Raw genomic sequence first — 56245 nt, forward strand, 5'->3', positions numbered from 1 at the left:
CAAATCAGCAATAAAACCGAAGAGGAGAAGGCAATTGCAATCCCTATTATAAATGAGATTGCAACATAGCCCCATTGTCCATGCAACTCATACTCACTCCTTATAGCATCATTTTTGCTTTCGTGAATACATGCTGTAATTCTTCCATTGATAAATTCTCTTTTTCTAAAGATGCAAATAGTTCTTTTAACTCCATATGACGCTTTTGATCCTCTAATGCTGCAATGTCATATTCTAGCGGAACGTGTTTCACTGTTACATTCGCTTTTTCAAATAACTCTACGGCATATGGATGATTTTTATAATCCTGTGCATAATAAACCGCTGTAATACCACTTTGAATAATCGCCTTACAACATTGTAAACAAGGGAAATGCGTAACATAAATTTCCGCTTCCTCCGTTTTCACGCCAAACTTTGCACATTGTAATAAAGCATTCATTTCTGCGTGAATCGTACGAACACAATGATTATCAATAACATAGCATCCGTCATCTATACAATGTACACCACCTTTAATTGAACCATTATATCCACCAGCAATAATTCGTTTATCACGAACGATTGTCGCGCCTACTGCAAGCCTTGTACATGTACTACGTAAAGATAGTAAATGGCTTTGCGTCATAAAATATTGATCCCATGAAATTCGTTCCATATTCTTCACCTACTTTTTTGTCTACTTGTAGTGTAGCGAATGAAGAAAAACTTCGTCAATCTTTTACGGAATAATAATTTGATCTTTTATTTTTTCCAAAGACTTCGCACCAATCCCGTCAATCTCTAACAAATCTTCTATTTTTTGAAATGGACCATGCTCCTCTCGATATTTCAAAATACTTTCCGCTTTCCGAGAGCCGATACCTGTAATTTTTTCAAGTTGTTCTTTAGAAGCTGCATTTATTTGAACTTTCCCCTCTCCCTTTGAAACAGCAGCTACTTCTTGCGCTTGTTCGTTTTTATTCGGTACGTAAAGAATCATTTGGTCTTGTACCATTTGCGCTAAATTTACTTTCATCCTATCTGCCTCAGGTAAAAAACCACCTGCCTTCTCAATGGCATCCTTGACCCGGTCCCCTTCTTTCATTTCATACACTCCCTCTTTAACAACAGCCCCTTTCATATCAATTACAATTATTTTTTTCTGCTGCTTTGTATCCGATATTTTCAGTTTACTTTTTTTCTCTATCTCTTTCGCTTGAACATCCGTTGCAATGATTGATCGCTCTGTATGCCCGTTCGTTTTCCAGAAAAGAAGAAAAAGTACAGTTCCAATAATAGCTACTAATCCTAACCATTTCTTTGGAAAATCCCACATCATTTTTCACCTCTAATCATAAATTTATAACATCATTCATATTGTTTAGGAGAAAGCTGTTACGAAGGAGGTATGAAACATTGAACATAGGAATTATAGGGACAGGGAACATGGGGAATATACTAATCGATGCATTTTTAGAAACCCGTGCTGTCAAACCTTCGTGCCTTACAATCATTAATCGAACGCCCGCCAAAGCATATCATATAAAGGAAAAATACCCTTCTGTTCATATAGCCAAAACTATTGATGAGGTAATCGAACGATCACATCTTATTTTTATTTGCGTAAAGCCGATAGATATATACCCGATCCTACAAAAATACGCTGAATATTTTTCTGATGAAAAGTGCTTAGTTTCTATCACAAGCCCAATATCTCCATCACAATTAGAGACACTTGTACCTTGCCACGTTGCCCGTATTATTCCAAGCATTACAAACCGCGCTCTGTCTGGCGCATCACTATTTACGTTTGGAAGTAAATGCTCTGAAGAGTGGCAACAAAAACTATTTCGCCTATTCAAAAACATTTCTACTCCCCTTGTAATAGAAGAAGATATAACGCGCGTTTCATCTGATATAGCAAGCTGTGGCCCTGCATTCTTTAGTTATTTATTACAATGTTTCATTAATGCTGCTGTAGATAAAACAAATATTACACATGAAGAGGCCACTACTTTAGTAAGTGAAATGGTCGTTGGAATGGGGAAATTACTTGAAAAAGGGATTTTCACATTGCCTACTTTACAAGAAAAAGTATGTGTTAAAGGCGGCGTTACAGGAGAAGGTATTCGTGTTTTAGAAGAACATGTTGGGGATATGTTTCATAAATTAATTGAGCGGACACACGAGAAATTTGATGAAGATTTAAAATGCGTTGATCAGCAATTCAATAAACACACATAATAAATACGTCATCATCATTCCAAATCCTTTTTATAAATACTTAGTTTTTCACATTACATTTTCAATTAAACTAGCATTTTCACACTTCACGTATATCATCTTCTTATTATTCTAGAGCAAAAATTACAGTTTCTTTACAAAACAAAAGCAACCTTCTCGGTTGCTTTTGTTTTACCTCGCTATTTGCTGGCCAGTAAGATCCCCACCTTAAAAACTAAGCGAAAGTAAAGAAGTTCAGTGGGGGTCGGACTGCCCGTAAAAGCCCGATTGGTGAAGGCTAATAATCAGCGGGGGGCTTCGCCCCCCCCCCCCCGCTGATTAAAGTTTCACTTTATCCGTTTTTCTTCGCCATGAAGAAAATACGCTCTGTTTGTTCTGTAACTTCAAGTCTCTCAAAGTCACCAGTTACGCGAAGCACTGTAAAACCAGCTGCTTCAAGCCATTTCGTTAACTCTTCAACCGGATATGCACGTTGCACGTGACATTCGTCAAAGCGATGGTACACATCTTCTTCTGGATCTTGAACAAAGAACGTTAAATCATGTTCTACACTATTTGATTCTTCACCAGGGAAGCAATTCCAAATAAGAGATATTTCTTCTCCATTTACTGTGTATGTTTCATTTTGAAATATATGATGTATTTTATATAAAGAATGTACATCAAATAAAAACAAACCATCTTGACGTAAATGGTGAAACACTCTTCGAAATGTTTCTTGCACTCCATCTTCTTGCAATACATAATTTAATGAATCACAAAAGATCGTTACACAGTCAAACTCACCCGGAACATCAAGCTCTCGCATATCTTGTTGATAAAAAGGAATAAAATATCCTTCCCCGCCTAGTTTTTGCTGAGCAACTGCTAACATTTCTTCTGAAAGATCGACACCGATTACATCGTAGCCCTTTTGTACAAGCGGAAGTGTTACATTACCAGTACCGCATGCTACATCAAGAATTTTCGCCTCTTTCATATCCGCTTGCTGTAAGCTTTCCTCTGTGAATTCTACCCATTTATCATAAGGGACATCATTCATTAGTTCGTCGTACAGCAATGCAAATTGTTCGTAATTCATTGGCCTAGCTCTTCTGTAATATCTTCACGTGGCACATCGCCCCATAGACGCTCTAAATTATAGTGATTACGCTCATCTTTATGGAATACATGAGCAACTACATCTCCAAGGTCAACTAATACCCAGCGTGCTTCGTCAAAACCTTCCATACGTTGTACGTCGATTTGGAACTCATGTGCTTTTGCTTTAATTTCACGTGCAATTGCTTGCACTTGCTTATCTGAGTTACCGTGACAAATAATGAAATAATCTGCAATTGGTGAAATACCTTGCATATTTAGGACAACCATATCTTCTGCTCTCTTATCATCAGCTGCTTTTGCCGCTAATACTAACAAATCTTTATCGTTCATTTACTAATTTCCTCCTTGATAACTGCGTTGTATGTTTGGAATGTTAATGGATAAATCGTTTGATTTTTTTCCATTAAAAATTGAATTGTTCTCTTTAATGCAAATAATAAAGCTTGATTTATATCTGTATATGCGAGTTTACGAGCTTCCTCCACTCCTGGAAACTTTCGACCAGGCTCAATGTAATCAGCTACATAAATTACTTTATCTAACATCGTCATTTTCTCATGACCACTTGTATGATATGTAATAGCTTGCAGGATTTCAGGATCCGTAATGCCTACTTCTTTTTCTACTAAGTATGCCCCAACAGGCGCATGCCATAACTCTTTATTATAACAAAGTAAATCTTTCGGCAAATCTTCACGTTTAATAATCTCTTCCATCTCTGGAATCGCTCTACACTTCGCATAATCATGGAATATAGCTGCAACTTCAGCCTTTTTTTCATCCACACCGTATAACTTAGCAAGTTCAATTGCTGTTTCCATTACACCAATTGTGTGTACATAACGTTTTTCATGCATTTGTTGTTTGACAATATGAAGTGCTTTCTCACGATTCATACAACCCATTCCTCTCAATATATACCTGTACTTTTTCAGGAAGTAAATATTTGCATGTTTTCTTCTCTTTATATCTCTCGCGTAATAAAGATGAAGAAACTGCAAACTCCGGAATTTCCACAGTGGTGATAGGATAAGGTGTATGCAATGTATAACCAGGTCTTGCAACCCCAACAAACGTTACAAGATCAAGCAACGCCTCAATGTTATACCACTTCGGTAAATACTCAACCATATCTCCACCAATAATAAAGTGAAACTGCACATCCGGATGCTTCTTCGTCAATTGTAGCATAGTGTCATACGTATAAGATGGGCCCTTCCTGCTTAGCTCTTCTAAACAAATAGAAAAATGTTCCTCTACCTCAGTCGCAAGCTCTAACATTTGTAAACGACTTTCTACACTTGTAATATTCCGCCCTTGTTTATGCGGCGGAATTTGGTTCGGTAAGAACCATACTTCTTCTAAATTCAAAGCATGATATACTTCATTTGCAATGAGCAAATGTCCATAATGTGGCGGATCAAATGTACCGCCAATGATGCCAATTTTCCTCAAAAGAAACGCCCCTTCCTTTTACGTACAGCAACTCTCTTCGGTTAGGAATGAAGAGAGTTGCTATTAATAAAAGTTCAATTGGTTTCGCTCTCTACATCATTACGCATCTGCGATAAAAATAGCTCGTGCTAATCTTTTTATCGAGGAAGCTTAATTTGTTTATTTTCTCTTGATTCTTTGTATAAAACGATTGTGCTTCCAATTACTTGAACGATTTCAGCACGTGCACCTTTTGCAAGTTCTTCTGCAACTTCACGGCGATCGAATTCACAGTTTTGTAGCACACTTACTTTAAATAGCTCACGAGCTTCTAAAGTATCTGCGATTTGTTTAATCATATTTTCATTTACTCCGCCTTTTCCTACTTGAAAAATTGGTGTTAAATGATGTGCTTGTGCACGTAAAAATCTTTTTTGTTTTCCTGTTAACATGTATGTTAGCCTCCAAGCTTTCTTATAACTAATTGTTTCATTCGTTCGATATTTGGCGTGCGCCCTGTCCACATTTCAAACGCAAGTGCACCTTGATAAACAAACATATCAATACCATTTTGAATGATTGCACCTTGCTCTTTCGCCTCACATAAAATTTTCGTTTCAAATGGATTATAAATTATATCTGATACAATGGTCCCTTTTTTTAACGAAGAAATTTGTAATGGCGTATGTTCAACGCGTGGATGCATACCTATCGTTGTCGTCTGAATGATAATATCATAATTTCCTTGTTCTTCTGTTGCTTTTTCTAAAGATAAAGGAACAGAATGAACAGTAGCCGTACATGCAGCAATAAGTTCTTTCGCCTTATCTACTGTACGATTAGCTACATCAATCTCTTTCACACCTACATCAGCAAGAGAAAAATAAATCGCTCGACTAGCACCACCTGCGCCAAGCAATAAAATACGTTTCCCTTGAAGTGGTTCACTACTAATGGACTGCAATGCTCGGACAAAACCAATTCCATCTGTATTGTAGCCAATCAACTTTCCATCCTTATGAACCACTGTATTTACCGCACCAATTTGTTTTGCTAGCGGGTCAATCTCATCCAAATAATCCATAATCGCAACTTTGTGCGGAGTTGTTACATTAAATCCTGAAATACCTAATGCTTTTAAACCTCTTACTGCTTCCCCTAGCTCTTCCTCTTTAACAAGAAAAGCATGATAATGGGCATCCATATTCAAGTGTTCAAATGCATCGTTATGCATAACGGGTGATAATGAATGTCCAATTGGATTTCCGATTACACCATATAATTGTTTCATAAATCCCTCTCCATATTAAATTAAAGATTTACGCAATGAAACACTTACTCCTTTTGGTACGTGTGCAACAATTTTTGCTCCTGGTTCGTTCACAGTAACCCATCCTAATCCAGAGAATACAACATCCGTTTTTGGTTCACGAATATTAAACTCGTATTTCACTAGCTCTGGCATATTTTCTAATTCTTCTGGTGTTGGCGGGCTTAGTAAATCTCCAGCATGATTTTTATACAATTCATCTGCTTTTTCAAGCTTTGTACGATGGATTGTTAAACGATTCGAGAAGTGACAAGTAAACGCACGACGACCGCCACTTACATAATCAAAACGTACCAGTCCACTAAAGAACAATGTTTGTTCTTCATTTAATTGGAACACCATTGGCTTAATTTCTTTTGTTGGTGTAATAAGCTTTAAGCTTTGTTTTCCAACATAATGAGCCATTTGGTGGTGGTTAATAATACCTGGCGTATCATATAAAGAAGATTCTTCGTCTAATGGAATATCAATTAAATCAAGCGTTGTTCCTGGGAAATGAGATGTTGTAATTACATTTTCAGTCTCATCACTAAACTCTTTAATCATACGATTAATAAATGTTGATTTCCCTACATTTGTACATCCAACAACATAAACATCTTTTCCGCCGCGGTAATACTCAATCGCATCTGCCAGCTCAGCAATTCCCTGTCCCTTCGCTGCACTAATTAAAAAGACATCTTCTGGCTTTAATCCTAGCTGCTTTGCACTATAACGCATCCAATGCTTTACTTTATCATGTTTTACTGACTTAGGAATTAAATCAGCTTTATTTCCAACAAGTAATACTTTATTATTTCCTACGAAACGATGTAAGCCAGGTAACCAGCTACCATTAAAATCAAAAATATCTACAATCTTAACTACTAACGCATCCGATTTTCCAATTCCGTTTAGAATACGTAGAAAATCATCATCTGTTAATGATACATCTTGAATTTCGTTATAATGTTTCAAGCGAAAACAGCGTTGGCAAATTACTTGTTCTTTTTCTAAAGATGAGGCAGGAGCATATCCCACTTCATTTTTATCTTCTGTTTGAATTTCTACACCGCAACCAATACATTTAATTGTTTCAGTCAAACTTTATTCCTCCCAGTTAATTAAACCTTTTTTCTTCATATTTCTCATAATTCTTCGTTCAATTTTTCGATTAAAGCGCGTTACTAATCCGTCCGTTTGTGCTACCGGTACAACTAAAATTGTATGCAGTCCAACTCGGTTTCCACCTAAAACATCCGTTAGTAACTGATCCCCAATTACTACAACTTCATCTGGCTGCAACTGCATCTCTTGTATCGCACGCTTAAATGCACGAACAAATGGCTTACGCGCACTATGAATAAATGGAATACCTAATGGATCAGCAAAGTCTTTCACTCGTTGCTCATTATTATTTGAAACGACCGTTACTTGAATGCCTTGCTCTTTCATTTTCAAAAACCATTCTTCAAGTTGTGGCGTTGCATTTGGACGATCCCATTCAATTAAAGTGTTATCTAAATCAGTAATAACACCTTTAATTCCACGCTTTTTCAAATCTTCTGGTTGAACATGATATACATTTTTCACATATTCATTTGGTAAAAATAGTTTCAATTTCTTTCACCTCTTTGAGGAGTTTTCATAAAAATTTTTCGACAACATATTTCGATATATGACCTGTGGATAAAATTGTACACATTTTCCACATTAATTTTCCAGTCAATTTGGAATTTACTAACAATCTATGCACATTTTATCCACCTAGGTATGTGGATAACCACTCGTTTGTGACTGTCATATTTTTTTGGTACATTAAATGCAACAACGAATCAATCCTTATATTATTAGGAGGTGACTCACCTTGAAAACAAAACATATGGAACAGTTATCTACTGAGTTACTCACTGAGTCTTATTATAAAGCAAAAGAACTAAAATTAAATCCCGACTTCATTTTACTTATAAAACAAGAAATTATTAGACGCTCATTAGAGGACAAGCTTGTCAAATCGTCTTGATTACATATAAAGCGATATTTTAATTAGCTAACTTGTAAAAAGAGCCATCCTGCGATGGCTCTCGAATAAACAAGTACTCCCATCTAGGGAACTTCATCATTAAGCATCTTTGTCCATAACTCTTGCTTACAGTTATAAAATCTTTTCTTTACTTATGAGCCAATCGAGTAGCAATTTTTTCACCAAGGCGAAGCTCTTGTCCACTCTTCAATTCCTGCACTACTCTTATCATATCTTTTTCAAACAATAACACAACTGTTGAACCGAATGTAAAGTATGCCATTTCTTCACCTTTTTGAACAACGTCTCTTTCATGCAGCAGCTCAATACTATTTACAAACATTGCTCCTACTTTTACAAGCGCCATATGTTCACCGTCACTATTCACTTCTGTAACAGAGCGATAATTTTTTGATAACGGTTCTTTCCCGTATTCCATACCAGCTGCATTTACCGGATATGATTTTCTACCGAGTACAAATCTTTCAGTCACAGAACCAGAAAGCGGACTATGAATACGATGATAATGACTTGGGCTTAAATAAATAACCATGTATGTACCACCTGCATATCGCTGTGCACGTTCTTCATTACCTAGCATATCCACAATCGAATAACGCTTGCCTTTAATATCAAATGTTTTTGTGTCCTCAATAGGACCGTGATCAGCAAAAACACCATCAACAGGGCTAACGATACTCGATGCATCTGTATCAATACTACGCTTTCCTTCTTTTAGCTTACGCGTAAATAATTCATGCAATGTTCTATATTCCTTCAAACCCTTTTCCATCTCATCTTGATTAATTTGAAAAATTTTCGCATACGATGGAATAATGATAGAGCTCAAACGAGATTGTGCAAATTTACGTAATATATAAGAAGTAAAACGACCATTTGTAAGTTCAATCATAAGTCGATATAATGTACGTCGCAAATTGCGAAACCTCCTAATCAGTCTATAACTTTAGCTTCCCCTTCTTTTCCTTCTATATCATATGTAAAATTGGTTCTTATTCCCACATATCATATAGAACCACCATATTATACATGCGGAAAACTAAGTATGGTATTATTCTTAAATTGTTTAGCACCCTCTAATATTACAGATAGAATCCGTCATTTTCAACAGTGAACATGTATTTCTTCTGAACAGAACTCTTTTTCTTTCCTTATTTCCAAAAAGAAAAGCAGCCCATTTTAAAATACGGCTGCTTGCAATGTACATTATTCTTTCGCTTTTTTCTCTTTCTCTGCTCTTACAAATTCATGGAACATTTTCATTAAAGCACGCTTTTCAATTCTTGATACGTAGCTTCTGGAAATACCGAGTGCCTTTGCGATCTCTCGTTGCGTTTTCTCCTTATCAAGCCCCAGTCCAAAACGCTTCACGATTACTTCTTTCTCCCGTTCGTCTAAAATATCGATATACTCTTTAATCTTTTCTAACTCCATACTAAGCTGAATCATATCAATTACATCTTCAGACTCTGATTTTAATATATCAATAAGCGATATTTCATTCCCCTCTTTATCTTGCCCGATCGGGTCATGAAGTGAAACGTCCTTTTTCGTTTTCTTTAGTACACGTAAATGCATCAAAATTTCATTTTCAATACAGCGCGCTGCATACGTCGCAAGTTTTGTGCCTTTTCCTGCCGAATAGCTCTCGATCGCTTTAATAAGCCCGATTGTACCAATTGAAATTAAATCTTCTGCATCTTCCCCTGTGTTTTCAAACTTCTTAACGATATGAGCTACAAGCCGTAAATTATGTTCAATTAACAAATTCCTCGCTTGAGCATCACCTTGCTCCATTAACTCTAAGTACTTTCTCTCATCGTCTGATGATAACGGCTGCGGAAACGCATTGTTCTTTACATATGAAACAAAGACAAACACTTCTCGAACCATATATCCAATTGCGGCGAATAGACTCAAACCTTTCACCTCCGCCAAAATAGTGGTCTTTACTATGTGTATGTGGGCGTAAGGTTGTTTGTGTCTGTACGATATAAATATGGATTCCTTAGCTTTTTGTCGAACGAAATAAGTCTTTCATACCTTGCATATTTTTTCCAATGCATTACAATATGTAAGATTCCAAAATTTTGAAAGAGGTGTTTTCATGCGATACGCTACATCACAAATTAGAAACCTTGTAATACTCACATCATCATTTTTCTTACTTTCAGCTTGTGGACAACAAACGTCTACTACAAAAACTGAAGCTACTAAACAAGATACTGCCGTATCAAAAGACAGTACAAAAACGGAAGATAGCCAAAAAACTGAAGACAGTGCAAAAGCTGAGAACAACGCAAAAACCGAGAACAACGTAAAACCTGAGAACAACACAAAACCTGAGAACAACACAAAACCTGAGAACAACACAAAACCTGAGAACAACACAAAACCTGAGAACAACACAAAACCTGAAGCAGAATCTAAAAACACGCAAAAAGAGCAACAACCAGCTAAGCAACCAAATAAACAAACTGATACTATTACATTCACAAGTGAAGATGCTATAAAAGTTCTAGAAAAAAGAATGGGAGCTCGCTCAAATGAAATCCGTTACAGCTCCAGCGAAGACAAACTAATTGGCACAATAAATGGTATTAAGCTATACGACGTATTATACGGACGCGAATCTGCTGAGAACTCTCGTGCGCTAAATTTTGCAGTGGGATCTGATGGAAACCTATATAATTGGTCAAAAGCTCAAGATGGTATTCTTCAACCACTTAACAGCAATTAATAAATGATTGTAAGAACATAGTAAAAGCCAATCGATACGTATCGATTGGCTTTTACTAGTATTCACTCCAAATTCTCTCCCCTGTGTTGGCATCAATATAACGCAGTTCTCTACTACAATCGAAGGGTTCTTTATAATTTTCATCCGTTGTTTGTTTATACAGTAGTTCATAGCTTGTTTCCTCTACATCATTCTCTAAAAACCATTCTAAATGAACTCGCATGGCCCCTCTGTATATTTCTAACGCTTTTTCTTTTGTTACTTTTGGCGTTGTTTCATATGTAAGCAATTCTTTTATAAAGTTGCTAGATTCTCCTGAGTAATGCATCACAGCACCATTCTCTGTATTAATGTTGATCATAATATTTTTTCCCTCTACATGAATGTCATTTACATATATTGAAAAGGAAAATCTCTCAATTCCATCTTCCTTTTCATAATTATCCCAAAGCTGAACATAATTTGTTGTATTCGGGATAATATGCTCCAAAAATTGAAGTGCTTGGTCTAAACATTGGTCTCTACATAAGATTGTTTTCCTTTCTCGCTCATCCGTCCACATTAAACAGGAAAGTAATTGATTTGTTTCTTTATCTAAAGTAATTACAACGAAGTTATCATGTTTCAATATCGGGGAATACTTTTTATAGAATTCCTCCATTGAATATGCATCTTTCTCTTTTCTTTCTTTTTGTAATTCTTCCTTCAGTACAAATTTCATCTGAATTTCATACTTATCCTCTTTTTCATCTACTTTTATAAATTTTTCTTTATCCCAATCTAATAAATCGAGCACATCTTTTCTTTCACTGTTTTTTATCGCTTTAACAACTGGTACTGTAGAAGCTATTCTATAGTGATCTGGTCCAAATAAATCTTTACCTGTACTTGCTTTAATAAACGCATGGCCAGGTTCTGGTTCATATACAAGATGGTACCCTTTTACTTCTTCTCCATTTTCATACTCACATGAAGAGTGTGTTAAATCCACAAATACAAGTCTCATATCTTGTCTAGCTTTCAAGTTTTCTAAAACGACATTCTCCTCAACAATTTCACTTTGCCATAACGGTTTTTTCTCGATAGCTTTTTGTCCATTATAATGGAAATTCACAACATTCCCTGAAGGATGGACTCGTACAACACATCCTGTATTTGGCAATGGATACCCATTCACTTCTTGCATATAATTTACGTCTTTCCAACCACGCCTTTCTTCCTTAACAGTTACATATGTATAAAACTCATATCCTTCTTTTGTATATTTTTTCAAGAATGCATTTGCAATCTCTCTTACTTTATTTTCCTCTACCGCTTCCTTATCACTCGAAAAATAATTTTCATCATCTATCCTAAACTCTATTAAATTACCAGTATGTCTATTCAACGTAATTTGTATCGTTCTCTCCTCATCCGCTTTACGCTCCCACCATAATAGATGATACGGGTCATCCACGCCTTCTTGATCGTCTACTACAAGCCTATACTCATCTGAAATGTCAATTAAATGAGACACTTGTTCTTTTCTTTTTTTATCTTTTTGATTCATCATACCGCTCCCTTTATTACAATTTAAGGTAATTATAACAAACACAACCAAAAATATATAAACAAAAAAAGACTAGAGATATCTCTAGTCTTCTACTTCGTTTCACGATGTAACGTTACCCGTTTTAATCGTGGACAATATTTTTTTAGTTCGATACGCTCTGGATTGTTTCGTTTATTCTTTTTAGAAATATAATTACGATCACCACACTCCGTACAAGCTAATGTAATATTTACACGCATATGTACTTCTCCTTTCTTTTAAAGATCGCAAACTAAATCGTAATGATTACGATTTATATGTTATATAACTTCATTCTATTTGTCAATTGCAAAAAAAGACAAAAATCTGAAACAATTAGTTCATACGAAATTCACACGAATCTATTACTATAGAAATTGTACATAGTGGACTTATTAACAATCACGTTTATTTATATAAAATTTTAATCGAAAGGAGCTGAAATTATGAAAACTAAATATCGTTTTATGATCTCATCATTTGCTGCTTGCGCCTACATGATTTGGTGTTTAGTATAATAACAACCTCACTTGTAAATTGGAAAAGGTGTGTATATAAATGGAATATAATCAATCAACAGTTAACTACTGGAAAGCTTTTGTACTACCATATACATTTGCTTTAGAAGAGTTAAAAACTAAATTTGAAATTATGAACCGGGAAGCTCAATTTTTAGAGGATTACAACCCGTTTGAACATATAAAAACAAGATTAAAACAACCTGAAAGTATTATTAAAAAGCTTGAACGTAAAAATTTATTACCGACAGTTGAAAATGCCCAAACGCATTTACAAGACATCATCGGCATTCGTATTACATGTTGCTTCGTAGAAGATATCTATCATTTGAAAGAAGTCATTCAAAAGCGTGAAGATATGGAAATCATAGAGGTAAAAGATTATATCGCCAATCCAAAGGGAAATGGCTATAAAAGTTTACACATGATTATTAAATATCCTTTATCACTGAATTCTGGTACAAAAGAAGTCTTTGCAGAAATTCAGTTACGTACGCTCGCAATGGACTTCTGGGCAAGTTTAGAACATAAACTTTACTATAAGTATGAAGGGAAAATACCTGAGTATTTAAAAGATGAACTTCATGATGCGGCAATGAAGGCTGAAGATCTTGATAATAAAATGGCAACCATTCGCCAAGATATTGATGATATCGAAGCATGTTCAAATCAAATTATGTTACCACTATAAAAAAAAGGTTCTCGCCAATGAGAACCTTTTTTATTTCGCTATTTACAAGCAGTAAAACTTCCTAATTAAAGTTTCACTTTATTTCTTCCCTATCGTGCGAACTTCTTCAATTTTCCAGCCACCCTCTTCTTTTCCAAGCGCATACTGTACTTTCTTCTGAAGAGTGACCTCTCCATCTATTTCCTTTTCCTTTGTTTCCACAATAACATACCCTGCTTTACTAGCTTTCATATCTATATGTTCCAATTCAATTTTCTTATTTCCTTTTTGAAAAGCTGCTTCTTTTTGTGTTTTTAAATCCTCAGCACTAGGCATCTTTTTTGAAAATAACTCCATATGTTCAGCAAGATTTTTTTCATTTGTCGTCAGTACAAATTTCTCCATAACATCTTGAATCAATTTTTCTTCTTCTTTCGTTATTTGTACCTTTTCCTCAGTTTTTGTAGTAGTAGATTTTTGTTCTATATGGCCCTCCTTGGATTGACATCCAACTAGCAATAATACACCTATTAGAAGGGATCCTATTCCCATGAAAAAAGCCCTCATCTTCCCATCTCCTAAAAAGAAAAGTGAGGCATTTCGCCTCACTTTCATTTATAATTAGCGTCTTCCTTTATTCGGATCGCCACCGCCAACAATGTCAAAGACACGTTTTGCGATATTTGTATTCTCTTGAACGCCAGAGAACAAGTATTTACCAGGGCCAAATGCATATACGTTTACATCTTCCCCTGTATGTCCACCTGTTGTCCAGCCTGTAACTGAACGCTTATTGAAAATATCCTCAATCGCATTATCAATCTTTGTTACATCTTTTGAAGGAGCAATATCATTTACCGCTTTAATTTCTTCTGATGTTAATTGTAAATCAATATATTTTTTCAATGTTTCTTCTACATTCGCACCTTTTGCAATTTCATTTGCCATGAAGTCTGGTGTGCGTTTTGCAGCTTTAATTGGGTCTACTTTAAAGTTATACTCACCATTCGCACCTAAAGATAATCCACCAGTAGCATGGTCTGCCGTTGCAACGACTAACGTATTTTTATCTTTTTTCGCAAACTCAATCGCTGCTTTAAATGCTCTTTCAAAGTCTTCCATTTCACTCATTGCACCAACGATATCATTATCATGTCCAGCCCAGTCGATTTGGCTTCCCTCAACCATTAAGAAGAAACCTTTTTTATTTTTGTTCAAACGCTCAATTGCTGCATTTGTCATTTCTTCTAATGAAGGTGTCTTCTCATTACGGTCAATCATTTTATCTAAACCGCCTGGTGCAAATAAACCAAGAATTTGATCATTTTTATCATTTAACAATTGATTGCGATCCGTTACATAGCTATAACCAGATTTCTTAAACTCTTCTGTAAGATTACGATCTGTTCTAACAAAGTTTTTTACGCCGCCGCCAAGCATAACATCTACTTTATGCTTCCCTTTAACTTTCTCATCAAAATAATCATTTGCAATTGCATCCATATTTTTACGACTAATGTCATGCGCACCGAAAGCAGCTGGCGTTGCATGTGTAATCTCAGAAGTAGCAACGAGTCCCGTTGATTTCCCTTTTTCCTTCGCTTGTTCAAGAACAGTTTTCACTTCTGCTTTATCATTATCAACTGCAATTGCCGCATTATATGTTTTAATTCCTGCTGACATAGCTGTTGCTGCTGATGCAGAGTCTGTGATATTTTCATGTTCATCTTCCGGATATGTCTTTTGTGTTCCTACAAGATGTTTATCAAACTCTGTAGATTCCATCTCGAATGTTTTCGGATTATCTTTCATATAACGATGAGCCGTCATGTATGAAGGACCCATACCATCCCCAATTAACACAATAACATTCTTAATCTTTGCATTGCTTCCGCTCTCATCTGCATTTACTTCACTAGAACGTGTAAAATTCCATGTTGCCACCGAAGTAACTGCTAACGACGCCACAACTGCAAATGGCCATGCTTTTTTCACAAACTTTTTCACTGTCTTGTCCCCCTAATTAGGTTATTCATTTCCCACTATCAAATTTAATAGAAGACTATTAAGAGAAAATTAGTTATATGTAAATTTTTTGTTAACTTATGTAAATATCAGTTATAATTTGTATAAGTTTGTCTGTTCGTATCAGCCTTCTTTCCCTTTACAATTAAAATATAAACAAGTTGGATTTCATTTAACGTAAATCTCTTATTTAACATTTTCAATCTACTTTTATGAAAATTAATAGAAATGTGGGGAGTATTTATGAAAACAATAAAGCTAGATGAATCTTTTATTTTTGATTTACTCGACCTTTGTAAAGCTATTGGATGGTTACAAGATAAAACATTTATGAAAAAACAATTCGAAATGTATCTTTCTCTTGGCACACTTATCGGTTATATGCATGAAAATAAACTGATTGCAGCTGGAGGAGTATTTCCTTTTAAAGATAGTTTTTCTACTATTGGCATGTTAATCGTCCATCCTAATTTTCAAGGCCAGGGCATCGGGCGTATTTTGCTTAATCGTTGCTTAGAACAAACCCATCCAAAACAACCAATTGCACTTATTGCAACAAAAGCTGGCGAGCCTCTTTATACATCATGCGGATTTCAAACAGTAACGACGATTCATCGTTTTGAGAAACAAACTACTAAAACACATATTACTCATACGCAACAAGTGAAAGAACAAGATCTTGTATCACTTATTTCTCTCGATCAAATTACAACTGGTACTAATCGTTCTTTCCTTTATTCATTGCTATTACCAAGAATGAGCCACTCTTTTAAAATTGAGAGAAATAACTATATAGAAGCTTTTTCCTTATGTATACAAAAAGGTAATATATTATGCGTCAATCCACTTATCGCAAAGCAAGAGAAGGATGCTATTCAATTATTCAAGACGATCTGTGAATGTTGGAGTGGCACAGTAAGGATTGATGTCCCCCATTCACAATTTTCATTTCGTAAATTTCTTCAAACAGAAAATTTCCAAGAAACGCTCCTTTCACCTCTTATGATAAAAAATGGTAGCCAACTTCCTGGAAATCGTAATATGTTATTTGCTATGATAGATACAGCGTTATGTTAGAAAGGAGACACCTCATTGAGGCGATTTAGCTATTTTATGGTAAGTTGTCTTACTCTTACACTATTAGTAGGATGTAGTGCAGCAGAAAAGCCAGTAGAACAAGTAAAACAAGTCAAAAATACACTTACAGCAAAACTAGCTACCGAGGAAAAGATGGTAGAAATAGATGGTCAAACCATTTACTTTAAACAGATTGGTAACGAAAAGCCACCTTTACTTATGATTCATGGATTTGGAGGATCATCAGATGGTTTTCAAAAGATTTACTCAGACTTAGCGAAAGATCATACAATTATTTCTGTAGATGCTTTAGGATTCGGGCGCTCATCTAAGCCGATGGATTTTTATTATTCCTTCCCAACCCATGCAAATTTGTATTATAAATTAATGAAAAAACTAGGTTATGATTCGTTTGCAATACTGGGCCACTCAATGGGCGGAGAAATCTCCCTTAATTTAACGTATTTATATCCTGAAGCCGTTACCCACCTTATTTTAACTGATGCTACAGGCGGTCCGCATACACTCGTTAATAAACAAGGATCACCAAAACCACAGTTGTCGACTGATTTAAATACCGTTTCTGCTATTACAGATTATGATGAAAGCAAAGTGAAATTTAAACGTAATGATGAAGAGCATTACAATAAAATGAAATTATGGCCTAGACGTCTTCAAATCAATGCAAATGAATTGAATCAACCAACCTTAATTATATGGGGAAGAAATGATAGTAGCGTTTCTTGGAAAGAAGGAGAAACATATCATCAATTCTTAAAAAATAGTACTTTCCATATTATCGAAAAAGGTTATCATGCACCATTTCGTCAAGAGCCACAAGAATTTGTAGGTTATGTAAAAGAATTCTTTAAGAACAATCCAATCAAAGTTGAAAAATAACATAAGCGGGTATCTCATTTTGAGATACCCGCTTTCATATATTAAGCAGCTTGCTTTTGGCGTTTTTGAGTTTTTGATCCTAATACTTTCGGAATAACGAAACCATCTATTCCAAATTTACCAGCATTCATACCAGAAACCAGAACGAACATAGATAAGATAACCATTTCAGGATTCACTCCAATTGACCCACTAAACATATAGGAAAAGTTCATTACAAGGCCAAAAAAGACCGCTGTTTTTGTTAAACAGCCTACAATTAAACCAATTCCGACTAAAATTTCTCCCCACGTTACAAGTGTATTAAATAGATCAACGTTTGGAATTGCGAAATCTTGTAAAAATGATGCCCACCAAGATTGAACAGCCGGTTGTGCCCCTTTAGATTTTTCAATTGCACCTTGTAAATAACCAGTTGCATCGAAACCTTTTCCTTGTAGTTTACCGATTCCAGCCATTAACCATGTGTAACCAAGATACACGCGGATTACCGCTAACACAAAAGAAACTGCTTTGTTTTCTCTTAAAAATTGAATAACCATATCTTCCTCCTAAAGTTGTAATTAAGTTAGTTACAATTAATATAATAACATTAGTTACTTATTTTTTAAACGTTAATTATGAATAATTCGTGAAATGTGTATGAAACATTAAAAACTAACGTTTATATAGTAACTTTTATTACCTGTAAAAACTTGAACATATCATACCATAAGTGATAATGGTTTTCATTGAAGAAAATGTAAAAAAAATGTGAGTTAAATGTGAAACACGTTTATTCGAATATAGAATAAACGTGTTTTTTCTATTTATAGAATTGAAATGTATGTGTCTCCTCATTGATTAATTTCGCCTCTTGAAAAGCATCTTCTAACGTTTTTTCATAGCTAATAAGCCCATAAAATAAGCGTATTGTAAACATAAGTGCTGCATTCCCATCTACATAATCTATCGATCCAATATACGATTTCTCCCCACTACGCAAAAAAGATTCTGCTAGTTTTTGCTCCCCTAACGTACACCCGCTATTTACAATATGCGTATTATGCAATTTTGCATATTTATAAATTTCTTCTGCACCAAAGTATCCTCTCGGTTCATCTTGTTCATATATATCTTCACCTAACTCTTCCATGACAAACTTTCCTTCCTCACCATGAAAGCAAAAAATAATATAATTGATATCATTAAATACATTCTTACTGGAAATAACTTCCATAAAATCTTTCGGTCTACCAATCCAATATGTTATAACTCTTGCTCCAAAATATTCAAGAGAGGCTCGGATTGATTGCGCCTCTAAATCAGAATTAAAACCAACTACTAGTGCAACATTCAATATACACCCTCCATCCTATCATTAGATCTCATCAATCAAACTTTTAAGGGATAGATTCATTTCATATATACCCGTTTCCTGCAAAAAATCAGATCTAGTTAACACGACTTTCTGTAAATATTGCCTATATGCTGTAATCGTCCCGTCGTGAGATACAATATAAATTCTTTCCGCACCTAGCTCATAACACCAAAGAAGAAATTCATCTACTATTTGCTGAAAGCTATGTTCTGAAATAGTATTTATACCTTCCGTCCATAACTGCTGATTTGTGTTTTTCTCTATCGAAAAATGTGGAAATAAATTTGTTATTATTCCCTGATCTACTATGTGATCACATGGTAATGTTTTCGCTCCTTCTCGATAAGGAAAAATACGCGGGGATACATATGGATGGACGATTTTTTGACAAGCTACCTTCTCACTCCATATTGTCGCCGTTTGTAAAGTTCTAAGTGTAGGACTAGCAATTAATATATCCGTTTCTTGCAATGGCACATTGCATTGAAGTAATTTAGCCTGATTCCTTCCCTCATCCGTTAATGGGGGATGCAACACTTGTAAACTTGACGGCAAGTCCTTTGTATGTTCTCCTTCACCGTGCCGAACAAAGACGAGTTTCATACCCACCCTCCTCTCTCTATGAAATCCTTCAACATAATTTCTTCCCTATCTCATCCATTATTCCTGCTATATAAAAAACCGATATGTAAAATACTTTTTACAAGAGAGAGGGGAATCACAAATATGAAATGGATAACCATCTTAATCGGAATGATCATATGGGTATATATAAACGGATTTTTTAGTAGTGATAAAACTGCTAATCCTTGGATTACAGATGATGAACGGGAAACAAAAATTAAGCAGAAAGCAATTATTGCAAGCTGGTCTGGTGTTTTTATGTTTTGTATCATTAACCTCTTAAACAAATGGTTAGGTGTAGGAACGAGCAACGCGTCACCTTACTTACCACCTTCTGTCGCAACTATTTTAAAAGAAAATGTAGAGCTACAAATTTTATTTATGCTATTTATTACGTATGGCATATTTTACGTATACTATAGAAGAAAACTAAGTGCTTAACTTTTATCTCATGATTATCCTCCTAAATGGTTATAGTAATTAGGACGAAATGAAAGGAGCGATATAAAAATGAGTAACTCGAATGATTTTTTAGATACACTGCACGAAAAACAAGCAAAAGATGAACAAAATAGAAAGCGCCAAGGGAACGGAAACCCAGCGAAAAAAAAGCCAAATAAAACGCATAAATAACAATAAAAACCTGCCTAAAATTATCTTTTAGGCAGGTTTTTTATTCTTCTTTTACCGAAATGACATTCTCCCAATTCCATTTCTCATAATACCACTCTGGTACATCTATATTTTCAATCCACTTCTTTTCTTGCTTTCCATCACTATTGGCAAGCCATACATTGGCTTTCTTACGGTCTGAACGTATCCATATTAAGTGATTGCTCTTCTTTATAAAGATTGGATGATAATCACCCTGCTTATGAGGTGGCTTTGTAATTTGATGTTGTTTATCGCTTGTACGATCAATCTCATATAAAGATGGCAGTGGCCTTTTTTCCGGCGGAGTTTCTATTCCTGCCTCTTTTGCCCTCGAAACGATAATTACTTTGTCGTTCTTCCATGCAAAATCCCAATCGACATATCCTTTCGGCGTAAATGTGTTCTGCTGAAGTACTGGCAATTCTTTTACTTTTAAATGTTTATTCTCTAACGCAACTCTCCCGCTTCCTTCAATATAGGCTAATATGTTGCTAGATGGCGCCCATTTGAACCATTGTGTGTTTAATAACATTTGATCTATCTTTTCAAACCGGCTGCCATCTGCTCGAACTAAGCAAAGCGTATTACTATCAGCTGACCATGAAGCTGTCGGTACCGCTAAAAATGAAATCCACTTTCGATCTGGTGACCACTCAAATCCACTTGCAACTAGCGCTAGAAAATCATCATGCTCATTTGGCAATGCATACAAATGCTTCATTTTGTGAGGATTCATATGTGCATCTTTTTGCACTTCATATAGCTGGGCTCCTGTCCATCCTGTTGGAAGTAAGTGTGCTTCAGATGATATAAGAAAGTTCTTTCCAGAAGGGTACCATGCATAATCACCTACACCAGCTGATACATTTTCAAAATCAGCATTCTTTTTTTGAACGTCAAACGTATTTAACGTATTCGCAAATACAAATGCAATTGTATTCTCTGTCGGTGACCATTGATAATTTGATACTTCAGATTGAAATGGGCTAACTTTCTTTCCATCTTCCAGTCGGTACAATTCCAATGTGTTTTGCTTCTTTCCTTTCGCATAGGCAATCCATTCTCCATCATGAGACCATCTCGGTCCTGTTATGTACTCACCTTTTGTTATTTGTTTTTCTTTCCCATCAATTTTAATCCAAAGGTTATGATGACGAATAAAAGCAACTCTCGTTCCATTATGTTCCGCACTAGTACTAAAAATTGAAGATAAAAAAATAAACAAACCCACACTACTACTCACGATAATTTTTTTCATACGTCCCTCCATTTTTCTTATAGCATTCCTCATATTCAGCTTACTATATGCGAGTTTTGCTCCAGATTAATTGCATAAATGTTGTGGATTTATATGCAATAAAGATTTGCTTTTCTCGCTGAATATTAGCCATTCGACATAATATCAAAAAATTTCCCAAGAAATTTTTAATTCAAAGAGGATTGGTATGAATTATGTCGAAAGTATATTTTAGCCAACATTTGATTTTATATTTCATAATAAAAATGCAAGATAAATTTTCGGAATATTGGAACTTTTTATTAGGGGGAGTTTCAATGAAAAAAACTACATCTACACTATTAAGTATGGCGCTCGTCTTTTCTAGTTTCGGAGCTTTAAGCGCACATGCTGAATCGCTGCAAAAGGAGAAGCAATTTAGCCCACAGTTAAAAGCAAATATTGAACAATGGGGAGAAAACAAAATTGCGCAAAATGTTGAAACAAAAACAGCAAAAGAAATTTCAGTCATTGTAGAGTTGCAACATGCTCCGCTCGCTTCACAAAGTAACATTCAGCATACTCCAGATTTTAAAAATGGCAATGCGCAATCATACCATGCACAACTAAAAAAGGCACAAGAGGATACAACAAAGAAAATTAAAGAAAAAGCACCGAAAGCAAAAATAAAAGAAACGTATAGTACGTTATTTTCTGGATTCTCTATTTCTATCCCAGGAGATCAAGTTGCTGCTTTAGCTTCTTTACCTGAAGTAAAGGCAATTTATCCGAACTTAACATATAAATTACATGAAACAGCAAAAAGTGCTACTAACGAAGAAGCGCCAAATGTCGGCGGGCCGACAATCGGTGCTCCTGAAGCATGGAAACTAAAAGATCCATCTGGCAAACCGCTTGATGGAAAAGGAATGAAAGTCGCTGTTATCGATTCAGGTGTAGACTATACACATCCTGACTTACAAGCAAATTATATTGGCGGCTACGATACAGTCGATGAAGATAATGATCCGATGGATGGAAATGTCCACGGTACCCATGTTGCAGGGATTATTGCTGGTAACGGAAAGATAAAAGGGATTGCTCCGAACGCTTCTATACTCGCTTACCGTGTTATGAATGATGGTGGCACTGGTACGACCGATGATATTATTCAAGGTATTGAGCGCGCTATTCAAGATGGTGCAGATGTTTTAAATCTATCTCTCGGTCAAGATTTGAATGTCCCTGATCAACCTGTAACAATGACGTTAGAACGCGCAGCAAAACTTGGTGTTACTGCAGTCGTTTCAAATGGAAACGATGGACCAAAGCCATGGTCTGTTGATGCTCCTGGTAATGCAAGTAGTGTCATCTCTGTTGGTGCATCTACTGTTTCTATTCCATTCCCGACATTCCAAGTAGCTGGTTCTAATAAATCTTACCAAGGATTACCGTTATCAAAAGCAGATTTCCAAGTAGGAAACGATGCTCAACTTGTCTATGTTGGCTACGGTAATTCAAGCGATTACGCTAAACAAGATGTGAAGGGTAAGTTCGCTCTCGTCTTACAAGGAACTTCAAGCACATTAGTAAAAGCAGAACAAGCGAAACAAGCTGGCGCTATCGGGGTACTACTAATCTCTAATGAAAAAGAAATTAATATTATGCCCGAATATTTTGGACGTGAAGATGTAGCTCTTCCGGTTATGCAGCTATCAAATACAAATGGCGAAGAGTTGAAAACTTTAATTACAAAACGAAAGAAAAATATAAAGATTGGACAATCAAACAAAACCGAACTTATTGGTAACTTCAGCTCAAGAGGACCATCACAAGGAAGTTGGCTTATAAAACCTGATGTTATTGCACCTGGAGTAAAGATTACAAGCACAGTGCCACGAGGTGGCTATGAATCTCACAACGGAACAAGTATGGCTGCTCCGCAAGTAGCGGGAGCCGTTGCTTTACTGCGTCAAATGCATCCTGATTGGACGACAGAACAATTGAAATCTGCTCTTGCCAACACTGCAAAAACATTAAAAGATGTCAATGAAAATACATATCCTGTCATGGCACAAGGTTCAGGTTTAATTAACATTCCAAAAGCAGCTCAAACAGATGCATTAGTGAAACCGAACAATGTAAGTTTCGGTCTTATTAAGCCAAATAGCGGCAAAGTGAAACTAACACAAAATATTACGTTACAAAATCTTTCTAACAAAAAGAAAAACTTTTCAACTCGTATTGAATTACTAGATACAAAAACAAAAATCCAGACTTCTTTCCCTTCTTCGATTAGTTTGAAACCAAATAGTAACATCGAAAAGCCTTTTACTATTACTGTAGATAGCTCCTTACCACAAGGTGTATATACAGGAAATCTGTATGTAAAAGACCAAGGAACAAAAGAAGAAATGCCTATTCCATTTACATTTAGCATCGATCCGAAAGAATACAAGCGTATTGATGGCGTTGAAATCGTTAATTCTACTTTCAGCCCAAATAATGACAATATATTAGATGACAACCTAATCAATTACTATTTAGTTACACCAGTTGAAGACATAGCCTTTCATGCTAATTTAATTACGAAAGACCGCGTGACATATCAAGGCATGGTATATCAAGGTAAAAACGAAACACCTGGTTATAAATCTTTCAAATGGAATGGTACAAGAACGGACGGATCTCCGTTGCCTGATGGCTTATACCAAATCGAAGCTGTTGCTTCTAACTCTGGTGGAGAAACAAAGCAAACAGGAGCTGTATTTATCGATCGAACAGCCCCTAAGTTAACACACGAAATTGATCAAGAAAATCTTATTATTAGAGGAAACGTTGATGATATTCTACTAGATTGGATGACAGAATCTGGTTGGGTTGCACCTGGTGTTCCAGTGAGAATGCAATATGAGATTAACGGTAATGGCGTATGGGAAAGTGCGTTCTTAAACTCTTGGGAGAAAAACTATGAAATTTATTTCGATCGTAATCAATTACAACAAGGAAAGAATACAATTCATATTGTAGCAACTGATGCAGCTGGAAATACAACTAATTTAAATGTTGATTTAGAAGTAAAATAAGGTCATACCAAGATTCTTTCGCCCCTATCCAATGTTCCGATAGGGGCTTTTTCTATTTCTCACATAAACACTTGTTAAATAATTCTGAATGTTATGATAGAATTTTTATAAGCGCTTTCAATTTAAAGAGAGGTGAGACAAGCTATACAGAATCGATATACAGTTTTATAGAAAAAAGGAGGATGTTTAAATGACAAAGAAAACAGAAATTCCATCGCATTTAAAACCATTCGTATCCACACAACATTATGATCAATACACACCGGTGAACCACGCTGTATGGCGTTACATTATGAGACAAAATCATAGTTTCTTAAAAGACGTTGCTCATCCAGCCTACGTAAACGGATTACAATCATCTGGTATAAATATAGACGCTATTCCTAAAGTAGAAGAAATGAATGAATGTTTAGCACCAAGTGGCTGGGGAGCTGTAACGATTGATGGACTTATTCCAGGCGTAGCGTTCTTTGATTTTCAGGGACACGGGTTATTACCAATTGCAACAGATATTCGTAAAGTAGAAAATATCGAGTATACACCGGCTCCTGATATCGTTCATGAAGCTGCAGGCCACGCACCAATTTTACTTGATCCTACATATGCAAAGTATGTAAAACGCTTTGGACAAATTGGAGCAAAAGCTTTCTCTACAAAAGAAGAACATGATGCGTTTGAAGCTGTTCGTATATTAACAATCGTAAAAGAAAGCCCGACTTCTACACCTGAAGAAGTTGCAGATGCTGAAAATGCGGTAATTGAAAAACAAAAATTAGTTTCTGGTTTATCAGAAGCGGAACAAATTTCACGCCTTTTCTGGTGGACGGTAGAATACGGGTTAATTGGAAATATAGACGATCCAAAAATCTACGGTGCTGGTCTCCTTTCTTCTGTTGGTGAAAGTAAACATTGCTTAACAGACGCTGTAGAAAAAGTTCCTTTTTCTATTGAAGCTTGTACAGGAACAACTTATGACGTAACAAAAATGCAACCTCAACTATTTGTTTGTGACTCCTTTGAAGAGTTAACAGAGGCACTTGAGAAGTTCTCTGAAACGATGGCCTTTAAAACAGGTGGTAAAGAAGGTTTAGAAAAAGCGATTCGCTCTGAAAACCATGCAACTGCTGAGCTAAATAGCGGACTACAAATTACAGGTACATTTAGCGAGACGATTGAAAACGATGCAGGTGAAGTGATTTACATGCGTACAAATTCACCAACTGCATTATCCATTCATAATAAACAAATAGCGGATCACTCTACCGCTGTACACAGTGACGGCTTTGGAACACCAATTGGATTACTTACTGAAAATATTGCATTAGAAAACTGTACAGATGAACAATTACAATCATTAGGAATTACAACTGGAAATAAAGCATCCTTTACTTTTGCAAGTGGTATCCATGTAAATGGAACGGTAACAGCAATTGAAAAAAATGATAAAAAAATCATTCTTATCTCCTTTATCGATTGCACCGTTACTTATAAAGACCGTTTATTATTTGATGCTTCATGGGGTGCTTTTGATATGGCTGTTGGCTCAAAAATCACTTCTGTATTCCCAGGAGCGGCAGATGCGGCATCGTTCTTCCCAGCTGAGGAAGAAATAGAAACAACTCCAGCACCTCTTACATTAACTGAGCTAGATCGTATGTATCAAACGGTTCGCGATATTCGAAATGAAAGTATTTTACACGAAGCTCATATCGAACAGCTAGTAGCAATTCAAGAAGTATTAAATAAATTTTATGCGAAAGAATGGCTGCTTCGCCTTGAAATATTAGAGTTGCTTTTAGAGCATAACAAAGGGCATGAAACATCCGCAGCATTATTACAACAACTTTCTACTTTCACAACTGACGAAGCTGTAACACGTCTTATTAACAATGGTCTTGCACTACTATCTGCAAAGGATGTGAAAAATGATGCTACGATTAACTGAGGAAGAAGTTCAAGAAGAATTATTGACAGTAGATAAATGGATGATAAAAGATGAAAGATGGATTGAACGAAAATATATGTTTTCCGACTACTTAAAAGGAGTCGAATTTGTCTCTGAAGTCGCCAAACTATCAGAAGAACATAATCACCATCCATTTATTCTTATCCAGTATAAAGCAGTCATTATTACTTTGTCCTCATGGAATGCAAAAGGTTTAACGAAACTCGATTTTGAGCTTGCGAAGCAATTTGATAAACTATTTGTCCAAAATGAAAAAGCCATTATAAGAAAGTAAAAAAAGAGAAGCCTTTATTAGGCTTCTCCTTTTATTTTGAAATGAATACTATGTCCAAATGGATCCTCGACCTGTAATATTCCATCCTTGTACGTAGCAATCTTGCCAATATTTTTTAAGCTTTCACATACTTGCTCTTTTTGTTTTTCATCCGCTAGTACAATTGTAAAATATTTCAATCCAACGGAATTTGGCATTTGCGGTGGTATCCCTTCACCTTGCCACGTATTTAAACCGATATGGTGATGATAGCCGCCTGCTGATACGAACAACGCACCATTTCGAGCTGGGATTGTTACTTCAAAACCAAGACCATCCACATAGAAACGTTTCGCTTCTTCTAAATCAGCTACATGGAAATGAACATGCCCCATCACAGTACCAGCTGGGAAACCATTCCATGCACTTCCTTGCTGTAATAATTCTTCACCAGCTAACGGGTTACTAACAAATGGTAATTCTCCATTCTCATTACGCCAAACTTCTTTTTGGCGATCATGATAAATTTCAATCCCGTTTCCATCTGGATCAGCTAAATAAAGGGCCTCACTAAAGTAATGGTCGGCTCCGCCGTGCAGTGGATACACCATTTCTACAAGATGACGAAGGATATTCGCTAAATCTTGTCTGCTCGGTAATAACATTGCGTAATGATATAACCCCGTTCTCCCTCTTTGTTTTGGTAAAGCTTCTTTCTTTTCTTCAATGATAAGGAGTGGTTCGTTATTTTCATTACCAAATGTAACGGCCATTTCATCTTGTTTTAATACTTTCATACTTAGTACTTCTGTATAAAACTCTAGTGATTTCTTTATATTTGATACATATAAATGAACAACATCAAGTGTTGTGTCGGGATGAAGTTGAAAACTCATCTTGTTAGCCCCCCATGTAATTTAGTTCTTCTTTGACATTTTCTCTTTGATGAAATTATCTACAAAACCGTCTGCTTTCGCAACAAATAAGTACGCACCCATCACTAACAATGCAAGCTCTAATTCGAAGCCAGGATTTTTCCCATCTCCTAATAAACCAGCTGACCATTTTACTTTTACAATTGCGCCAACCATAACAAGTGCGAATAATAATCCAATATATCTTACACCTAAACCAAGAATTAATAATAGACCACCAACTACTTCCGCTGTTGCTACACCGTATGCAAGTCCTCCTGGTAAACCAATGCTTGTGAACCACCCTGCAATATTGTCAATCCCCGATTGGAATTTTGTTAAACCGTGCATAAAGAACGTTACCCCTAACACGATACGAATAATTAAGTTACCGATATGTTGATTCATTTCTTTCTCTCCTTTATAGTTTTCTTATACAAAACTTTTATTTACATTACAAAACATACACTAATTTTTTTTATTCGTCAATTCATTTTCACTGGGAAAAAATATATTTTTTTTGCTATGATACAAATAGTTGTTTACAAAAAAGGAGCTTGATTTTATGAATATTGGTTCTGCAATACGTGAAATTCGTCAACGTAGAGGCATAACAATCGCACAAATTTGTGAGGGAACAGGTCTTTCTAAAGGATTTATGAGCCAAGTTGAAAATAATAAAACTTCACCATCTATCTCAACTTTAGAAACGATCTCCAATTTTTTAAACGTTCCGCTTCCCTATTTATTATTAGAACAAAAAGATCGGCTGAAAGTTGTCAAAAAGGTAGAGCGTAAATACAGTGTATATGGAAAAGATGAACAGAGAATTGAACATGTGGCAGAACAAGGTGGCCTTCGCCTAAATCTCGTAGAAATCCCTGCTGGGTTTCCGAAAGAAAACACACCAAATGCCCATGAAGGGGAAGAGTGTCACCTTGTATTACGCGGAAAACTAGAAGTTCAACATGGAGAAGATATTGCAATTGTAGAAGAAGGTGATTCTTTCTCCTGGAATGCATGTGTTCCTCATATCGTTCGTAATATAGGGGAAGAAACTGCATTATTACTTATCTCTAGTCATGCAGAAAATCGAAAACGTGTTTATTAAATAAAAAAGAAGCCTGCAAATCAGGCTTCTTTTTTATCCCCTTATAACCCCATAGCTTGTCCCAACTAGTACAGTTTTTTCGTCTTGATTGCGATAAACTGACTCGATTGAAACCTTTTTGTACCCTTCCATCTGTTCAATATTTGTTAAAGTTAATTCACAAGTGATCGTATCTCCTGTAAAAACTGGTCTAATAAACTCACTTACTAATTCTCTTGCTATGTAATGTAATTCTTCACCTACTTTCGTTCCAATGCTAGCAGTCAATAAACCATGAACCATTAAACGTCCATTTTCATCATATTCCATATGATGTCTACCTTTATCTCCTGTAATATTTGCAAATTCAAAAACCTCTTCTTCAGTAAATCTTCTTTCGTATTTAAATACATCCCCAATTTTTATACTCATTTTTATCCCCCTAATAATAAACAGAATTTTCTTTCATTTTATCATAAAATGAGTCTTAGTTCAGTTTATATTATTAAAATATCGAGCCCTTTTCCATGCTACTTGTTCTCTTTATCGATGCCCATCTTTTTTTGCTATTTGATACCCATAATACGCACATGTTCCATTTCTCGATAGCTCTCTCACCTCAAAACCACAACTTCTATAAAAATCAAAATTACTCGCGGATGTATGTGCAAACCAGTCGCCATGTGGTAGCTTTTGCAAACAAAGATCGACAAGTTTCTTGCCTAATCCCTTCCCTCTATATTCATATTTCACAACTAAATTTACTATGTTCGCGACCATGATTCCATCAGAAATGACTCTAACCATCGCAACCATCTCTTCTTCATCCCATATTGTGAATGCCCATGTTGAATTTTCAAATGCTATCGTAAATTTTTCAATTTGCCAAGAAGGAATATTATCATTGCTCCAACCGGCATCTTCGAATAAGGTTTTAATTGCATATGCAGGTACACCATTCGTTCCCTCACGAATAATAAGTCCATTATGATAAATGTACATGTAATCCCCCCTTTATTTTTATATACCATTCTTCAAAAGATGCAATTTACCTTTTTTCACCCAACTCGCTTAATGGAATAAACGAGAACATCCATCCCATGAAATGAAGTTGTCTTCTCATAACTAAGCCCAGTTTTTCTAGCAACAAATATTGAGGCGGGGTGGTCTGGATTAATAAGAGAAATTAACTTATTCATTCGTAATGCTTGGAAGCCATATTCTCGAAATGCTACCGCAGCTTCTTTCGCATAACCTTTTCCCCAATACTGAGGCAATAACCAATAACCAATTTCAATTTCCTCTTTTCCATCTATTTGCTGCTTTACTAATCCTGCATGACCAATTCGTATTCCCGTTTCCTTTTCAATCAATACAAATAAACCGAGACCGTTTTTATAGCTAGGAATTACCCATTCCTCCAAACTTTTTTTACATTGCATATATGTTTTTAACGTCCCATTTCCAATATAGCGCATTACCCTCTCATTTCCCCATAGTGAAGCGTAGAACTGTAAATCATCCATTGTATATTTGCGAATTTGTAAACGATCTGTATGAAACATTTCTGCACTCCTTCCCACGAATTTGTACTTAACTACACGATCATGTTTTGGATATATACTAAATGTTACTATCTATTATAAAGGAACTAAAGAAGGAATACAGAATATTCAATCTCGAAAGAATAAAAAAAGACAGTAGACAAATGTTGTCTACTGCATCCATATCATAACTAGCATAAAGAAAACTACAATTGAGGGGGGTGTAGGATTTTCAATTATACTAGATACTTATCCCGTTCTAACGGGCGGTAAACTTTTCAATTATATGAAAGTGAAAAGTTTACCGCACATAAGAACCTTTGCGGTTATTAAGAGAGCACCGTTAAGTACTCAAATACACGCTGTGCTTTTTCTCCACCCATTCGTGCATGCTGAAGAAGGGAAATACCATGTGGACCAGCTGCACGTAATGCTTCTGGTTGTGCCACTAAAATAGCTTGTACAACTTCTAATTCACCAAGCATAGCGGCCGCGAAAATATCCATTCGAGCGCCCTTTTCTAATAAATAAAGAGCAATATCTTTACGACCTACATGTGCTGCTGCTCCTAACGCACTTTCCCAATCTGATCCTCCCCAATTGTAAGAGGCATGAAGTAAGCTTGGCGATTCAGCCAACAGTTCTTGTACTTTTTCTAAATCTCCATGAGCTGCCATAACAAATTCCCTTACTAACTCAGTGGTAATACATTCTTCTGTTCGCATCTTGCTCCTCCTCCTTTAGAAATTCGTTTCGGTGTAAAAAATGGCTTGTCGCTTCCTTGAAAAATATCTACCTCGATGCCGAACACACGTTGAAACATTTCATGACATAACACTTCTTCTGGTATACCGTCATACTGAAGCTTCCCTCGCTTTAATACGAGTAAACGATCACTATATTGAGCCGCTTGGTTAATATCATGTAAAACCATTATAATTGTCATGCCAAACTCCTCGTTTAATCGTTTCACAAGTTCCATTACTTCCAACTGATGAACGATATCTAAAAAGGTTGTTGGCTCATCCAATAACAAGACATTTGTACGTTGTGCTAGCGTCATTGCAATCCAGGCACGTTGTCTTTCTCCTCCTGATAATGATTGTAAAAGACGATATTCATACCCTTCAAGATTTGTAACAGACAATGCCCAATCAACAATTTCTTCATCTTCTTTATTTAAGTGACCTCTCCATGATTTATGAGGGCCTCTTCCAAATTCGATTAATTCTTTCACTGTTAAATCTAATTGATGATCATGCATTTGTGGTAACATCGCTAATTGCTTCGCTACATCGGCACTTTTCATCGTATGAATACTTTTTCCATCTAAAATGATATCCCCTTCGCTTTGTTTAAGTAGTCTTGCCATTAAACGAAGCAAAGTAGATTTCCCCGATCCATTCGGTCCAATTAAACTAACGACCTCTCCAGCTTTAATATGTACATTCATATTTTGCATTTGAAATCTTTCAGAATGTGCGTAAAACACTTTGTTAACGGAAATCACTTCGTTTTCCTCCTCTATGAATCAAATATAAGAAGAACGGACCGCCTAAGAAGGATAATAAAATACCAACAGGCAATTCAATTGGATCGAACCAACTTCGAGCTATCGCATCCGCGAAAACAAGTAATATCCCCCCGCCAAGGCATGATAATGGCAGTAAATATTTATAGTCATTTCCAACTAATAAACGTAACATATGTGGTACGACAAGACCGACAAATCCAATAAGACCAGAAACACTAACTGCAATGCCAGCTAATAATGTACTTACTACTATTAAATAAAAGCGGCTTCTCTCCACGTTATGACCTAATAACTTCGCCATCTCATCTCCTAGCATTAATACTCGAATATGCTTAATACCAAAGAAGGCTAATATAATAGCGAATATTGCATAATAAATAATCATGTTTAAATGTGCCCAACTTACACCACCAATGCCGCCCGCTAACCACGGTAACACAGATTGCACTTTATCACTATGTAATAACATTAACGCTGACGTCGCTGCACCAATTAATGCATTGATTGATACACCTACTAAGACAATCCTTGAAGGCGGTGCCCCTTTTTGCCATGATAAAGCATAAATGACCATCGCCGTTATGAAAGCTCCTAAAAACGCCCCGAGCGGTAAGAAAGCCATATGCTGAGGGAATAAAATCATAATTACAATTGCTACAAGGCCTGCTCCAGATGAAACCCCGATAATACCAGGGTCTGCAAGAGGATTTCTCATAACCCCTTGCAGCAGTGCACCAGATGCTGCTAAACATGTTCCTACTATAAATCCAACGAGCACTCTCGGTATACGAAGGTCCCATACAATTCGATGAACCGTCGAACCTTCATCTTGTATCCCTGTTAGAATATCTCGTAAAGAAAAGGATAGGCTTCCTGCGAAAAGACCGTAAAAAAGACCTAGAATCGTTAATACAACTAAAGTAACTGCTATTACCCACCTTTTTTTCGCAAAAGGATGTTCCTTTTCCCTTACTACTTCACTACTATCCATACTTATCATTTCCTTACATCTTGTATACTTTTATACATAAAGTCCATCGCTTCTGTAACCTTTGTTCCAGGATTTGATCCAAATAAGTCTGGTGGCAAAATAACGACACGATTTTGCTTTACTGCATCTAAATTTTTCCACGCTTCATTTTTCATCATTTCGCCTTCAAATGCTTTTTTAACGCTATTTGGATCTCCATGTGTAATTAAATAAATCACATCTGGATTCGCCTCAATAATGCGTTCTACGCTTAGCTGCGCATATTGCGGATATTCCTTCATTTCTGGAAAATCAGCTGCAATATTTTTCCCGCCTGTTTTTTCTAAAATATCACCTGATAAAGATGTTGGTAATGCTGCTAAATAAGTACCTGGTGCTCCATACACTAGCAATGCTTTCACATCGCTTTTTTTCTCATATGTCTTCATTTGATCATTAATTTTTTGGTTAAGTTCTTTTGCTTTATCTTCTTTCTTCATAATCGTTCCATATAGTTCAATATTCTTTTGAATATCTTGTACAGAATTCGCAGAAGAAATCATTACTTTCGTTCCTTGTCCTTCAACCGTTGGAATGTTCTTTTGGAATCCATTGTTAGCAATAAGTACATCTGGCTTTAAGCTAGCAATTTGCTCAAAATTTGGCTGATGCGCATTCCCGATTACTTGAACCTTCTTTATATCCTCTGGAAGAGTTATTTTTGCATCCGGACGACCTACTATTTTTCCGCCTAACGCATGAATAATATTCATGTCTCCCATACTTAATGTTGCAAAACTCTCTGGCACTTTATCGAATGTTATCTTTCTTCCTGACAGGTCGGTAACTTCGATTTTCTCTTTTCCTTTTTCTGTTTTTGTTGCAGATGCTTTTTCGTCTCCTTTTGCACTGCAACCTATTAATAAGAAAAAAATAGATAAAATCGCTGTGAATAGCGTAATAGATTTTTTCATTCTTTCACCTCTAACTGATAATGATAATCATTAACTACTATTCTACTTTAATTGATAAGGATTATCATTGTCAATATAAACCGCATACATTTTCTAGAAAAAACAAAAAGCGTTACAAAAAGATCCCTTCTTTTTGTAACGCTTTATTTATCTATATTATTCACATTCATTTCCCTCTAACTCGTCTCGCATCACTTTCACACGCTGAAAGAAAAAGAAAGATAAACTTAAAAATATAACGATGCTCCCCATCATAACAAAAGGTTGTATTGTTTCTTTTGCTCCATTCGGAATCAATAAGCCAACCATTAATAATGTACTTACAGCGAGAAGAATTTGTCCGAACCGAGTATAATCTTCTATTTTTTCTTGTAATTCTTTCATTATATTCTCACTCCTCCATTTCACTGTATCATATTCTATCACACTTAAAGACAAGTAAATACAGCCATTCTGGGAGATGTTTTCCAAAAGAAAAAGAGCCGCTTTATGGCGACTCTTTCATAACGATTACTCACCTTTATATGCTTCCATATAAATTTCTTTCAGCTCTGAAATGAGAGGGAGTTTTGGATTAGCTGTTGTACATTGATCTTCAAAAGCTCTTTCTGCTAATAATCCAACAACCTCTTCAAATTGATCTTTAGCAACCCCTTGTCCTGCAATACTCATATTTATATTTAAATTTTTTCCAAGTTCAATAATTGCTTGAACGAGTGATTCCACACCTTCTGCCGCCGAACTTGCTGGAAGCCCGAGCATTCTCGCAATATGTGCATAGCGTTCATCAGCTACAAAGTGTTCATATTTTTGGAACAATGCGTGTTTTCTTGGCTTAATAGCATTGTAGCGAACTACGTGCGGCATAAGTATCGCATTCGCACGCCCATGCGGAATGTGGAATTCCGGTCCAATTTTATGTGCTAAACTGTGATTAATACCTAGAAAAGCATTAGCAAATGCCATTCCTGCGATTGCAGAAGCATTATGCATTTTTTCTCGTGCTTCTTCATCATTTCCATCTTTAAATGCTCTTGGTAAATATTTAAATACGAGATCAATGGCCTTTAATGCTAACCCATCTGTATAGTCATTTGCTAGAACAGACACATACGCCTCAATTGCATGCGTTAATACGTCCATCCCAGTGTCTGCTGTTACATGTGGTGGTACTGTCATTACAAATTGCGGATCAACAATTGCTACATCTGGCGTTAATTCATAATCTGCAAGTGGATACTTTATATTATTTTTCTTATCTGTAATAACTGCGAATGGTGTCACTTCTGATCCTGTTCCTGATGTTGTTGGAATGGCAACAAACTGCGCTTTACTCCCTAATTTCGGATATTTACACGTACGTTTTCTTATATCTAAAAACTTCTGTTTAATTCCATAGAATGTTGTTTCTGGATACTCATAGAAAAGCCACATGCCTTTCGCTGCATCCATCGCTGAACCACCACCAAGTGCGATAATTACATCTGGCTGAAAACTTTTCATCATTTCCGCACCTTTAAACACAGTTTCATCTGATGGATCTGGCTCAACCTCAAAGAAAACTTCCACTTTCACATCATTTGCATGTTTACGTAAATAATGCGAGACCGTATCTACATATCCATGCTCAACCATTCCTGGATCCGTTACAATAAATGCTCTTGAAATGTTAGGCATATTTGCTAAATATGCTGTCGCATGTTTTTCAAAATAAATTTTCGGTGGTAATTTGAACCACTGCATATTCTTTTTTCTATTTGCCAACCTTTTTATATTTAATAAATGCGTCGCTGTTACGTTTTGAGATACTGAGTTTTTCCCATACGATCCGCAACCAAGTGTAAGTGATGGAATAAATCCATTATATATGTCACCGATTCCACCTTGTGATGAAGGAGCATTTACAATAAGGCGGCAAGCTTTCATACGTAATCCAAATTGCTTTTGCACTTCCTTATTTACAGAATGGATGACTGCCGAATGTCCTAAACCACCGAGGTTTAACATTTCTTCGCAATATGTAAATCCTTCTTCTAATGAATTTGCTTTTACACAAGCTAATACTGGACTCAGTTTCTCACGAGATAGTGGATACGCTGCTCCGATACCTTTTATTTCAGCTACAAGTAGTTTTGTATCTTCAGGTACAGTAATTCCGACTAATGCGGCAATGTACTGTGCTGATTTCCCAACAATATCACTATTTACTGCACATGTATTTTCTTTAATAACAAGCTTTTCTAATTTTCTTCTCTCTTCTTCTGTTACAAAGTAACAATTGTTTACAATCATTTCTGTTTTCACATCATCATAAATTTCCTTATCTACAATGATTGCTTGTTCTGATGCACAAATCATACCGTTATCAAATGTTTTTGATAAAATTAAATCATTAACTGCTCTTTTTACATGCGCTGATTTCTCTATATAACATGGTACATTACCAGGACCTACACCTAGCGCTGGTTTTCCAGTAGAATAAGCTGATTTCACCATACCTGCTCCTCCAGTGGCCAAAACAAGCGCAACTCCTTCATGGTTCATTAATTGTTTCGTTGCTTCAACAGAAGGTTTTTCAATCCACTGAATACAATGTTTTGGCGCCCCCGCCTTCACTGCTGCATCATATACTGTTTTCGCCGCTGCAATGGAACATTTTTGTGCAGAAGGATGAAATGCGAAAATAATTGGATTTCTCGTTTTTATCGCAATTAATGCTTTAAACATCGTTGTCGATGTTGGATTAGTTACCGGCGTTACCCCAGCTACTACACCGACCGGTTCCGCAATTTCTATTATTTCTTCATGAGGATCTTCGTGAATAATCCCTACTGTTTTATCTTTCTTTATGCTATGCCAAATATATTCAGTAGCAAAAATATTTTTAATGCATTTATCTTCGTATACACCACGACCCGTTTCTTCAACAGCCAACTTTGCAAGTGGCATATGTTGATCCACACCTGCTAATGCCATTTCATGAACAATGTTGTCAATTTGCTCTTGTGTAAAACTTTCTAATGCTTGTAAGGCCTTTTGACCGTTATTCACTAACGCATCAATCATCTCTTTTACTTCCTGCATTTCATTTACAACTTTCTCTTTGACTACCATGTAAATTCCTCCTATTCTGCTACCATGGACTGAATAAGACCCTATAGGTCATAATTAGTCCCGATTAGCGCAAAAAAATAGAGTTGCTTCCCTACATGAACCTCATTGTTTGTGAAATATTTCACAAGTTTGTTCGTGAGTAACATTTCATGAACTTAATATACATGAAATGATTCCATTTGTGTATGTCTATTTTGTGAATTTTTTCACAAAATAGCATAATAAAAATGCACTGCCTATATGAGCAGTGCATTTTTACTATGCTAGCGCTTGTGCTAAATCTTCAATTAAATCTTCACCGTCTTCAATACCGACAGAAATGCGAATTAATGTATCTGTAATTCCTAACTCTTTACGACGATCTGCTGGGATTGATGCATGTGTCATTTGAGATGGAATAGAAATTAAACTTTCTACTGCTCCTAAACTTTCAGCAAGTGTAAAGTATTGTAATTTCTCAAGTACTTTATTTAATGTTTCTTCGCTATCTACATCAAATGAGATAATAGCACCAAATCCATTTGCTTGTTCTGTTGCAAGTTCATGGTTTGGATGTGACTCAAGGCCTGGGTAATATACTTTATTTACTTTTGGATGGTTATTTAAAAACTCAGCAATAGCGCGTGAATTCGTTTCATGCTCTTCCATTCGAATTCCTAATGTTTTTAAACCACGAAGTAGTAAGAAGCTATCTTGTGGGCCAAGAATGCCTCCTGTTGAATTTTGTACAAAGTGAAGGTCTTCTGCTAATTGCGGGCTATTTACAACTACTAGACCTGCAACTACGTCACTATGACCTCCTAAATATTTCGTTGCACTATGAAGTACAATGTCTGCTCCTAAAGAAATCGGTGACTGCCAATATGGCGTCATGAATGTGTTATCAATAATTGTTAATAAATCTTTCTCTTTAGCAAGAGTAGATATTTTTTTAATATCAGTAATTTTCAGTAATGGATTCGTTGGTGTTTCCACATAAACCGCTTTCGTATTTGGACGAATCGCTTCTGCAACTTCCTCTAAGTTTGTTGTATCTACAAATGTATGCTCAATACCGAAGCGGTTTAATACTTTCGTAATAACGCGGTACGTTCCACCGTACACATCATCTGTTAAAATAACGTGATCACCTTTTGAGAACAACATAATTGTAGCTGTAATAGCAGCCATTCCTGAACCAAATGCAAAACCAGCATGACCGTTTTCTAATACAGCAATCATTTCTTCTAAAGCTGCACGTGTTGGGTTGCCTGTACGTGAATATTCATATCCTTGATGCTTACCAACTGCTTCTTGTTTGTACGTGCTTGTTTGATAAATCGGTACATTTACAGATCCAGTTGAAGGTTCTCCTATGCGAATACCATGAATTAACTTTGTCTTTGCTCTCATTTTTTATTCCCATCCTTTGTATATGTCTTTACTTAAATAGCGCTCACTACTATCAGGAAAAATCGTTACAATATTTGTACCTGGCGCCGCTTTCTCAGCTTCAAGTAAACTTGCATGAAATGCAGCTCCTGAAGAGCTCCCAACGAGCAGTCCTTCTTTTTGCGCCAATTCCTTCACTCTTAAAAATGCATTTCGATCAGAAATTGTATGAATGTCATCAAAATAAGATGTTTTCAAAAATGTCGGGATAAATTCAAGGCCAATCCCTTCTGTTTCATGCGATCCAGCTTTACCACCATTTAAAATGGATCCTTCTGGTTCCACAATAACCGTTTTTATATCTATATTTTTTTCTTTCAAATAAGATGCAGTCCCCATGAATGTCCCACCAGTTCCTGCTCCTGCAACAAATATGTTAATCTCTCCATTCAATGCGTCCCAAAGTTCAGGACCTAGTGTTTTGAAATACGCACGCGGGTTTGCTTCATTCGCAAACTGACTTGGAGAGTATGAATTCGGTATTTCATTTACTAATTCTTTTGCTTTTGCAATTGCGCCGGTCATTCCTTGTTCAGTTGGTGTATGCACAACCGTTGCGCCCAGTGCTTTCATTAGTTCTTGCTTTTCAATACTAAATTTCTCTGGTACACAAACAATAACGCGTAAATCATGTTGTAACGCTGCAAGTGCCAGTCCAATACCAGTATTTCCAGCAGTCGGTTCAATAATTGTTCCACCCTGGGTAACAAGCCCTTTTTCTAGCGCATCTTCGATTAATTCTCTTCCTAAACGGTCCTTAACGCTTCCACCTGGGTTATAAAATTCAAGCTTTGCAAATAAACGGACCCCTTCTGGAAGTGAAAAACGAGTAATTTCTACAATTGGTGTATGACCAATCAACTCATGAACTCCACGATATACATTCATCGTGTTCTCCCCCTTATTTGCCAATAAAGAAAAGGCAACTGTATGTATTTTCTTTATATGAGACAGTTGCCTTTTTGTTACATTACTTTAACTCTTCTAGTACTTTTACGATAAAGTTTGTAGAATGAAGAGCTGCTTGATCTAAAAATTGATCAAATGAAACATTTGATTCTTTGCCAGCAATATCAGAAAGTGCACGAATAATAACAAACGGAACTTCATATTGGTGGCATACTTGCGCAACAGCTGCTGCTTCCATTTCTACTGCATAAAGATTTTCAAATTTATCACGAATTGCTGCAACGCGGTTCGGATCACTCATAAATGAATCACCTGTTGCAATCATACCTTTTACAACTTGAATATTTTCTTCTGCCTGCATACATTTCTCAGCTAATGCAACTAATGCTTCATCAGCCTTGAATCCAGGCGGCATTCCTGGTACTTGCCCATATTCATAGTTAAATGCTGTTACATCTACGTCATGATGACGAACTTCTGTTGAAATAACTACATCTCCAACATTTAGAGAAAGATGGAATCCACCAGCTGAACCAGTATTAATTACTTTTTCAGGCTTATATCTTTCTAATAAAATTGTCGTTGACATCGCTGCATTTACTTTACCAATACCAGACTTTAACAAGATTACTTCATGTCCTGCTAATTGTCCTTTCGTAAATTCACAACCCGCAACCGTTTCTGTTTCTGCTTGTTCTAATTTGTCACGTAAAATACGTACTTCTTCTTCCATTGCTCCAATTACAGCAATTCTCAATCTAATCCCTCTTTCTATTGCTTAGTTGCCTCCATTACCCAAACGAAATGATTTAATCTCGTAAACGTTACATGGAAGCCATTGTTTTCAAAAATAGACTGCATGACTGGAATACGTGTATAGTATTCCGTTTGCAAATCATTTGCTAACTGATGAAAACCTCTTTGTTTTGCTGCTTCAACAGTTTTATCATATGCATCTTGATCTGCAAATATCGTATCAGCAAACACTATTTTACCACCTTTGTTTAGCAATTGACTATACTTCGCAATCGCTACATTTTTTTCATCATCTGTTAAATGATGAAATGCATAGGTGCTTACTATGGTATCAATTGAATTCGGGACTTCAAATGAAAGAAAATCACCTTCTGTAATGGAAAACTCTTGCGGCAATTTCTCTTTTGCAATCATGCGCATTTCACGTGACGGCTCTATACCATAAACTGTGCGGCCAGCAAGTAATAATTTATTTGTTAAATTACCAGTACCAACACCAAATTCTAATACATTACCAAATGACTTGTTAACTACATCCTCTAGAATGTCCTCATAATGGGCGAAAACTTCTTTATATTGTATATCTTCGCCTTGTACAAATGAGTCGTACGTATGAGCCCACTCATCAAATAAACCATTAAATTCTGTACCCATAAAAATTCCCCTTTTTCTTATCGGTTTTATCAGTATGATATTCCCTCTTTCTAAAAATGTCAATTGAAATGTACATGGTATTTCCTTCTTTTCTTTGTTACACTATAGTTGATTACATAGGAGAGGGGCCGTCTTCATGTCATTTACCTTTGAAATGTTAGAAGATAAAGTAGAATTTTTTGAAGCGGGAGACTTAGCTTCTTTAGAACGAAAAATTAGTGAACAAATCGATAATAATAAAGCACTTATGCTTGAAGTTCATCACATCTCGCATCAAATGGTTATGGATCCTGAAAGCAAAAGACCGTATTATAGCGCGGTTGTTCATTTTAAATTAAAGAAATTACGCTAATAAAAAAGAGAAGCTCCTGAGGAGCTTCTCTTTTTTAGTTTAGAGTTTGAACAAGTACTGGTTTCCAGCCTTCATTGTCTACCCAATCAATATTTACATAATATCTTTTACCTGATTGTTTATCTTGTACGTTACCGTAAGCTTTATTTTTACCGTTATTTCCGATTCGATGAATAACTAATTGCTCTACTGGAACGTCAATTGCAGCTGAAATTGCTTGGTTCATCTCATTCCAATCTGCTGTACCTTTTTTAAACGTCATCGCAGGTGTTGCACCTTGCTCTGTACCTACTGGCTTCCAAGAAGATTTCGTATAAGCGTCAGTTGCCTTTGGCTGTGTTTTTTCAGCTGGTACTTTCTCGTTAGCTTTCGCTTCTTCCTCAGCTTTTTTCTGTTCTTCTTCAGCCTTTAGCTTCTCTTCTTCTTCTTTCTTCTTAGCTTCTGCCATCTCTTGCTCGTTCTTCTTCGTCTCTTCTTTGCCCTTAGTTTTCTCAGACTTATTCTCTTTCGTTGTTTGCTGAGCTACTTTTTTGTCACTAGAAGACGCTTGTTCTTTTCTTTCAGGAACAAACAATTGATATGATACAATAGCTACTAATATTAATACAATTGCGATTGCAATATTTAAAACACCGTTTTGACGACGTTTTTGTTGTTTCTGTTGGAATCTAGATCCTCCTGCCATTCTTCAAACCTCCATGCAGTTTTTCATACTTGCTATTGTAACATTAAATCTAGAAAGGTTGAACATTTACAATAATATTTTCACGAAATGAAAACATTTCACTATGAATTGCAAGATTACTTTTCCTTCTCTAATCGATAGATTGATTCTACGATAGCTTTGAAAATAGGTGTAACTGCATTTACATTGCTATTCGTTTCTATATCCACGACAACTAAAGCATATCTTGGATTTTCATATGGAAAGTAACCTGCAAACCAACGATTCTCTTTCATTCCTTTTCCTGTTTGCGCTGTCCCAGATTTTCCGGCGACACTTAGTGGTAACGACCTGAATGCTGCTCCTGTTCCTTTCTCCGTTGTTACAACGCTCCTTAATAACTGTTGTAATGTTTTCACTGTTTCATACGGAAGCTGTTTTCCACCTAATGCATGGTTTTCAAATGTATAAAAGTCCGTTCCATTTTTATACATTATCTTTTCAACAGCTTTCACTTCCATCTTTTCTCCATCTCTAGCAATTGTCGCCATCATATTTGCAATCGCTAGAGGTGACATACGTACATCTTTCTGTCCAATTGCTGTTTGTGCTACCGCCTTTTTACTATTCTTACTTCCTTCATTCCCCCAAATCGTAACACTCTTCTCCTCTGGCATTTGCTCAAAATGAGTTGTATGAAATACAGAACCTCTCCATCCAACCTTATCAGCGGCTCCTAAAGCTGCTACGTAACTTTCTAACACCATCTTATCCTTTTGTATTAACTCGTTACCTAACTCCGAAAATGTCCTGTTACAGCTTCTAGCAAAGCTCTCTTTAAAACTAAGTTTCCCCATCATAACTTGCGGGTGGTCTTCACCATATAAATCTTTATTACAATTAAATGTGCGATTAAAAACATTTTCATTATGATCAATTGCTGCCGCTGCAACTATTGTTTTAAAAACAGAGCCAGGAAAATGTGGTATTAACATTTGATTTTCAAGTGTAGTTTTATATAACCTCTCATCTTTCACCTGTACAGATGGTTTACTGACCATCGCTAAAATTTCATTTTTCTTTACATCAAGTAACACTAATCCTCCCTTCTTTATTTCGCTTGCTTCAACCACTTCTTCTGCTTTTCGCTGTAATTCGTTATGTAAAGTAGTTTGAATCGTCACTGGGTAAAACGGATTTCCAGGCGACGTATATTTCGCTTGTTTCCCAAAAATCGGTTCTCCTTGTCGGTCCACTTGATACAATACTTTTGCCTCTCCATCAGTCAAAAGAAATTCATCAAATGATTGCTGCAATCCTGAAATGCCAATTTGCGTTTGCTTTGAAATTTTTCTTACTTCGCCGTATCGTTTTTGAAATTCTCGTTCATTCTCACCCACATTACCAACTAAATGATTCACCCTGTCAGTTTGCCGTAAACGAACTTCAGCTGCTACAATACCTAATACATTTAATTGATTTACCTTCTCCATCTGCTCTCGTGCCAATCGAAATGGACCATTTCCCCTTTGCATGATAAATGCACTTTTCTTATCTTTCATTTGACTTTCAATCTCTTGTCTCGACACACCAATGATATGCGCAATTTTCTCTAACATGTCATTTTTTATTTGTAGAAATGGAAAAATAATTAAAACAGGATACTTTTTCTCTCCTATTTTCTTACCGTTTCGGTCTATAAAATGGCCTCGTCCATCATCTATCGTAATAGATTGCGTCCGTTGTGTAACACTTTTTTCAATTAAATTAATCTTACGATCCGTAAATGATTCCGTATCTATAATTTGTATTTGAATTAAACGACAAAGTAATATAAACATGACACTTATAAAACAAATTAAAACAATTATAATTCTCCGGTTTATTTTCATCCAAAAACACCTCGTCTACTATAGTTTGGACGGAGTGTTTCATCTTTTATACAAATAAAAAAATCACTCGCTTTTACACGAGTGATTTTTAATTATTTTACAGAGATAATCTCTACTTGCATTTCTCCACCTGGAGTTTGGATTGCTACCTTCTCACCAATTTGCTTACCTAATAAGCTTTTTGCGATTGGAGAATCGTTAGAAATTCTTCCTTCAAATGGGTCTGCTTCTGCGCTACCTACGATTGTGTAAGATTCTTCATCTCCACCTGGTAACTCTTTAAATGTTACTGTTTTACCTAATGTAACAACTGTAGATTCTTCACCGTTATCTGTGATGATAACTGCGTTACGAATCATGTTTTCTAATTGTGTAATACGTCCTTCTACGAATGCTTGCTCATCTTTTGCTGCATCGTACTCAGAGTTCTCAGAAAGATCTCCGAAGCTACGTGCAATCTTAATGCGCTCTACAACCTCTTTACGTTTTACCGTTTTTAAATCCTCAAGTTCGTTCTCTAGCTTTTGCTTACCCTCTTGCGTCATAGGGTATGTTTTTTCTGTTGCCATATTTTCCACTCCTTTTATATACCAATCCCCCGAAAAAAAGAGGAGTTCCATATGAAAACTCCCCCGCTTATATGTAGAGCGGAGGTTTCTAGCACGCCTGTACTAGCGGAGTTGTCACATACAACCCCGTATTCCCAATTCTTCTCTATATAAAGAAGATATGTATGGAAAGTTGATATAAATATGCCCTCACCTATATATAGATGAGGTTGCATGTTTCATTGTATTCGATAGGAAGGGAAAAAATCCCTTCCTACCGTATATCTTTTACTATGCTATTACAAATTTACTTTTTGTTCAAGAATTGTTGCGATTTTTGTGACCATAATATCAATTGCAACATGGTTTTGTCCACCTTCAGGGATAATAATATCCGCAAATTTCTTAGAAGGCTCAATAAATTGATTGTGCATTGGACGTACAACATTTACGTATTGATCAATAACTGAATCCATCGTACGACCGCGTTCTTTAATATCACGCTGCATGCGGCGCAGAATACGAAGATCTGCATCTGTATCAACGAATAACTTAATGTCCATTAACTCACAAAGACGTGGGTCTTCTAAAATAAGAATTCCTTCTAAAATGATTACATCTTTCGGCTCAACTGGAATAATTTCTTCTGAACGCGTATGCAATGTATAGTCATATACAGGCTTATCAATTTGCTCATATGCAAGCAACTGCTGCAAATGTTCAATTAACAGATCATTATCAAACGCAAGCGGATGATCATAATTTGTTTTTAAACGTTCTTCCATTGGTAAATGGCTTTGATCTTTGTAATAATAATCTTGCTCCAAGATTAAAATAGAATGACCTTTAAAATGGTCAAAAATCGCTTTCGTTACACTCGTTTTACCTGATCCCGAACCACCAGCAATTCCAATTACAACAGGCTTATTCGTCCCCATTTGACTACCACTCTTTCTTATTGAAGTATGCTTTTGCGCATCATATTATTCACATACACTCGTTGATCCACTTTGAATTTCACGATTTGCAACGGATGTCTCGCTGCATCTAATTCGTTTCCATCCTCATCCCAAATTTTCTCCACCGTTTGTGTAAAGTTTTCTATTTCTGGTCCAAAGAACTCCACTTCATGTCCTGGTTTGAAATGATTACGTTGCTCAATCGTTACGATGCCCGTTTCTTCATTATAATCTAACACTAAACCAGCGAAATCATACGTTGTTTTCTTACTATGATTTCCAAACATTTGCTCTTGATGTCCTGGAACCCCTTCAAAGAATGCAGGAGCTGTATCACGATTTGCACATTTATCAAGCTCATCTAACCACTCTTGTTTAAACTCAAAGTTATCAGGATCCGCACAATATGCATCAATTACTTTACGGTATACCGTTGCTACAGTCGCTACGTAATGAATTGATTTCATACGTCCTTCAACTTTTAAGCTATCTATTCCAATTTCAATCATTTTCGGAATTGATAAAATTAAATTTAAGTCTTTTGGACTCATTGCAAAGTGAGCATCTTCTTCTTGGAATAGAGGAAGCTCTTTTGCATCTTTATGTTGTGATACTGTTTGAACTAAATCATAGTCCCAGCGGCAAGATTGACAACAACCACCACGGTTAGAGTCACGCGCTGTCATATGGTTACTTAACGTACATCTTCCTGAATAGGCGATGCACATTGCACCATGGACGAATGCTTCAATTTCAATATCCACTTTTTCTTTAATTTCTTTCATTTCTTCATAGCTTGCTTCACGAGCTAATACGAGACGATGTAAACCTTCTTCTTTCCAATACTGTGCTGCTTTCCAGTTGGATAGTGATTGCTGTGTACTTAAATGCACCTCAACAGAAGGCGCTACACGTTTACAAGTCTCAATGATAAGCGGATCAGCAACGATAATTCCCGTTACGCCAGCTTTTTCAATCCCTTTTAAATATTCCTCTAGCCCGTCCATATTTTCATTATGTGCAAAGATATTTGTTGTTACATATATTTTTGCTCCATATTTCTTTGCAAATTCAACACCTTCTGCCATTTCTTCCAGTGTAAAGTTACCTGCATTCGAACGAAGACCAAATTCTTGTCCACCTAAATATACAGCATCTGCCCCGTAATGGATAGCTACTTTTAATTTTTCTAAGTTACCCGCAGGGATTAACAGTTCAGGTTTCTTCACAATAACGCGTTTGCCATCGATCACTCGTGAAATTTCTTGTACAGTCATTTCCTACACCCTCCTCGTTTAGTAAACCGTCTCTTTAAAGAAGAATCCTGTATCTAACGGACGATTTACCGGTTGCATTTCTTCTATCTCTTTATATAAATCGTCTTTCACGTCATAATACGCATCACGATCTTCTACACATAAATCAATTGCTTTACGATATTTTTTCGTTACCTCAATAATGTATGCAGAGCTTTTTAGTACACCATCAACTTTTAAGCTATCAACTTCAGCGTCAATTAGCTCTTCTAACTCATCGATGAAACAAATATCGTTTGGACTCATAATGTGAGTGCCATTTTCATCTTCATAAATTGGATATTTATTGTTACGCTCCGGGTCATATAAGAACATGTTCTCTTCATATTTTTTCTTCTCAATGTCAAGATGACGTCCTTGATACTCAAAATAGTTTCCTACTAATGAACGCTTCGATTGGAACATGCAAGTCATACCGTGAATTTGCACTTCAAGTTCCACTTCAGCGTTTTCTTTTAATTCAACAATTTCATCTAAGCTAAGCTCGCGAGCTAATACAGCACGTTTTGCTCCTCTTTGTCCCCAATAGTTACAAGTAAACCAGTTTGTTGCTGTTGTTTCTGTATTCCAGTGCAATTGCATATTTGGCGCTACTTCGCGGACTGCCATTAATACCGCTGGATCTCCGAAAACAATTGCATCTACATGTACTTCATTTAAAAATGCAACATAGTCTGTTAATTCTTCTACTTTATCATTGTGGAACATCGCGTTCATTGCTACGTATACTTTTACACCATTTTCATGTGCAATCTTCACAGCTTGTTTCACATCTTCACGTGAAAATTCCCCTGCTAAACGTAAACCAAACTTTTGCTCACCGATCATTACCGCATCTGCTCCTGCTTTCGCAAGAGGCTCGATATCCGCCACTGCTTTTGGCGTTACTAACAATTCAGGTTTCTTCATACCTCGGTCACCCTCTCTTTTTACTAACAGCTACTCCATCACCAATTGGGAAAATCGTTGTATCATATCCTTCATGGTTCATAAGCCATTCATTGTACGTCTTAATACGACGGATCAAACCACGTGTACGTCTGTTTTCAATTTTCTCTTTAGTCGTTACAAGGCCATGGTACATAACATTATCTGAAATAATTACGCCACCAGGATTTAATAACGGTTCATATAAGTCAAAAAAGCGACGATATTGTCCTTTTGCTGCATCAATAAAAATAACGTCAAATTTTCCGTGTTCTTCTACTTGCTCGCCTGTTTCTAACGCATCACCGTAAATAACGGAAATACGCTCTTTAACTGGTGAACATTCTATATATTCAAGTGCTTTTTCATATCGTTCGCGATTGCGCTCAACTGTCACAATGCGAGAATTTGGAATAGCTTGCATCATACGAATACTAGAATAGCCAATTGCTGTACCAAGCTCTAAAATGCTTTTTGGTCCAATTAAACGTAAAAATTGCAACATAAATTCCATTCCAAGTCGATCCATAATCGGCACATGGTTTTCTTTCGCATAGTCTTCCATTTCAAGAATTAATTTATCTTTCGGATCAATAAATGATAATAAATATTCGTTAACTGCATCCCCCATAATGGTCCTCCTTATTTACATGGAGAAGTGCCTCTATGACGTCTTTTCACACATAGAATGCAATAAAAATACAAGCCAGCTTCACCCTTAGCTTGTACGTCCCGTTTTGATATTAAAAACGATTCTTCTGCCAGTTTTTAACCCGATATATTTTACCACAAAAAAGAGGGATGTGCGACCTTTTTCGCTATCCCTCCCCATTTCACTGTTTTTTCGTAATGTATTTTTGCTTTAACGCATTATGCTCTTCTAATGTTTTCGCATAGTACACTTCACCAGTCGGTGCAGCTAAGAAATAATAATAATCTGTTTGCGCAGGCTCTAACGCCGCCTCTACTGAATGTTTACCAGAGTTTGCGATCGGACCAACCGGCAATCCTTTCACAACATACGTATTGTACGGTGAGTTTACCTTTAAATCTTCGTATAATACACGTTGTTTATGCTTTCCAAGTGCGTATAATACGGTTGGATCAGTTTGCAGAGGCATACCTTTCGCTAAACGATTATAAAAGACACTAGAGATTTTTTGACGATCCGTAAAGCCAGTTGCCTCTTCTTCAATAAGTGAAGACAATGTTAAAAGCTGATGAACATCCCAGTTTTTCGCTTTCATTTTTGCCTCGTTTTGAACGATGATTGCATTCGTTTTCTCAAGCATCGGAATTACAATTTCTTCTAACGTGGTATCTTTTTTATAGAAAGAGTACGTCGCAGGATATAAATAGCCTTCTAATGGATATTTAATATTGCTATCAAAGATTTTATCCGTTAACAACTTCGGATACTTTTGCTGCATTTTTTGAATAAATGCTTTATCGTTTAATTGACGTACGACATCATCTTTATTCCACTTTAATTCGTTTGCAACCGTTTCTGCAATTTCAGTTACTTGTGCACCTTCTTTTATCGTCACTTTATAAAGAGCTGGACGATGAACGTTACCAGATGACATTTGTTCGATAACATCTGAGGCACTCATTGAAGGATTTAATAAATATGTACCGGCTTGTAAGCTTTTTGACTTAGCCTTCGTATAAAAACTAAAAACTGTACCGTTTTTCACAGCACCTTTTTCTTCTAAAATCTCACCAATTTTACTAGTAGATGATCCCTTTGGAATTTCTACTTCAATCTCTTTTTTATTCCCGCTATCAACCGGTCCTAATGCGGATGAAATATACGCATAGACTGAACCACATACTAAAAGCAGTGCAATAATCGAAAATAAAAAAATGCGTCTACGCTTCTTTTTCACTTGATTCTCTACCAAAACTCTTCCTCCTTATTCAATTGTAGGCCATATGTACATCTTTCTATACAACACGATGAAAAATCACAATAAACTTACCTATCATTTTGGACAGATACTTTATTTTTCTACAATCCGTCTCATTATACTACAAAGGATTGCGCAGTTTCGACAAAAAATCTTTCATTTTACATATAAAAAAAGATGGACGATATATCGTCCACCTTTTCAGTACTTATTATTCAGCTTCTTGCTCATCAGCTAGAGTGTTAAACATTTCTTGTACCATTTCCCACTCTTCTTCAGATTCGATTGGAAGTAAACTTCCGCCCTCTTCTTCATTTTGCTCATAAGCCATTGCATCATAAATTTGGTCTCCATCTTCGTCTACTTCACCGATTGGAGAGAAGACTACGTATGATTTTTTGCCAAATTTTTCAGCATCAAAAGTGAAAATAATTTCACATAAATGTTCGTTACCTTTTTCGTCTACAATTGTAATTTGATTTTCTTCCATTTTGGTCACCTCTTATTTACTATCTAAAAATCCTTGTAAGATTACGACTGCAGCCATCTTATCGATTACTTGCTTTCGCTTCTTACGGCTTACATCAGCTGAAATGAGTAAACGTTCCGCTGCCATCGTTGACAAACGCTCGTCCCACATTACAACGTCTAATTGTAACAGTTCTCGTAGGTTTTCTGCAAATTGTTGGCATGCTTCACCACGTGGGCCAATTGTCCCATTCATATTTTTAGGTAAACCTACTACTATTTTGTCCACATTGTACTGCTTTACTAATTCAGAAATACGGTCAAAACCAAAGTGACCTCGTTCTTCGTTAATCTTGATGGTTTCAAGTCCTTGCGCTGTCCAGCCCATTTCGTCGCTAATTGCAACTCCGACTGTTTTTGTGCCTACATCTAAACCTAATATCCGCATAAATTACTCCTCACGATGATGTTTCAAGTAAGACTTCACAAGCTCTTCAATTAATTCATCACGTTCAAGCTTGCGAATGATGCTTCGTGCATCTTTGTGGCGAGGTATGTATGCTGGGTCTCCACTTAATAAATAACCGACGATTTGGTTAATCGGATTATAGCCTTTTTCTTGAAGTGCATCATACACAGTTAAAAGTACATCATTAACATGGACACTCTGTTTTTCATCTTGAATGCTAAACTTCATTGTTTTATCAAAACCGTCCATTTCAAGCACCTCACTTATATAGTAAGTATAGGGAGAAGAACTTCTCCTCTCCCTACCATTGTACACTACTATCTCTTTATTTTGAAACAGATTTAACGTACTCTTGTACAAATGCTAAAGCTTCCTCAACTTGCGCTGGGTTTTTACCGCCCGCTTGTGCCATATCAGGACGGCCGCCACCGCCACCGCCACAACGAGAAGCTACTTCTTTCACAAGTTTACCAGCATGGTATCCTTGGCTAATTAAATCTTTCGTTACGCCAGCTAAGATGTTTACTTTGTCATCATTTACAGACGCTAATACGACAACTGCAGTTTGTAATTTATTTTTTAGGTCATCCATCATCGTACGTAAGTTGTTCATATCTGCAACATTTACTTTTGCCGCTAATACGTTTACGCCATCAACTGTCATTACTGAATCAGTTAAGTTTCCAGCTTCAATATTGCTTAATTTCGCTGCAAGAGATTCGTTTTCTTTTTGAAGTTGTTTTACTTCAGCAAATAAACCATCTACTCTTGTTAAAATATCTTTCGGATTTGTTTTCATTTTTCCTGCTGCTTCTTTTAATAAACCTACTTGGTCGTTCATTAATTCATAAGCAGACTTACCAGTTACCGCCTCAATACGACGAGTTCCTGCACCGATACCAGACTCAGCAACGATTTTGAAAATACCGATAGAAGCTGTGTTATCAACGTGACAACCACCACAAAGCTCTAAGCTGTAATCGCCAACTTGTACAACGCGTACAACATCACCGTATTTTTCACCGAATAATGCCATTGCACCCATTTCTTTCGCTTCTTCGATTGCTTTTTGAGAAATCTCAACATCAATACTTTCCCAAATTTTCTCGTTTACGATACGCTCAATTTTTTCTAATTCGTCAGCTTGTACTTGACCGAAGTGAGAGAAGTCAAAGCGTAAACGTTCAGAAGTTACAAGAGAACCCGCTTGGTTAACGTGCGTTCCAAGTACATCTTTTAATGCTTGGTGTAATAAGTGGGTTGCTGTATGGTTTTTCACAACGCTACTACGGTTTTTCGTATCGATAATAGCTTTCACAGCTGCATCTTTCGTTAATGTACCTTCTTCCACAACAACTTTGTGCAAGTTTTGACCGTTTGGTGCTTTTTGTACGTCTTTTACAAGAACTTTCACGCCATCAGCTAGAAGGTAACCACGGTCTGCAATTTGTCCGCCGCTCTCAGCATAGAATGGTGTTACATCGAGCATTAATTGTCCTTCTTCACCAGCTTGTAAGCTGTCTGTGTATTCGCCGTTTTTCACAAGTGCAACAACGTTACTTTCTGTTGCAACTGTACCGTAACCAACGAACTCGCTCGCTACTTTCACTTCTCCAAGGACACCGCCTTGAACTTGCATAGAATCAACGTCTTGACGAGCAGCACGTGCGCGCTCACGTTGTTTTTCCATTTCATTTTCAAAGCCTTCTTGATCAACTGTCATACCAGCTTCTTCTGCATATTCTTCTGTTAATTCAATTGGGAAACCGTATGTGTCATATAGACGGAACGCATCTACTCCAGAAATAACAGTTGTTTTTTCTTCTTTTGCTTTTGCGATAACTTCAGCTAAAATCGCTTCACCATCATGAAGTGTTTCGTGGAAACGCTCTTCTTCATTTTTCACAACTTTTGCGATGAAATCTTTCTTTTCAAGTACTTCTGGATAGAAGTCTTTCATTACTTCTCCAACAACCGGTACTAATTCAAACATGAATGGACGGTTGATGTTTAATTTCTTAGAATAACGAACAGCACGACGTAATAAACGACGTAATACATAACCACGGCCTTCGTTAGATGGAAGAGCACCGTCACCAACAGCGAATGTTACTGTACGGATATGGTCAGCGATTACTTTAAACGCCATATCTTTTTCTAAGTCACCATTGCGATACTTGTCGCCAGAAATTGATTCTGTTGCGCCAATCATTGGCATGAATAAGTCTGTGTCAAAGTTTGTAGGTACATCTTGAACGATAGATGTCATACGCTCTAGACCCATCCCTGTATCGATGTTTTTCTTAGGAAGTGGTGTATATGAACCGTCTGGATTATGGTTAAATTGAGAGAATACAAGGTTCCATACTTCTAAGTAACGCTCGTTTTCTCCGCCTGGATATAATTCCGGGTCACTAAAGTCATTACCGTAAGCTTCTCCGCGGTCATAGAAAATCTCTGTATTCGGTCCACTTGGTCCTTCACCGATATCCCAGAAGTTTTCTTCTAAACGGATGATGCGCTCTTTTGGAACTCCCATTTTCTCATTCCAAATTTTGAATGCTTCTTCATCTTCTGGATGGATTGTAACCGATAGTAATTCTTTATCGAATCCGATCCATTTGTCGCTCGTTAAGAATTCCCAAGCCCAAGTAATTGCTTCTTCTTTAAAGTAATCACCGATTGAGAAGTTTCCTAACATTTCAAAGAATGTATGGTGACGAGCTGTTTTCCCTACGTTTTCAATATCGTTTGTACGAATTGATTTTTGAGCATTTGTAATACGTGGATTTTGTGGGATTACACGTCCATCAAAATATTTTTTTAATGTTGCTACACCACTGTTAATCCATAAAAGAGATGGATCCTCATGTGGAACTAGTGATGCACTAGGTTCTACTGCATGTCCTTTTTCTTGGAAAAAGTCTAAAAACATTTGACGAATTTGTGCGCCTGTTAGTTGTTTCATTGTATTTTCCTCCTTAAATATAAAAAACTCCCGCCCCTATAAAAGGGACGAGAGTTAACTCGCGATACCACCCTAATTATGAATTGATTATTATACAAATCAATTCATCACCTCATGGTGCCGTAACGTGGCAAGACGGCAGTGATTAGCTGCTCTCAGGATTAGCTTTCTGTTACCCTTCATTTAAAGCTTCTTTCAGCCATATGGAAGCTTCTCTCTATAAATGGACTGTAACGTACTTGTTCCGTCATTGATTTAATGTATTATATGACTAAATATAATAGAATTCTCTTAAGTTTGTCAATGTAGATAATCATTTATATTATATCAATTGCTTATTAATCATAGCTATTCTACTATTCATTCTTAACAGCCTTTTCATATATTATGCATGTATGAATAAATTGCACTACCTCTACTTATTTTTCTGAATATTTTATTTTTTTATAATTAAATTATCAATAATAAAGGAGCGATTATAATGACAACCTTATTGAATAAAGCTAAAAATATGATAATGACTGACGAAACGATATTATTTTACACTGCATGTTCATTAGATATATTTATTTATCGTTCCGTTGCAAGACCAGGACTGTTAATTTTAACGAACAAGCGGCTCTTCTTTTACGGACCAGATGTAAGTAAGAACCCATTATTTGAAGAGTACTCTTTCGCAAACATTTCTAATCTAAAGGAGCAAAAACGTCTTTTCAGCAATCAAATTATATTTATGTATGATAATGAATGGAAAAAAATAAAACATATTCAAACAAATGATGTAGGCACTCTCGTTCAACAAATACACGAGCAACTCTCAAGATAATGAAAGCCCTCTACTATAGGTAGAGGGCTTTCCTATTACACATTTTCTTTTTTCCAAAGAGGTCTTACATGAACGATTACTGTACGAATGACTGCTAAAATTGGAACTGATATTAATAATCCTACAATTCCTGCCACTTCTCCTCCAACTAGTAATGCCAACATAATAATAACTGGATGCATACGAAGCGACTTACCAACGATGTAAGGGGATAAAATGTTACTTTCCAAAAATTGCAAAATCGCAATCGTAATTCCCGCCTTAATAAGTAAACTCGTTGATACCGTTGCCGCAATCATTAATGTCGGGATTGCTCCTAAAATAGGACCGAAGTACGGGATTATATCCGTTACCCCAATAATAATGCCGAGTAATAATGGATATTTCATACCGATAAACCAAAAAGAAAGAACAGATACGCCCCCTAATACTAAGCAAACGAATAACTGTCCTCGAATATAACTTCCGAGTGACTTGTCAATTTCTTTCGCCAGCATTTGCCCAGTACTCCGCCACTTACTCGGAACTAGCTTCCAAAAGATATGATAAAACTCACCGTAATCTTTTAATATGTAAAATACAATGAACGGTATTAAGAAAATAATAAGCAGCGAATCCAGTACCCCACGAGCTGTACTCATTACTTTATTTAAAAGTGATTGTATCTTCGTTTCTACTCCAACAAAAATTTGTTTCACCTTTTCATGAATAAATGACGGGAAATTCGCTGTCTGTTCTGTGACGCCATCCATCCAAGAATCATACATTTTTGTAAACTGCGGGAATTGTTCATTGATTTCTTGTAATTGCTTAATCACAACTGGCGTTCCTTTATAAATGCCATAACCAATTCCACCAAAGAAAAGGATGTAAATGAGCAAAATAGCAAGTGTGCGCGGCATCCCTTCTTTATGAATTTTTTCAATTAAAGGATGCAATAAATACGCAATAAAACACGCAATAAGAAACGGTGTAATTGCCACTTTAAATACAAAAATAATCGGTGCCCATAGCGGTTTAATTTTTAAAAAGACGAGCAAACAAAGAAATACGAGTAACAATAACCCTAAACGATATATCCAAATGATTTTAAGATTCTTCACACGAAAAACCTCCTCCACCTTTATTTTGAAAATAAATAGGGTAGGTTATGTGCAAAAGTTTTAAAATCTTTTCATGCAGACCATACTGTTTTGTAAAGACGTACATATACATAACATAATAAGGACAACCACCCCTGAGAATGCAACATGGAACAATATGATCAGGAGGGCTCATAATGGTTTTATTTATGCTCGTATTATCAGCACTTTTTATGATTCTCGAATGGGTTTGTATCGGGTTTGGTATTTGGAAAGGTTTCTTTATTCGTTCCTCACGAAAAGAAAGGGCGAAGCAATTATTTCATTACGGAATGCTTGGCGTTGGATGTTACGGTCTATCTTATCTCTTCTCTGAAATTGGACTTTTATATTTGCATACAAGTGCATAAAAAAACTCCCTTATGATAAAGGGAGTTTTTTACGCTTATAAATAAGATTTAATCATCTTACGTGCTTTTTTCATATTGCGTTTTGAAAATACATCTTGTTTGCGCGCATATTGATACGCTGCCGCTCCAACACCTAATGCGATTAATGAATTGCGTAGATTCAAAGTAAATCCCCCTTTTCGTTATCCGATCGTTCTTTCGTTCTCATCAAATAAATCATCAAGTGAGCTTAATGAACCATCTTCCTCTACTTGATGCGTATGGATTTTCCCCTTTGAAACCGATAATTCGATATAACAATTCCAGCAATAAAATTGGTTGACACCTATTTTTCCAATGTCTTTCCCTTTGCAATTTGGACAAATGAACATATGGCTTTCATCTCCTTACAGTCTCCCAGATTCTATTCGCCATTATGTCCAAACCGCATTCATTTATACATTGCTGGAGCCTTTCAACGTTATACGTTTGAAAGTTTCACTATATAATTTCACCTTGTTACATGAAATCATACGGTGAAATGTTTTCCACGTCCATTTCTTCGCCATTAACTGTTACCATCTGTACTTCTCCTTGTGATTCTTGCAAGCGACTCGCTAAAGTCGTTTGACGCATTGCATCATCAAGGCGATTTACACCAGACTGGAAAGCTGCTTCCTCCCCGCAAATAATGAGGAACTTTTTACTTCTTGTAATACCAGTGTAAATTAAATTACGACGTAACATACGATTGTAACTTTTTACTATCGGCATAATCACAATCGGGAACTCACTACCTTGCGATTTAT

67 protein-coding genes and 1 other annotated feature (2 of these 68 running past the window's edge) are annotated in these 56245 nt (G+C 36.3%); of the genes, 15 read left to right on the plus strand and 52 right to left on the minus strand.

The genetic code is table 11. From position 1 onward, the window contains the following. From ACUXEY_RS05935 to ACUXEY_RS05945, 3 genes are all read right to left on the minus strand, one after another. Positions 1–86, minus strand: partial view of a DNA internalization-related competence protein ComEC/Rec2 gene (locus tag ACUXEY_RS05935; protein WP_461300276.1) — the beginning only. 2236 nt of this gene lie to the left of the window's left edge; the window shows 86 of its 2322 coding nt (coding positions 1–86); the start codon lies at positions 84–86; its stop codon lies off the left edge, out of view. Positions 87–100: 14 nt separating this feature from the next. Then, entirely contained in the window at positions 101–658 is a 558-nt protein-coding gene (locus ACUXEY_RS05940; protein ID WP_000439783.1) for a ComE operon protein 2, read from the minus strand. Between the two features lie 63 nt (positions 659–721). After that, entirely contained in the window at positions 722–1321 is a 600-nt protein-coding gene (locus tag ACUXEY_RS05945; RefSeq protein ID WP_429600195.1) for a helix-hairpin-helix domain-containing protein, read from the minus strand. Positions 1322–1398: 77 nt separating this feature from the next. Here ACUXEY_RS05945 and comER point away from each other — a divergent pair, with 77 nt between their 5' ends. After that, positions 1399–2226, plus strand: coding sequence for a late competence protein ComER (gene comER / locus ACUXEY_RS05950; protein ID WP_166701769.1), 828 nt, complete (start codon positions 1399–1401; stop codon positions 2224–2226). A 331-nt stretch (positions 2227–2557) separates the two neighbouring features. Here comER and ACUXEY_RS05955 read toward each other — a convergent pair whose 3' ends face one another. From ACUXEY_RS05955 to ACUXEY_RS05990, 8 genes are all read right to left on the minus strand, one after another. Continuing rightward, entirely contained in the window at positions 2558–3307 is a 750-nt protein-coding gene (locus tag ACUXEY_RS05955; protein WP_461300277.1) for a class I SAM-dependent DNA methyltransferase, read from the minus strand. Further along, entirely contained in the window at positions 3304–3660 is a 357-nt protein-coding gene (gene rsfS, locus ACUXEY_RS05960) for a ribosome silencing factor (protein ID WP_048531266.1), read from the minus strand. The genes ACUXEY_RS05955 and rsfS overlap by 4 nt, the downstream gene beginning before the upstream one ends. After that, entirely contained in the window at positions 3657–4226 is a 570-nt protein-coding gene (gene yqeK, locus ACUXEY_RS05965) for a bis(5'-nucleosyl)-tetraphosphatase (symmetrical) YqeK (RefSeq protein WP_144612533.1), read from the minus strand. Before yqeK ends, rsfS begins: the two co-directional genes overlap by 4 nt. Next, positions 4216–4785: a nicotinate-nucleotide adenylyltransferase gene (gene nadD / locus ACUXEY_RS05970; RefSeq protein ID WP_144612531.1), complete on the minus strand. Its 570-nt coding sequence runs from the start codon at positions 4783–4785 to the stop codon at positions 4216–4218. The genes yqeK and nadD overlap by 11 nt, the downstream gene beginning before the upstream one ends. A gap of 137 nt (positions 4786–4922) precedes the next feature. After that, positions 4923–5216 carry a ribosome assembly RNA-binding protein YhbY gene (gene yhbY, locus ACUXEY_RS05975; protein ID WP_000955224.1) on the minus strand — a complete coding sequence of 98 codons (294 nt, stop codon included), beginning with the start codon at positions 5214–5216 and terminating at the stop codon, positions 4923–4925. A 5-nt stretch (positions 5217–5221) separates the two neighbouring features. Then, a complete protein-coding gene (gene aroE, locus ACUXEY_RS05980; RefSeq protein WP_429600204.1) occupies positions 5222–6055 on the minus strand; it encodes a shikimate dehydrogenase in 834 nt (277 codons plus the stop codon). A 15-nt stretch (positions 6056–6070) separates the two neighbouring features. Then, positions 6071–7177: a ribosome biogenesis GTPase YqeH gene (gene yqeH, locus ACUXEY_RS05985; protein ID WP_461300278.1), complete on the minus strand. Its 1107-nt coding sequence runs from the start codon at positions 7175–7177 to the stop codon at positions 6071–6073. 3 nt (positions 7178–7180) lie between these two features. Then, positions 7181–7693, minus strand: coding sequence for a YqeG family HAD IIIA-type phosphatase (locus ACUXEY_RS05990; protein WP_000765309.1), 513 nt, complete (start codon positions 7691–7693; stop codon positions 7181–7183). A gap of 247 nt (positions 7694–7940) precedes the next feature. Between ACUXEY_RS05990 and sda the strand changes: the two genes are divergently transcribed. Continuing rightward, complete coding sequence (gene sda, locus ACUXEY_RS05995; RefSeq protein WP_000850094.1) at positions 7941–8096, plus strand: sporulation histidine kinase inhibitor Sda; 156 nt, start codon at positions 7941–7943, stop codon at positions 8094–8096. Between the two features lie 148 nt (positions 8097–8244). Here the strand turns inward: sda and ACUXEY_RS06000 are convergent, their stop codons facing one another. Both ACUXEY_RS06000 and sigK read right to left on the minus strand, forming a co-directional pair. Then, on the minus strand, positions 8245–9033 hold the full coding sequence (locus ACUXEY_RS06000; protein WP_461300279.1) for a phosphatidylserine decarboxylase: 789 nt from the start codon (positions 9031–9033) through the stop codon (positions 8245–8247). A 290-nt stretch (positions 9034–9323) separates the two neighbouring features. Then, entirely contained in the window at positions 9324–10037 is a 714-nt protein-coding gene (gene sigK / locus ACUXEY_RS06005; protein WP_000051382.1) for an RNA polymerase sporulation sigma factor SigK, read from the minus strand. Between the two features lie 187 nt (positions 10038–10224). Here sigK and ACUXEY_RS06010 point away from each other — a divergent pair, with 187 nt between their 5' ends. Beyond that, complete coding sequence (locus ACUXEY_RS06010) at positions 10225–10857, plus strand: hypothetical protein (RefSeq protein WP_461300280.1); 633 nt, start codon at positions 10225–10227, stop codon at positions 10855–10857. Between the two features lie 55 nt (positions 10858–10912). Here ACUXEY_RS06010 and ACUXEY_RS06015 read toward each other — a convergent pair whose 3' ends face one another. Continuing rightward, positions 10913–12409 carry a YcdB/YcdC domain-containing protein gene (locus ACUXEY_RS06015; RefSeq protein ID WP_461300281.1) on the minus strand — a complete coding sequence of 499 codons (1497 nt, stop codon included), beginning with the start codon at positions 12407–12409 and terminating at the stop codon, positions 10913–10915. 89 nt (positions 12410–12498) lie between these two features. Continuing rightward, complete coding sequence (rpmG, locus tag ACUXEY_RS06020; protein ID WP_001265617.1) at positions 12499–12648, minus strand: 50S ribosomal protein L33; 150 nt, start codon at positions 12646–12648, stop codon at positions 12499–12501. Positions 12649–12985: 337 nt separating this feature from the next. Here rpmG and ACUXEY_RS06025 point away from each other — a divergent pair, with 337 nt between their 5' ends. Further along, the gene (locus tag ACUXEY_RS06025) at positions 12986–13636 is read left to right on the plus strand and encodes a GTP pyrophosphokinase (RefSeq protein WP_000456215.1); all 651 of its coding nucleotides are present in this window, start codon (positions 12986–12988) and stop codon (positions 13634–13636) included. Between the two features lie 78 nt (positions 13637–13714). Here ACUXEY_RS06025 and ACUXEY_RS06030 read toward each other — a convergent pair whose 3' ends face one another. Next, complete coding sequence (locus ACUXEY_RS06030) at positions 13715–14182, minus strand: hypothetical protein (RefSeq protein WP_429600221.1); 468 nt, start codon at positions 14180–14182, stop codon at positions 13715–13717. A 54-nt stretch (positions 14183–14236) separates the two neighbouring features. Continuing rightward, positions 14237–15622 (minus strand): alkaline phosphatase, encoded by a 1386-nt coding sequence (locus tag ACUXEY_RS06035; protein WP_429600224.1) that lies wholly within the window; start codon positions 15620–15622, stop codon positions 14237–14239. A gap of 261 nt (positions 15623–15883) precedes the next feature. Here ACUXEY_RS06035 and ACUXEY_RS06040 point away from each other — a divergent pair, with 261 nt between their 5' ends. After that, positions 15884–16717 carry a GNAT family N-acetyltransferase gene (locus ACUXEY_RS06040; RefSeq protein ID WP_461300282.1) on the plus strand — a complete coding sequence of 278 codons (834 nt, stop codon included), beginning with the start codon at positions 15884–15886 and terminating at the stop codon, positions 16715–16717. 15 nt (positions 16718–16732) lie between these two features. Beyond that, on the plus strand, positions 16733–17617 hold the full coding sequence (locus tag ACUXEY_RS06045; protein ID WP_429600230.1) for an alpha/beta fold hydrolase: 885 nt from the start codon (positions 16733–16735) through the stop codon (positions 17615–17617). A gap of 41 nt (positions 17618–17658) precedes the next feature. Here the strand turns inward: ACUXEY_RS06045 and ACUXEY_RS06050 are convergent, their stop codons facing one another. From ACUXEY_RS06050 to ACUXEY_RS06060, 3 genes are all read right to left on the minus strand, one after another. After that, positions 17659–18159, minus strand: coding sequence for a DoxX family protein (locus ACUXEY_RS06050; RefSeq protein WP_000236600.1), 501 nt, complete (start codon positions 18157–18159; stop codon positions 17659–17661). Positions 18160–18422: 263 nt separating this feature from the next. Further along, on the minus strand, positions 18423–18959 hold the full coding sequence (locus ACUXEY_RS06055) for a delta-aminolevulinic acid dehydratase (RefSeq protein ID WP_461300310.1): 537 nt from the start codon (positions 18957–18959) through the stop codon (positions 18423–18425). Positions 18960–18977: 18 nt separating this feature from the next. Continuing rightward, positions 18978–19580, minus strand: coding sequence for a histidine phosphatase family protein (locus ACUXEY_RS06060; RefSeq protein WP_461300283.1), 603 nt, complete (start codon positions 19578–19580; stop codon positions 18978–18980). 123 nt (positions 19581–19703) lie between these two features. Here ACUXEY_RS06060 and ACUXEY_RS06065 point away from each other — a divergent pair, with 123 nt between their 5' ends. Together ACUXEY_RS06065 and ACUXEY_RS06070 are read left to right on the plus strand one after the other, a co-directional pair. Beyond that, positions 19704–20042, plus strand: a complete 339-nt coding sequence (locus ACUXEY_RS06065; protein ID WP_166702859.1) for a phosphoglycerate mutase — start codon at positions 19704–19706, stop codon at positions 20040–20042. A gap of 69 nt (positions 20043–20111) precedes the next feature. Next, on the plus strand, positions 20112–20234 hold the full coding sequence (locus ACUXEY_RS06070; RefSeq protein WP_000071861.1) for a DUF4023 domain-containing protein: 123 nt from the start codon (positions 20112–20114) through the stop codon (positions 20232–20234). 40 nt (positions 20235–20274) lie between these two features. Here the strand turns inward: ACUXEY_RS06070 and ACUXEY_RS06075 are convergent, their stop codons facing one another. Continuing rightward, entirely contained in the window at positions 20275–21513 is a 1239-nt protein-coding gene (locus ACUXEY_RS06075) for a TolB family protein (protein WP_461300284.1), read from the minus strand. Between the two features lie 296 nt (positions 21514–21809). Here ACUXEY_RS06075 and ACUXEY_RS06080 point away from each other — a divergent pair, with 296 nt between their 5' ends. From ACUXEY_RS06080 to ACUXEY_RS06090, 3 genes are all read left to right on the plus strand, one after another. Further along, positions 21810–24557, plus strand: a complete 2748-nt coding sequence (locus tag ACUXEY_RS06080) for a S8 family serine peptidase (protein WP_461300285.1) — start codon at positions 21810–21812, stop codon at positions 24555–24557. A 190-nt stretch (positions 24558–24747) separates the two neighbouring features. Further along, entirely contained in the window at positions 24748–26502 is a 1755-nt protein-coding gene (locus ACUXEY_RS06085) for an aromatic amino acid hydroxylase (protein ID WP_461300286.1), read from the plus strand. After that, the gene (locus tag ACUXEY_RS06090; protein WP_166702863.1) at positions 26483–26797 is read left to right on the plus strand and encodes a 4a-hydroxytetrahydrobiopterin dehydratase; all 315 of its coding nucleotides are present in this window, start codon (positions 26483–26485) and stop codon (positions 26795–26797) included. Before ACUXEY_RS06085 ends, ACUXEY_RS06090 begins: the two co-directional genes overlap by 20 nt. Before the next feature lie 17 nt (positions 26798–26814). Here ACUXEY_RS06090 and ACUXEY_RS06095 read toward each other — a convergent pair whose 3' ends face one another. Together ACUXEY_RS06095 and ACUXEY_RS06100 are read right to left on the minus strand one after the other, a co-directional pair. Next, complete coding sequence (locus ACUXEY_RS06095; RefSeq protein WP_166702864.1) at positions 26815–27672, minus strand: VOC family protein; 858 nt, start codon at positions 27670–27672, stop codon at positions 26815–26817. A 21-nt stretch (positions 27673–27693) separates the two neighbouring features. After that, a complete protein-coding gene (locus tag ACUXEY_RS06100) occupies positions 27694–28098 on the minus strand; it encodes a DoxX family protein (RefSeq protein WP_461300287.1) in 405 nt (134 codons plus the stop codon). 157 nt (positions 28099–28255) lie between these two features. Between ACUXEY_RS06100 and ACUXEY_RS06105 the strand changes: the two genes are divergently transcribed. Beyond that, positions 28256–28801 carry a helix-turn-helix domain-containing protein gene (locus ACUXEY_RS06105; RefSeq protein WP_001020700.1) on the plus strand — a complete coding sequence of 182 codons (546 nt, stop codon included), beginning with the start codon at positions 28256–28258 and terminating at the stop codon, positions 28799–28801. A gap of 33 nt (positions 28802–28834) precedes the next feature. Here the strand turns inward: ACUXEY_RS06105 and ACUXEY_RS06110 are convergent, their stop codons facing one another. From ACUXEY_RS06110 to ACUXEY_RS06170, 13 genes are all read right to left on the minus strand, one after another. Beyond that, on the minus strand, positions 28835–29212 hold the full coding sequence (locus tag ACUXEY_RS06110; protein ID WP_048531311.1) for a hotdog family protein: 378 nt from the start codon (positions 29210–29212) through the stop codon (positions 28835–28837). A 111-nt stretch (positions 29213–29323) separates the two neighbouring features. After that, positions 29324–29782 (minus strand): GNAT family N-acetyltransferase, encoded by a 459-nt coding sequence (locus ACUXEY_RS06115; protein WP_461300288.1) that lies wholly within the window; start codon positions 29780–29782, stop codon positions 29324–29326. 56 nt (positions 29783–29838) lie between these two features. Then, positions 29839–30345: a GNAT family N-acetyltransferase gene (locus tag ACUXEY_RS06120; protein WP_461300289.1), complete on the minus strand. Its 507-nt coding sequence runs from the start codon at positions 30343–30345 to the stop codon at positions 29839–29841. A 308-nt stretch (positions 30346–30653) separates the two neighbouring features. Beyond that, positions 30654–31049, minus strand: coding sequence for an ankyrin repeat domain-containing protein (locus ACUXEY_RS06125; protein ID WP_461300290.1), 396 nt, complete (start codon positions 31047–31049; stop codon positions 30654–30656). Continuing rightward, positions 31016–31834 (minus strand): ABC transporter ATP-binding protein, encoded by an 819-nt coding sequence (locus ACUXEY_RS06130; RefSeq protein ID WP_461300291.1) that lies wholly within the window; start codon positions 31832–31834, stop codon positions 31016–31018. The genes ACUXEY_RS06125 and ACUXEY_RS06130 overlap by 34 nt, the downstream gene beginning before the upstream one ends. Then, positions 31821–32849, minus strand: coding sequence for a FecCD family ABC transporter permease (locus tag ACUXEY_RS06135; RefSeq protein ID WP_440167451.1), 1029 nt, complete (start codon positions 32847–32849; stop codon positions 31821–31823). The genes ACUXEY_RS06130 and ACUXEY_RS06135 overlap by 14 nt, the downstream gene beginning before the upstream one ends. Positions 32850–32854: 5 nt before the next feature. Continuing rightward, positions 32855–33802, minus strand: coding sequence for a helical backbone metal receptor (locus tag ACUXEY_RS06140; protein WP_429600256.1), 948 nt, complete (start codon positions 33800–33802; stop codon positions 32855–32857). Between the two features lie 156 nt (positions 33803–33958). Next, on the minus strand, positions 33959–34186 hold the full coding sequence (locus tag ACUXEY_RS06145; RefSeq protein ID WP_166702869.1) for a YrhC family protein: 228 nt from the start codon (positions 34184–34186) through the stop codon (positions 33959–33961). A 126-nt stretch (positions 34187–34312) separates the two neighbouring features. Next, entirely contained in the window at positions 34313–36916 is a 2604-nt protein-coding gene (gene adhE / locus ACUXEY_RS06150) for a bifunctional acetaldehyde-CoA/alcohol dehydrogenase (RefSeq protein WP_461300292.1), read from the minus strand. 258 nt (positions 36917–37174) lie between these two features. Further along, positions 37175–38308 (minus strand): bifunctional cystathionine gamma-lyase/homocysteine desulfhydrase, encoded by a 1134-nt coding sequence (locus tag ACUXEY_RS06155; protein WP_166702871.1) that lies wholly within the window; start codon positions 38306–38308, stop codon positions 37175–37177. Between the two features lie 3 nt (positions 38309–38311). Beyond that, the gene (locus tag ACUXEY_RS06160) at positions 38312–39235 is read right to left on the minus strand and encodes an O-acetylserine dependent cystathionine beta-synthase (protein WP_166702872.1); all 924 of its coding nucleotides are present in this window, start codon (positions 39233–39235) and stop codon (positions 38312–38314) included. Positions 39236–39317: 82 nt separating this feature from the next. Continuing rightward, the gene (gene mtnN, locus ACUXEY_RS06165) at positions 39318–40013 is read right to left on the minus strand and encodes a 5'-methylthioadenosine/S-adenosylhomocysteine nucleosidase (protein ID WP_461300293.1); all 696 of its coding nucleotides are present in this window, start codon (positions 40011–40013) and stop codon (positions 39318–39320) included. A 14-nt stretch (positions 40014–40027) separates the two neighbouring features. After that, on the minus strand, positions 40028–40666 hold the full coding sequence (locus ACUXEY_RS06170; protein ID WP_461300294.1) for a class I SAM-dependent methyltransferase: 639 nt from the start codon (positions 40664–40666) through the stop codon (positions 40028–40030). A gap of 136 nt (positions 40667–40802) precedes the next feature. Between ACUXEY_RS06170 and ACUXEY_RS06175 the strand changes: the two genes are divergently transcribed. Continuing rightward, on the plus strand, positions 40803–41018 hold the full coding sequence (locus ACUXEY_RS06175; RefSeq protein ID WP_000010984.1) for a YrzA family protein: 216 nt from the start codon (positions 40803–40805) through the stop codon (positions 41016–41018). 34 nt (positions 41019–41052) lie between these two features. Here ACUXEY_RS06175 and ACUXEY_RS06180 read toward each other — a convergent pair whose 3' ends face one another. The 12 genes from ACUXEY_RS06180 to alaS form a co-directional block, all read right to left on the minus strand. Beyond that, positions 41053–41703, minus strand: a complete 651-nt coding sequence (locus ACUXEY_RS06180; protein WP_461300295.1) for a YrrS family protein — start codon at positions 41701–41703, stop codon at positions 41053–41055. 116 nt (positions 41704–41819) lie between these two features. Then, positions 41820–43574: a peptidoglycan D,D-transpeptidase FtsI family protein gene (locus ACUXEY_RS06185; protein WP_461300296.1), complete on the minus strand. Its 1755-nt coding sequence runs from the start codon at positions 43572–43574 to the stop codon at positions 41820–41822. A gap of 92 nt (positions 43575–43666) precedes the next feature. Then, on the minus strand, positions 43667–44143 hold the full coding sequence (gene greA, locus ACUXEY_RS06190) for a transcription elongation factor GreA (protein ID WP_000179964.1): 477 nt from the start codon (positions 44141–44143) through the stop codon (positions 43667–43669). A gap of 278 nt (positions 44144–44421) precedes the next feature. After that, positions 44422–45060: a uridine kinase gene (gene udk / locus ACUXEY_RS06195; protein ID WP_000537078.1), complete on the minus strand. Its 639-nt coding sequence runs from the start codon at positions 45058–45060 to the stop codon at positions 44422–44424. 17 nt (positions 45061–45077) lie between these two features. Then, complete coding sequence (locus tag ACUXEY_RS06200; protein ID WP_000217970.1) at positions 45078–46358, minus strand: peptidase U32 family protein; 1281 nt, start codon at positions 46356–46358, stop codon at positions 45078–45080. 18 nt (positions 46359–46376) lie between these two features. Then, positions 46377–47306 carry a peptidase U32 family protein gene (locus ACUXEY_RS06205; RefSeq protein ID WP_429600279.1) on the minus strand — a complete coding sequence of 310 codons (930 nt, stop codon included), beginning with the start codon at positions 47304–47306 and terminating at the stop codon, positions 46377–46379. Between the two features lie 7 nt (positions 47307–47313). Next, on the minus strand, positions 47314–47955 hold the full coding sequence (locus ACUXEY_RS06210; RefSeq protein WP_429600282.1) for an O-methyltransferase: 642 nt from the start codon (positions 47953–47955) through the stop codon (positions 47314–47316). Positions 47956–48157: 202 nt separating this feature from the next. Next, positions 48158–49228 (minus strand): endolytic transglycosylase MltG, encoded by a 1071-nt coding sequence (gene mltG, locus ACUXEY_RS06215; RefSeq protein ID WP_461300297.1) that lies wholly within the window; start codon positions 49226–49228, stop codon positions 48158–48160. Between the two features lie 217 nt (positions 49229–49445). Then, on the minus strand, positions 49446–49724 hold the full coding sequence (locus ACUXEY_RS06220; RefSeq protein ID WP_000392246.1) for a DUF1292 domain-containing protein: 279 nt from the start codon (positions 49722–49724) through the stop codon (positions 49446–49448). Between the two features lie 12 nt (positions 49725–49736). Next, positions 49737–50150 (minus strand): Holliday junction resolvase RuvX, encoded by a 414-nt coding sequence (gene ruvX / locus ACUXEY_RS06225; RefSeq protein WP_001221193.1) that lies wholly within the window; start codon positions 50148–50150, stop codon positions 49737–49739. 3 nt (positions 50151–50153) lie between these two features. Then, the gene (locus tag ACUXEY_RS06230) at positions 50154–50420 is read right to left on the minus strand and encodes an IreB family regulatory phosphoprotein (RefSeq protein WP_000348590.1); all 267 of its coding nucleotides are present in this window, start codon (positions 50418–50420) and stop codon (positions 50154–50156) included. A 76-nt stretch (positions 50421–50496) separates the two neighbouring features. Then, positions 50497–53139, minus strand: a complete 2643-nt coding sequence (gene alaS / locus ACUXEY_RS06235) for an alanine--tRNA ligase (protein ID WP_461300298.1) — start codon at positions 53137–53139, stop codon at positions 50497–50499. Positions 53140–53179: 40 nt separating this feature from the next. Then, positions 53180–53399, minus strand: a binding site (T-box leader). A gap of 221 nt (positions 53400–53620) precedes the next feature. Between alaS and ACUXEY_RS06240 the strand changes: the two genes are divergently transcribed. Further along, entirely contained in the window at positions 53621–53965 is a 345-nt protein-coding gene (locus ACUXEY_RS06240) for a PH domain-containing protein (RefSeq protein ID WP_461300299.1), read from the plus strand. 35 nt (positions 53966–54000) lie between these two features. Here the strand turns inward: ACUXEY_RS06240 and ACUXEY_RS06245 are convergent, their stop codons facing one another. Further along, entirely contained in the window at positions 54001–55068 is a 1068-nt protein-coding gene (locus ACUXEY_RS06245; protein WP_166702879.1) for an AI-2E family transporter, read from the minus strand. A gap of 176 nt (positions 55069–55244) precedes the next feature. On the opposite strand from ACUXEY_RS06245, the gene ACUXEY_RS06250 reads away from it, so the two are divergent. Further along, entirely contained in the window at positions 55245–55457 is a 213-nt protein-coding gene (locus tag ACUXEY_RS06250; protein ID WP_000242555.1) for a hypothetical protein, read from the plus strand. Between the two features lie 35 nt (positions 55458–55492). Here the strand turns inward: ACUXEY_RS06250 and ACUXEY_RS06255 are convergent, their stop codons facing one another. From ACUXEY_RS06255 to recD2, 3 genes are all read right to left on the minus strand, one after another. Then, positions 55493–55621: a YrzQ family protein gene (locus ACUXEY_RS06255; RefSeq protein ID WP_001053553.1), complete on the minus strand. Its 129-nt coding sequence runs from the start codon at positions 55619–55621 to the stop codon at positions 55493–55495. Between the two features lie 18 nt (positions 55622–55639). Further along, on the minus strand, positions 55640–55828 hold the full coding sequence (locus tag ACUXEY_RS06260) for a hypothetical protein (protein WP_000469281.1): 189 nt from the start codon (positions 55826–55828) through the stop codon (positions 55640–55642). 127 nt (positions 55829–55955) lie between these two features. Continuing rightward, positions 55956–56245: the 3' end of an SF1B family DNA helicase RecD2 gene (gene recD2, locus ACUXEY_RS06265; protein WP_166702880.1), read on the minus strand. The gene runs 2047 nt beyond the window's last position; 290 of the gene's 2337 nt are visible here — the last part of the coding sequence; its start codon lies off the right edge, out of view; its stop codon occupies positions 55956–55958.

This window comes from Bacillus sp. F9_6S_D1_P_5 (assembly GCF_054823925.1).

What these genes read in the sequence shown, in the direction of transcription:
- ACUXEY_RS05940 (WP_000439783.1), bottom strand. Translation starts at nt 658, where the DNA reads ATGGAACGAATTTCATGGGATCAATATTTTATGACGCAAAGCCATTTA.
- ACUXEY_RS05945 (WP_429600195.1), bottom strand. Translation starts at nt 1,321, where the DNA reads ATGATGTGGGATTTTCCAAAGAAATGGTTAGGATTAGTAGCTATTATT.
- ACUXEY_RS05955 (WP_461300277.1), bottom strand. Translation starts at nt 3,307, where the DNA reads ATGAATTACGAACAATTTGCATTGCTGTACGACGAACTAATGAATGAT.
- rsfS (WP_048531266.1), bottom strand. Translation starts at nt 3,660, where the DNA reads ATGAACGATAAAGATTTGTTAGTATTAGCGGCAAAAGCAGCTGATGAT.
- yqeK (WP_144612533.1), bottom strand. Translation starts at nt 4,226, where the DNA reads ATGAATCGTGAGAAAGCACTTCATATTGTCAAACAACAAATGCATGAA.
- yhbY (WP_000955224.1), bottom strand. Translation starts at nt 5,216, where the DNA reads ATGTTAACAGGAAAACAAAAAAGATTTTTACGTGCACAAGCACATCAT.
- aroE (WP_429600204.1), bottom strand. Translation starts at nt 6,055, where the DNA reads ATGAAACAATTATATGGTGTAATCGGAAATCCAATTGGACATTCATTA.
- ACUXEY_RS06010 (WP_461300280.1), top strand. Translation starts at nt 10,225, where the DNA reads ATGCGATACGCTACATCACAAATTAGAAACCTTGTAATACTCACATCA.
- ACUXEY_RS06015 (WP_461300281.1), bottom strand. Translation starts at nt 12,409, where the DNA reads ATGATGAATCAAAAAGATAAAAAAAGAAAAGAACAAGTGTCTCATTTA.
- rpmG (WP_001265617.1), bottom strand. Translation starts at nt 12,648, where the DNA reads ATGCGTGTAAATATTACATTAGCTTGTACGGAGTGTGGTGATCGTAAT.
- ACUXEY_RS06025 (WP_000456215.1), top strand. Translation starts at nt 12,986, where the DNA reads ATGGAATATAATCAATCAACAGTTAACTACTGGAAAGCTTTTGTACTA.
- ACUXEY_RS06030 (WP_429600221.1), bottom strand. Translation starts at nt 14,182, where the DNA reads ATGAGGGCTTTTTTCATGGGAATAGGATCCCTTCTAATAGGTGTATTA.
- ACUXEY_RS06040 (WP_461300282.1), top strand. Translation starts at nt 15,884, where the DNA reads ATGAAAACAATAAAGCTAGATGAATCTTTTATTTTTGATTTACTCGAC.
- ACUXEY_RS06050 (WP_000236600.1), bottom strand. Translation starts at nt 18,159, where the DNA reads ATGGTTATTCAATTTTTAAGAGAAAACAAAGCAGTTTCTTTTGTGTTA.
- ACUXEY_RS06060 (WP_461300283.1), bottom strand. Translation starts at nt 19,580, where the DNA reads ATGAAACTCGTCTTTGTTCGGCACGGTGAAGGAGAACATACAAAGGAC.
- ACUXEY_RS06065 (WP_166702859.1), top strand. Translation starts at nt 19,704, where the DNA reads ATGAAATGGATAACCATCTTAATCGGAATGATCATATGGGTATATATA.
- ACUXEY_RS06070 (WP_000071861.1), top strand. Translation starts at nt 20,112, where the DNA reads ATGAGTAACTCGAATGATTTTTTAGATACACTGCACGAAAAACAAGCA.
- ACUXEY_RS06075 (WP_461300284.1), bottom strand. Translation starts at nt 21,513, where the DNA reads ATGAAAAAAATTATCGTGAGTAGTAGTGTGGGTTTGTTTATTTTTTTA.
- ACUXEY_RS06080 (WP_461300285.1), top strand. Translation starts at nt 21,810, where the DNA reads ATGAAAAAAACTACATCTACACTATTAAGTATGGCGCTCGTCTTTTCT.
- ACUXEY_RS06085 (WP_461300286.1), top strand. Translation starts at nt 24,748, where the DNA reads ATGACAAAGAAAACAGAAATTCCATCGCATTTAAAACCATTCGTATCC.
- ACUXEY_RS06090 (WP_166702863.1), top strand. Translation starts at nt 26,483, where the DNA reads ATGATGCTACGATTAACTGAGGAAGAAGTTCAAGAAGAATTATTGACA.
- ACUXEY_RS06095 (WP_166702864.1), bottom strand. Translation starts at nt 27,672, where the DNA reads ATGAGTTTTCAACTTCATCCCGACACAACACTTGATGTTGTTCATTTA.
- ACUXEY_RS06100 (WP_461300287.1), bottom strand. Translation starts at nt 28,098, where the DNA reads ATGAATCAACATATCGGTAACTTAATTATTCGTATCGTGTTAGGGGTA.
- ACUXEY_RS06105 (WP_001020700.1), top strand. Translation starts at nt 28,256, where the DNA reads ATGAATATTGGTTCTGCAATACGTGAAATTCGTCAACGTAGAGGCATA.
- ACUXEY_RS06110 (WP_048531311.1), bottom strand. Translation starts at nt 29,212, where the DNA reads ATGAGTATAAAAATTGGGGATGTATTTAAATACGAAAGAAGATTTACT.
- ACUXEY_RS06115 (WP_461300288.1), bottom strand. Translation starts at nt 29,782, where the DNA reads ATGTACATTTATCATAATGGACTTATTATTCGTGAGGGAACGAATGGT.
- ACUXEY_RS06120 (WP_461300289.1), bottom strand. Translation starts at nt 30,345, where the DNA reads ATGTTTCATACAGATCGTTTACAAATTCGCAAATATACAATGGATGAT.
- ACUXEY_RS06125 (WP_461300290.1), bottom strand. Translation starts at nt 31,049, where the DNA reads ATGCGAACAGAAGAATGTATTACCACTGAGTTAGTAAGGGAATTTGTT.
- ACUXEY_RS06135 (WP_440167451.1), bottom strand. Translation starts at nt 32,849, where the DNA reads ATGGATAGTAGTGAAGTAGTAAGGGAAAAGGAACATCCTTTTGCGAAA.
- ACUXEY_RS06140 (WP_429600256.1), bottom strand. Translation starts at nt 33,802, where the DNA reads ATGAAAAAATCTATTACGCTATTCACAGCGATTTTATCTATTTTTTTC.
- ACUXEY_RS06145 (WP_166702869.1), bottom strand. Translation starts at nt 34,186, where the DNA reads ATGAAAGAATTACAAGAAAAAATAGAAGATTATACTCGGTTCGGACAA.
- adhE (WP_461300292.1), bottom strand. Translation starts at nt 36,916, where the DNA reads ATGGTAGTCAAAGAGAAAGTTGTAAATGAAATGCAGGAAGTAAAAGAG.
- ACUXEY_RS06155 (WP_166702871.1), bottom strand. Translation starts at nt 38,308, where the DNA reads ATGAGAGCAAAGACAAAGTTAATTCATGGTATTCGCATAGGAGAACCT.
- ACUXEY_RS06160 (WP_166702872.1), bottom strand. Translation starts at nt 39,235, where the DNA reads ATGAATGTATATCGTGGAGTTCATGAGTTGATTGGTCATACACCAATT.
- ACUXEY_RS06170 (WP_461300294.1), bottom strand. Translation starts at nt 40,666, where the DNA reads ATGGGTACAGAATTTAATGGTTTATTTGATGAGTGGGCTCATACGTAC.
- ACUXEY_RS06175 (WP_000010984.1), top strand. Translation starts at nt 40,803, where the DNA reads ATGTCATTTACCTTTGAAATGTTAGAAGATAAAGTAGAATTTTTTGAA.
- ACUXEY_RS06180 (WP_461300295.1), bottom strand. Translation starts at nt 41,703, where the DNA reads ATGGCAGGAGGATCTAGATTCCAACAGAAACAACAAAAACGTCGTCAA.
- ACUXEY_RS06185 (WP_461300296.1), bottom strand. Translation starts at nt 43,574, where the DNA reads ATGAAAATAAACCGGAGAATTATAATTGTTTTAATTTGTTTTATAAGT.
- greA (WP_000179964.1), bottom strand. Translation starts at nt 44,143, where the DNA reads ATGGCAACAGAAAAAACATACCCTATGACGCAAGAGGGTAAGCAAAAG.
- udk (WP_000537078.1), bottom strand. Translation starts at nt 45,060, where the DNA reads ATGGGGACGAATAAGCCTGTTGTAATTGGAATTGCTGGTGGTTCGGGA.
- ACUXEY_RS06200 (WP_000217970.1), bottom strand. Translation starts at nt 46,358, where the DNA reads ATGACTGTACAAGAAATTTCACGAGTGATCGATGGCAAACGCGTTATT.
- ACUXEY_RS06205 (WP_429600279.1), bottom strand. Translation starts at nt 47,306, where the DNA reads ATGAAGAAACCTGAATTGTTAGTAACGCCAAAAGCAGTGGCGGATATC.
- ACUXEY_RS06210 (WP_429600282.1), bottom strand. Translation starts at nt 47,955, where the DNA reads ATGGGGGATGCAGTTAACGAATATTTATTATCATTTATTGATCCGAAA.
- ACUXEY_RS06220 (WP_000392246.1), bottom strand. Translation starts at nt 49,724, where the DNA reads ATGGAAGAAAATCAAATTACAATTGTAGACGAAAAAGGTAACGAACAT.
- ruvX (WP_001221193.1), bottom strand. Translation starts at nt 50,150, where the DNA reads ATGCGGATATTAGGTTTAGATGTAGGCACAAAAACAGTCGGAGTTGCA.
- ACUXEY_RS06230 (WP_000348590.1), bottom strand. Translation starts at nt 50,420, where the DNA reads ATGGACGGTTTTGATAAAACAATGAAGTTTAGCATTCAAGATGAAAAA.
- alaS (WP_461300298.1), bottom strand. Translation starts at nt 53,139, where the DNA reads ATGAAACAACTAACAGGCGCACAAATTCGTCAAATGTTTTTAGACTTT.
- ACUXEY_RS06240 (WP_461300299.1), top strand. Translation starts at nt 53,621, where the DNA reads ATGACAACCTTATTGAATAAAGCTAAAAATATGATAATGACTGACGAA.
- ACUXEY_RS06250 (WP_000242555.1), top strand. Translation starts at nt 55,245, where the DNA reads ATGGTTTTATTTATGCTCGTATTATCAGCACTTTTTATGATTCTCGAA.
- ACUXEY_RS06260 (WP_000469281.1), bottom strand. Translation starts at nt 55,828, where the DNA reads ATGTTCATTTGTCCAAATTGCAAAGGGAAAGACATTGGAAAAATAGGT.